The following is a 55,799-nucleotide window of genomic DNA, read 5'->3' on the forward strand; positions in this document are numbered from 1 at the left end:
GCTGTAAGAGCGGAACCAATATCAGCCATCACCCAAATAACGGATATGTACCCAGCCCCCAGCCCCCAGCAGCCCAACACATTGGCGTATCCTTACCCCTCCACCCCAAGGCCCGATCAAAAAATGCTGGTGATATCCAACAACGTGCACCTCCCCGACGCCGAGATCGAGCTGACAGCCATCCGCGCCCAGGGCGCTGGCGGTCAAAACGTCAACAAGGTCTCCAGCGCCGTGCACCTGCGTTTCGACATCCCGGCCTCGTCCCTGCCTGACTTCTACAAGGAACGCCTGCTGGCCCTGCGCGACACCCGCATCACCAGCGAAGGCGTACTGATCCTCAAGGCCCAGCAATACCGAACCCAGGAACAAAACCGCGCCGACGCCCTCGAGCGCCTGGTGGAGCTGATCCTCAGCGCCACCAAGGTCGAAAAGAAACGCCGCCCCACCAAACCCACCCTGGGCTCAAAGAAGCGCCGCCTCGAATCCAAGACCAAACGCGGCAGCATCAAGGCCGGCCGCGGCAAGGTGGACTTCTAACTCGCCTGACGTTCTTCGCGATACTTCGGCGCCTGCCGATACAAATACAGGCTCAACAGCAACCCGCCAAACGCCGCGATCGCCGCAAACAGGAAGATCGAGGCAAACCCGAACCCCGCCGCAATCGCCCCGGCCAACGGCCCGGTGATCCCCAACGACAAATCGATAAACAGCGAATACGCCCCCACCGCCGCGCCCCGGCTCGAGGCGGGCACCAGGTTGACCGCCTCCACACCCAAGGCCGGAAACACCAGGGAAAAGCCAAACCCGCTCAACGCCGCACCCGCCAACGCCAAATGAGGATCCGGCGCCAGCCACAGCAGCAGCAGCCCCAGCGTCTCCACCGACAAACAGGCAATCGCTACGCGAAACCCGCCAATGCGGTTGATCAAATTGCCGAACAACAACCGCGCCCCGATAAAGCTGGCACCGAACAGGCTCAGGCACAGCACCGCGTTATCCCAATGCTGGGTCGCGTAATACAAGGTGATGAAGGTGGCGATGGTGCCAAACCCGATCGAGCCCAGCGCCAGCCCGCAGCCGTGAGGCAACACGCGCCCCAGCACATGCATGAACGGCAGGCGCTCGCCCACCACGATCGGCGCGGCGACTTTCGGCCAGGCCAGCAGCAGGCCCAGCACCGCCAGCAGGATGATGCTGACGCCCATGCTCCACAACCCGAAATGACTGACCAGCAACACCCCCAGCGGTGCGCCGATGGCCAGGGCGCCGTAGCTGGCGATGCCGTTCCAGGAGATGACCTTGGCGGTATTCGCCGCGCCCACCCGGCCAATACCCCAGCCGATGGAACCCGAGCCCACCAGGCTTTCAGCGCTGCCCAGCACCAGGCGGCCAATCAGCAGACTGGTGAGGCTCAGCGCCGGCAGGTGTGACAGCCACGCCGAGAGCAACATGAACACGCCGCTCAACCCGCAACCGGCCAGGCCGTACATGACGGCGCGCTTGCTGCCGCGGTTATCGATGATGCGTCCGGCATAGGGCCGGCTCAGCAGAGTGGCCAGGTATTGCACGCTGATCACAAGGCCCGCGATCACGGCGCCAAAGCCCAGGTCGCTGTGCACATAGCCAGGCAACACGGCCAGGGGAATGCCGATATTCAGGTAGCCGATGAAGGTGAACAAAACGATGGAAACGACTTGCAGCGTGACCGCCATGGGGCGCTGGGTATCTGGCATGGGGAGAGGTCCACTGTCGCAGCAGGAAAAGATAGGCTGCTTATGATACCGATGCTGGGCGCGTGCGGGGGCAGCAAAGCAAACTTTTAGCGATCGGCGGGGTTGAGCAGTTGCGTGGTTACCAACGCGGCGAGGGCGTTTTCCTGGGTGCCGAAGCGCTTGAGCAGGAGGGCCTGTTTTTCCGGGGTGAGGCGGTTCCATACGTCGACCATGTGCAAGGCAGTGTCGAGCAGGGCGGTATCGGGGGTGGTGTCGGTCATGGCGGGGCTCACGGTGTTCAGGCGGTGTGGAAAGCGCGCAATGTCACGCTTTCCACACGGTCTGGGTACGGCTCTCAGTCTTCGCTCTTGCGGTCGACCGGTTTTGCCTCTTTGGGCTCGGGCTTGGTGGCACCGGCCTGTTGCGGGGTTGGCTGCTCAGTTTCGTGCAGGCTTGGGAAGGGGAGATTAGGGATTTCGTGCATCGTCGTCGCTCCTCGCAAGATCTGTTTTATCAATCGCAGGTGATTCCGCGCGTTCAAAAAGCCTGTGCAGGATACAGCACTGTAAATGACAGAAAGATTTTATCTCAGAAAATGAACGCGTCTTCATCCCGCCGCGCAAGTGACGTGGCGCCACAGGGGTGTCGATTGTCATCGTACAACATCACCCTTCACGGATTGACATCGTACTGCGGACTGAATATAACGCTAACAGTTGTATGACGACATATGACGTTACAGTTTTATAGCGCCCGTAATACGGATGCGCTCGGTCGCAGAACGTACGCCTCAAATCTAAAAATAATTAAGGTGAAGCGATGAAAATCAAAGGCATCCGTTGGTGGATGGTCGGGCTGATGACGGTCGGCCTGATTATTAACTACCTGGCCCGCAACACGCTCTCAGTCGCAGCCCCCACGCTGATGACCGACCTGAGCATCTCCACTGAGCAGTATTCCCACATCGTTGTTGCCTGGCAGGTGTGCTACGCCTTGATGCAGCCGATCGCCGGTTATGTGATCGATGCGATCGGTACCAAGATGGGCTTTGCCATCTTCGCCATCTCCTGGTCGGTAGTCTGTGCCCTGGCGGCATTCGCCACCGGTTGGCAGAGCCTGGCAGTGGCCCGTGGCGCACTGGGGCTGACGGAGTCGGCGGGCTTCCCCGGCGGCGTCAAGGCGATTACCGAGTGGTTCCCGGCCAAGGAGCGCTCCGTCGCCATCGGCTGGTTCAACTTTGGTTCGTCGTTTGGTGCGTTGCTGGCGCCGCCACTGGTGGTCTGGGCGATTTTGCACAGCGGCTGGCAGTTGGCATTCCTGATCGTTGGCGGCATCGGCCTGGTGTGGAGCGGGCTGTGGCTGCTGCTGTACAAGCACCCGCGTGACCAGCGCCTGCTGGCCCAGGCCGAGCGTGAGTACATCGAGGCCGGCCAGGAAACCCACCTCAAGGAAGGCGTGCAGAAGAAAGCCAGCTGGAAGCGCATCCTCAAGAGCCGCAACTTTTTCGCCATCGCCTCGGCGCGGATGCTCTCGGAGCCGGCCTGGCAGACGTTCAATGCCTGGATTCCGTTGTACCTGATGACCGAGCGGCACATGAACATCAAGGAAATGGCGCTGTTCGCCTGGCTGCCGTTCCTGGCCGCCGACATTGGCTGTGTGCTGGGTGGCTACCTGAGCCCGTTGTTCCACCGCTACTTCAAGGTCTCGCTGTTCACCTCGCGCAAGCTGGTGATGCTGTTCGGTTGCCTGTGCATGATCGGCCCGGCGTGCATCGGCCTGGTGGACAGTGCCTACACCGCGATTGCCCTGCTGTGTGTCGGCGGTTTCGCCCACCAGACCTTGTCGGGTGCACTGTTTTCCATCGCCTCGGACTCATTCGGCAAGAACGACGTGGCCACCGCCACCGGTGGCGGGCAGATGTGCGGGTTTATCGGGGCTGCGGCGTTTACCGCGGTATTCGGCGTGCTGGTGACCAAGGTCGGCTACAGCCCGCTGTTTGTGGTGCTGGCGATTTTCGACATCATTGCGGCCATCGTGATCCTGATGGTGGCCCGGGAGATCGTCAAAGATCCGGAGCCAGCCACCCAAACCGGTCACGGCGGCACATTGCTGCCGGTTTAACCCTGGCGTTCCATCGCCGCCTTGTAGAGCGAGTTCTTCGGCTGGGCAAACACCCGCGCGAGCATCGGCTCGAAGAAGCTCAGCGGCAGGGTGTCGTAGGCCGGGTCGAACGCCGCCGCGTCGTACTGCGCGCAGAACTCGATGGTTTGCCGGTACTGCGGGTGGTCGCCAAATTGCTCGCGCAGGTGGCGGTCCATCCCCAGGTGGTGGAAGAAGTAGTAGCCCTGGAAGATCCCGTGCTTCTCCACCATCCACAGATTCTCGGCGCTTACGAACGGCTTGAGAATCGCGGCGGCGATGTCCGGGTGGTTGTAGGAACCGAGGGTGTCGCCGATGTCGTGGAGCAGGGCGCACACCACGTACTCTTCATCCCGGCCATCGTGCCAGGCGCGGCTGGCGGTTTGCAGCGAGTGGGTCAGGCGGTCCACCGGGAAGCCGCCGAAGTCGCCCTCCAGCAGCCGTAGATGCGCCAGGATCCGGCTTGGCAATTGCCGGGCGTAAGCACTGAAATCCTTGGCGATGATCGCCCAGTCTTCCTGGGTACCATCCTGCATATGGGTGAAGCGGGCCTGCTGGTTCATCAAAGCCTCTCTTATTGTTCTTCAAGCGTGGGGCTAGAACGGCACCTTGCCCAGAATCATGTCGCGGTACATCACGAAATCCCCCAACAGGCTGTACAGCGGATGCTGGAAGGTCGCCGGGCGATTCTTTTCAAAGAAGAAATGGCCGATCCAGGCAAAGCTGTAGCCGGCCACCGGCAGCGCCAGCAGCAGCCACCACGCACCTTTGCCGATCGCCAACGCGAGAATGAAGATAACGAGGCTGGTGCCGATAAAGTGCAGGCGACGGCACGTACTGTTGCCGTGTTCGCTCAGGTAATACGGGTAGAAATCGGCGAAGCTGTTGAATTGCCTGGCATTTTCCACAGTGGTCGGCCCTCTGGTTATTGTTCTGCCCGACAGATGTTCGGCGGGGAGCTTATTTGAGTCTAGAGTCATCAGTGGTAACAGCCAGTGACAATAGATGCCACTTTAGTATCCTTCGGATTCCTGGCTGTCGTTTCAGCCTTCCTTGTTAAGAAAACGCCATGAGCGAACGAACGACTTCTGCAAGCTGGGCGATGGGGATAGTCAAGGCGCTGGAAATGGACGGCCTGGATTGCCGTGCCTTGTTCAAGCAGCTTGGCCTGGATTACGCCGCGCTGAATGACCCGGATGCACGCTTCCCCCAGGACTCCATGACCCGGCTCTGGCAGCGCGCGGTCGAGCTGTCGGGCAACCCGGCGATTGGCTTGAACATGGGCAAGGTGGTGCGCCCGGCATCGTTTCATGTGGCCGGCTACGCCTTGATGTCCAGCAATACCCTGGCTGAAGGTTTTATGCGGCTGGTGCGTTACCAGCGAATCATTGCTGAAAGTGCCGACCTGAGTTTCCGCCTGTTACCCGAAGGTTATGCGCTGATTCTGACGGTGCACGGCGACCACCTGCCGCCTACCCGGCAAAGTGCCGAAGCGTCCCTGGCCAGTGCCCTGGCGTTATGCGGCTGGCTGACCGGGCGCACGTTGCAACCGCGCAAGGTGCTGGTGCAGGGCGATCAGCCAGCGGACCTGGCGCCCTACAAACAAGCCTTCCATGCACCGCTGGTGTTCAACGCGCCCTATGACGCGCTGATCTTCGAACGGGCCGATATGGAGGCGCCGTTGCCCACGGCGAACGAGGCGATGGCGTTGTTGCACGATCGTTTTGCCGGGGAGTACCTGGCGCGGTTTTCCGAGAGCCGGGTGACCCACAAGGCGCGGCAGGTGCTATGCCGATTGCTGCCCCAGGGCGAGCCCAAGCGTGAAGTGGTTGCGCAGACGTTGCACCTGTCCCAGCGCACCTTGCAGCGCCGCTTGCAGGAGGAGGGCACGAGTTTCCAGACCTTGCTCGACGACACCCGCCGCGAACTGGCCGAGCAATACCTGGCGCAGCCGAGCATGACCCTGCTGGAAATTGCCTACCTGTTGGGGTTTGCCGACCCGAGCAACTTCTTTCGTGCGTTTCGCCGCTGGTTCGATGCCACGCCCGGCGAGTACCGGGCGCGGTTGCATGAGCTGCCTGTCAGTGACGCCAAAACGCCGGAATGCACAGCACAAACACCGTAATGATCTCCAGCCGGCCCAGCAGCATGCCGAATGACAGGATCCACTTGGCCGCGTCCGGCAGGGTGGAGAAGTTACCGGCCGGGCCGATGGTTTCACCCAGGCCCGGGCCCACGCCGGACACGGTACTGGCGGCGCCGGTCAGCGCGGTCATCCAGTCCAGGCCCAGCAACGACAGGGCCAGGGCAATGGCGCAGATGGTGATGGCGAAGAAAAACGAGAAGGTCAGGATCGACCGCACGATTTCTTCATCGAGGCGATGGCCGTTGTACTTCTGCTTGATCACCGCTCGCGGGTGAATCAACTGGTTCAAGTTGGCCTTGAGCAGGATGTAGGCGACCTGGAAACGGAAGATCTTGATCCCGCCAGCCGTGGAGCCGGAGCAACCGCCCACAAAGCCCAGATAGAAGAACAGCATCAGCGAGAAATTGCCCCAGATGCTGTAGTCCCCCAGCGCAAAACCTGTGGTAGTGACTACCGAAGTGACGTTTACCGCCACGTGGCGCAGCGCCTCCAGCCAATGCAGATTGGTGGTCCACCAATACCAGGTGCCGAGCACCAGCCAGGTCACCACCAGCAACCCGAGCAAGCCTTGCACCTGCTGATCCTTGATCAGCGCCCGGCGGTTGCCACGCATCGTGGCCACATACAGGGTGAACGGCAGGCTGCCCATGATCATCACCACCACGGCCACCCAGTGCACCGCCGGCTGTTTCCAGTGGGCCAGGGATTCGTCGGAAGTGGAAAACCCGCCGGTGGAAATTGCCGACATCGCATGGTTGATCGCATCGAACAGCCCCATCCCGGCCCACCAGAACGCCAGGCTGCCGAGGATGGTGATGCCCACGTACGCCGCCACGATCAGGCGCGCCACCATGTGCGAGCGGGGCATGACCTTTTCCGAGCGGTCGGAGGATTCGGTCTGGAACAGGCGCATGCCACCGATGCGCAGCAGCGGCAGGATCGCCACCGCCATGCCGATAAAGCCGATACCGCCGAGCCAGTGCAGCAGCGAGCGCCAGATGAGGATGCCCGGGGACATGGTGTCCAGGCCGCTGAGCACCGTGGAACCGGTGGCGGTGATGCCGGACATGCTTTCGAAGAACGAGTCGGTGTAGCTGATGTGCTGGGTCAACAGGAACGGCAGTGCGGCGAAGATGCACACCACCAGCCAGCTGGAGACGGTCAGCAGGTACATGTCCCGCGGGCGCAGGTGCACGTGTTCCGGGCGGCCGGGGATGACCAGCGCCAGGCCCGCGATAAAGGTAATCAGGCTGGCCCAGAGGAACGACGGCAGGTCGCTGGTGCGTTCAAAAAACACCAGGGTCGCCATGGGGATGACCATGGCGATCGCCAGGGTGATCAGGAAGATGCCGATAATGAAACCGATTATCCGTAAGGTCGGCAACGCCATGAGGTCCGCTCGGGGTGACAGGAAAGGCGCCATTCTACCTGCGGTGCAGGGCAAGTAAACCGGGGGGGCGTTGGAGACGTGGCAGATCAAGTGTGGGAGCGGGCTTGCTCGCGAAAGCGGTGTATCAGTCAACGGATGCATTGGCTGACCCACCGCTTTCGCGAGCAAGCCCGCTCCCACAGGAGATTTGTGCTGGTTGATGGAGCTTGGAGGGCAGGCACAAAAAAGGCGACCCGAAGGTCGCCTCATTCAACGCGGCACTGATCAGAACTCGTGATCAGCGTTATCCGGGTTCAAGTCACTGATGCCCAGCTTGCCAGCAGCCTGTTCGATCGAACCGGTCTGCTTCACCAATGCGGCGATGGCGTCACGTACGATCTGGTTGCCTTTGTCGTTACCGGCAGCAATCAACTGGTCGTAGTGTTCGCCGTTGTTGGCGTGGTCCACCATCACCTGGATCTTCGCTTCGGTGGAGGCCAGGTCAGCCTTCAACGCTTCATCGGCCGCCGGGTCGGCCTTGGCCACCAGGGAGGACAGGCTGGCGCCGGTCATCTTGGTACCGTCGGTGCGGGTGTACTCACCCAGGTAAACGTTACGAATACCCTTGGCGTCGTAGAAGTGCGAGTTGTGGGTGTTGTCGCTGAAGCAGTCCTGTTCGTCTTCCGGCGAGTTGGCTTCCAGGGAAACCTTCATGCGCTCACCGGCCAGCTCGCCCAGGGACAGGCTACCCATGCCGAACAGCATCTTGCGCAGGCCATCGGTCGCAGGTTCTGCTTCCAGCGTGGCGCGGTAGTTGTCTTCGACGTTGGGCTTCCAGTTGCCGACCATTTCTTCCAGGTCGCTGACCAACAGTTGAGTCACGGCGCGCAGGTAGGTGCGGCGGCGCTCGTTGTGGCCGCCAGTGGCGCCATCACCGGTCATGTAGTCCGACGCTGGACGGTTGCCGGCGCCCGGGCCGGTGCCGTTCAGGTCCTGGCCCCAGAGCAGGAATTCAATTGCGTGGTAGCCGGTGGCTACGTTGGCTTCGGAACCGCCCAGCTCATTCAGGCTGGCGAGTTTTTCCGGGGTGATGTCTTTGACATCGACCTTGTCTTCGCCGACCTGGATCTCGTTGTTGGCGATGATGTTGGCGGTGGCGCCAGGGTTGCCCAAGGCGTGTTCGTAGGTCTTGTCGACGTAGTCGATCAGGCCTTCGTCCAGGGGCCAGGCGTTCACCTGGCCTTCCCAGTCGTCAATGATGGTGTTGCCGAAGCGGAACACTTCACTCTGCAGGTACGGCACGCGCGAGGCGATCCAGGCGGTACGGGCCGCTTTCAGGGTGTCGTCGTTCGGGTTGGCAAGGAAAGTGTCGATCGCGGTTTGCAGGGTTTTCGCGGTGGACTCGGCATCGCTGTACACCGCGAACACCATGTCAGCGTAATGCGCGACCACAGCCTTGGCGGCGGCCTCGTCTACCTGGCCTGCCGGGGCAGCCGCCGGGGCGGTGGTGCTGGCGGCGGCCGGGGCTTGAGGCGCGGCGGCCTTGTCTTTGCCTTCACCGCAACCGGCGAGCGAAATGGCAATGGCGAGAAGGCTGGCGGTGGCCAGGGGCATACGAATCATGGCGAACATCCTGCTTCGGTTGTTGATGGGGCACGCGGGGGGCGCGCAAAACTGCGACATAATGCGAAAGATTTGCATTTTGTGTAAAGCGTTATAAGCAGGAAATATTTAGTATCGATTTGCCGGCCATCGGTGCGCGTGGCCCCGATGGCCGGCATCGCTTCAGAGAATGGCGGCGTTATTGCGCTGGGCCTGTTTCAAGTAGGCCACCAACTCCCGTGCCGGCAAGGGTTTGCTGTAGTGGTAGCCCTGACCCTCGTGGCAACCCTCGGAGATGATGTAGGCCTCCTGTTCGGCGGTCTCCACACCCTCGGCGATCACCTGCATGCCAAGGCTTTTGCCGAGCTGGATGATCGCCCGCACGATGGTCGCATCGTCGTCGTCATCCAGCAGGTCCTGGACGAAGCTCTTGTCGATCTTGATCTTGTCCAGCGGCAGGCTTTTCAGATAGCTCAGGGACGAATAGCCGGTGCCGAAGTCATCAATCGCAATCAGTGCCCCGGAGCGGCGCAGGCTCAGCAGGTGCTGGGCGGCGGTGCTGATGTCTTCCATCAGGCCGGTCTCGGTGACTTCCAGCTCCAGGCTACGCGGCGGCAAGCGGTAGATTTGCAGCAGGTTGTTGACCACCCGTGGCAGCTCGGCGTGGTGCAACTGTACGGTCGACAGGTTGACCGCCATGCGCAGCTCGGTGAAGCCCAGGTCATGCCATTCCCGCAGTTGCCGGCAGGCCTGGTCCAGTACCCATTCGCCGATGGCAATGATGGTGCCGTTCTGTTCGGCCAGGGGGATAAACAGGTCGGGCGGCACCAGGCCGTGCTCCGGGTGCTGCCAGCGGATCAACGCCTCGACACCCACCACACGGTGGTCGAGATAGCTGATCTGCGGCTGGTACACCAGGTGAAACTGCTCGCGGCTCAAGGCGTCGCGCAGATCCTTTTCCAGCTCGCGGCGGCGGCGCATTTCGCTGTCGACGCTGGCGATATAGAACTGGTAGCGGTTGCGCGAGCGGCTCTTGGCCAGGGTCATGGTCTGTTCGGCTTTTTGCAGCAGCTTCTCGGTGCTGTCGCCGTCTTCCGGGAACAGGGTGATGCCGATGGTGGCACGCAGGCGGATCTGTTCGTGATCGAGGGCGAATTCGGCTTCCAGGTCGTCGAGGATGCTTTGTGCCAATTCGGCGGCTTCGTAGGGTTGCTCGATATCGGCCTGCACCAGGGCGAACTGGTCGCCACCCAGGCGGGCGAGGGCGCCGAGACGGCCGCTGTGGGCCCGCAGGCGGTCGGCCAGGGCCAGCAGCAATTGGTCGCCGGCCTGGTAGGTGAACTGCTCGTTGACGCTTTTGAAGTCATCCAGCCCCACGCACAACACCGCGACCCGACGTTGCCGGCGGCCGGCGTCGATCAGGATCTTGTCCAGTTGCTCCTGCAACTTCTGGCGGTTCGGCAGGCCGGTCAGGAAGTCGTACTGGGCCATGCGCAGCAGGCTGTTTTCCGCCTCATGGCGCAAGTGCGTATTGCGCTCGATGGATTCGAGCAACTGGTTGGCGGTGTTGATCCAGAGCCCCAGCTCGTTTTTCTCGTGGCCCTTGAGCTGCGGGATCTTGTGCTCGCTGGGGCGGTCGGGGTTGATCGAACTCAGGTGCTCGATGATGCGCGACAGCGGCTTGGTCAGCAGCCAGTGATAGACCAGGTACAACACCAGCCCCATGGCCAGCGCCCGCAGCACCCCGGAGATGAAAATGATCACCGAACTGACAAGAAACCCTTTGCCATAGGTGGCGGTGTCGAGGGTGATGCTCAGGTCACCGTAGTACTCGCTGTAAGGCCCGCGCCCCACCAGCGGCGTGGTGAACGTGCGTTCCTGGCCCAGGATCAGGTCGGTCAGCCAGCGGCTCGGGGATTGTTGCAGGTCGCGGGTTTTTTCCGCGAGCATGGTTTCGTTGGGGTGGCCGATGGAGGCCATGCGCACGGCATCATCCTGAAACAGGCCTTCGATGACCTGCATGCCCATCTCCCGGTCCAGGCTGTAGACGGCCTGGGTGGACGGGTCGCGAAACATGTCGAGGATGCGCTGGGCATCACCGGCCACGGCCTGGCGCGTCTTGTACGCATCAAAGACGATCTGCGCCGCGCTCAGTACCACGCCCACGGCCAATGCCGAAAGCAGTACCACCCGTAGCAACTTCACCGACAAGCTGTTTTTGAGTTCCAGCTTCAAAGGGTTATTCCTTGTTCCATGCGGGTAGCCTCAATATGCCATGAGTATTGGCAATCCCGTGAGGGCAGTCAAAGGGACATTGCGGCCAGGGCAGGTTTTGCAGTTTAGATGAGCGCGTCCGGGGGTAAGACGTTGGGAGGGGGAATGGAAAGGCAGGCCTGGCATGGAGCGAAGTCGGCGGATCGTACGTGCCGACTTCTTGTACTGTCTTTTCAGGACGAGCGCGGGTTTTTCAGGCCAGCGAAACAAACCGTCGAGCGTCAGCGCCCATCAGGTAAACGAAATTTTCGGCGGTTGTGGCTGGTCTTGCGCTTGAGGATCGATTTGCCCCAAGGCCTGTCGAGCTATGTCCACGGTCTTATCAAGGATGCCCAAGCTTTTGTCCAGGACGTCCAGGCCCTTATCTGTCACGTTATCGAACACGTTAAGTGCTTGAGGGGCCATGCCGATCAAAGATGCTAGATCCATATCAAGTTCTCCTGCAGTCAATCAGAGGGACATTCCTCTTACATGCTGCGTGGCGAAATCCTTTTGATGAGTTCCAGCGTTTTCCTGGCATTTTTCCATTTGTAATCGCCCACAAAAAAGCCCGGCAATCGCCGGGCTCTTTCTACTGCAAGCGGTACTTAAGCGGTGAAGGTCTTGCCTTCGAACTGCTCAGCCACGAACTTCCAGTTGACCAGGTTCCAGAACGCTTCCACATACTTTGGACGCACGTTGCGGTAGTCGATGTAGTAAGCGTGTTCCCAGACGTCGCAGGTCAGCAGCGGGGTGTCGCCGCTGGTCAGCGGGTTGCCGGCGCCGATGGTGCTGGCCAGGGCCAGGGAACCGTCAGCCTTTTTCACCAGCCAGCCCCAACCGGAACCGAAGGTGCCGACGGAAGTCTTGGTGAACTCTTCCTTGAACTTGTCGAACGAACCGAAGGCAGCGTTGATCGCCTCAGCCAGTGCGCCGGTAGGTTGGCCGCCAGCGTTTGGCGCCAGGCAGTTCCAGTAGAAAGTGTGGTTCCAGACCTGAGCGGCGTTGTTGAAGATGCCGCCCGAAGAAGACTTGACGATTTCTTCCAGGGTCTTGCCTTCGAACTCGGTGCCAGGCACCAGGTTGTTCAGGTTCACGACATAGGTGTTGTGGTGCTTGTCGTGGTGGTATTCCAAGGTTTCCTTGGAAATGTGCGGCTGCAGGGCATCGTGTGCGTAGGGCAGCGGCGGCAATTCGAAAGCCATGATGATTCTCCTAATCAGGTCAGTTGCGGTGAGCGCAAGGCCGATCACGGGCGGCCAAACAAGCGCCGGGGAGTTTGTACTCTTTGCGGCGCAGGGGCTGGATCATAGCACCGGGGGTGCGGCAAAACCACGCAACAACTGTGTGGGATAGAGGTTCCAGAGCGTTTTGGAATATCTACGCTGCGCTGATTAATTGATAGGCCACGCTGAACATCATGGCGGCTACCAGCAGGTCCAGAATCCGCCAGGTGGCGGGGCGCGCCAGCCACGGTGCCAGCCATGCGGCGCCCAGGGCCAGGGTCATGAACCACAGGAATGAAGCGCTGGCGGCCCCGGCCACGTAGGCGCCCGGTTCGGTTTGCTGGGCGCCGAGGGAGCCGATCAACAAGACGGTGTCCAGGTACACGTGGGGGTTGAGCAACGTCACTGCCAGGGCGCTGAGCATCACCGCCTTCAACGAGCGTACCTTGAGGTTCTCGCCCTCGCCCAGGCTCTGCTTCGAGCAGGCCCGGCGCAGGGCGAGGGTACCGTACCAGAGCAGGAACGCCGCACCACCCCAGCGGGCAATCGCCAGCAATACCGGGTTATGCGCCAGCACGGTGGCCAGGCCGAATACGCCGGCGGCCACCAGGATCGCGTCGCACACCACGCACAGTGCCGCCACCGGCAGGTGATGTTCGCGCCGCAGGCTCTGCGCCAGCACAAACGCGTTCTGGGTGCCGATCGCCATGATCAAACCAAAGGCCACCAATAGGCCGTTCATATAGCTTTGCCACATAGGATTTACTCCGCGCCCGCCGCCAATTGCCGCAACACCGTCATGGCGCGCTCGGCATCGGCGCGCCCGACAAACAGGTGATCGTGGTAGTAGCCGGCAATCACGTTGCAACTGATCCCGGCCTTGCCCAGGGCCGTGGCGAACGCGGCGGTCAGGCCGACCGCTTCCAGGGCCGAATGGACGTTGAGGGTGATCCACGCAGCCACATAGTCGAAGGCCAGTCCGGCGCGCTCGGCCTGCTGGCGCTCGACGATCAACGTCAGGCCTTCCTGCTCGCGGAAGCTGCCGATCACCTCGCAACCTTCGGGGATTCGGCTGTCGGCCAGGGTGCAGAACACGTAGTCGCCGTCATTGAGCTGTGGGCTCATGCTGCGCAGCAGGGTTGCCAGGGCGGTTTCGCCAGCCATGTGGAGGTCCTTGAATAAGAAGAAGCGATGCTGGCTATTCTCCCGTCCAAGGCTGTATAAGAAAAACCAATATTGCTGATCGCTCATTAGGAAAACTGATGTTCGACTATAAATTGCTTTCCGCCCTGGCGGCGGTGGTGGAACAGGCCGGCTTCGAGCGGGGCGCGCAGGTACTGGGGATTTCCCAATCGGCGATCTCCCAGCGCATCAAGCTGTTGGAGGCGCGAATCGGCCAGCCGGTGCTGGTACGTGCCACGCCGCCGACGCCCACCGAGATCGGCCGCCGCCTGCTCAACCACGTGCAACAGGTACGATTGCTGGAGCGCGACCTGCAAAGCCAGGTGCCCGCGCTGGATGAAGAGGGCATGCCCGAGCGCCTGCGCATCGCCTTGAATGCCGACAGCCTCGCCACGTGGTGGGCCGAGGCGGTGAGCGACTTCTGCGCCGAGCAGCATTTGCTGTTGGACCTGGTGGTAGAAGACCAGACCGTCGGCCTCAAGCGCATGCGCGCCGGCGAAGTGGCAGCCTGTATTTGCGCCAGCGAACGCCCGGTGGCCGGCGCCCGCAGCCTGTTGCTCGGCGCGATGCGGTATCGGGCGCTGGCCAGCCCGGCGTTTGTCGCCCGGCACTTTCCCGAGGGCGTGCGGGCCGATCAACTGGCCCGCACGCCGGCGCTGGTGTTCGGCCCGGATGATTTCCTGCAGCATCGCTACCTGGCGTCCCTGGGCGTCGACGGTGGTTTCGAACACCATCTATGCCCCTCGTCCGAAGGTTTTATTCGCCTGACGGAAGCCGGATTGGGCTGGGGCCTGGTGCCCGAACTGCAGGTGCGCGACCAGCTGGAAAAGGGCGTGTTGGTGGAGTTATTGCCAGATAAGCCGATCGATGTGCCGCTGTACTGGCATCATTGGCGCAGTGGTGGACAATTGCTGGGCCTGCTGACGGATCATCTGGCACACACAACGGGGCAATGGTTGGTGCCGTTGGAGTGATGGCCAGCGTCAAGGCAACAGCGATGAAAAACGAAAGAATGCGGAGTAAGTCATGAAAATTCTGGTCACCGGCGCAAGCGGCTTCATTGGCGGGCGCTTTGCGCGTTTCGCCCTGGAGCAGGGCCTGGACGTGCGGGTCAACGGGCGGCGGGCCGAAGGTGTGGAGCACCTGGTACGGCGCGGCGCCGAGTTTATCCAGGGTGATTTGAATGATCCGGACCTGGTGCGCGAGCTGTGCCGCGACGTCGAGGCCGTGGTGCATTGCGCCGGGGCCGTGGGGCTGTGGGGGCGTTATCAGGACTTCCACCAGGGCAATGTGCTGGTTACCGAAAACGTGGTGGAGGCCTGCCTCAAGCAGCGGGTCGGGCGCCTGGTGCACCTGTCTTCGCCGTCGATCTACTTCGACGGCCGTGACCACCTGGGCTTGACCGAAGAACAAGTGCCCAAGCGTTTCAAGCATCCGTATGCAGCCACCAAATACCTGGCGGAGCAAAAGGTGTTTGGCGCCCAGGAGTTTGGCCTCGAAGTGCTGGCCCTGCGCCCGCGCTTTGTCACGGGGGCCGGCGACATGAGCATCTTCCCGCGCCTGTTGAAGATGCAGCGCAAGAACCGCCTGGCGATTGTCGGCGATGGCCTGAACAAGGTCGATTTCACCAGCGTGCACAACCTCAATGAAGCCCTGCTCAGCAGTTTGCTGGCGACGGGCTCGGCGTTGGGCAAGGTCTACAACATCAGCAACGGTGCCCCGGTGCCGGTGTGGGATGTGGTGAACTACGTGATGCGACAGATGGACATGCCTCAGGTCACCCGTTATCGGTCCTACGGCTTGTCTTACAGCGTTGCGGCGCTCAATGAAGCCTTCTGTGCCATGTGGCCAGGGCGCCCGGAACCGTCTTTGTCACGGCTGGGCATGCAGGTGATGAACAAAGATTTCACCCTCGACATCACCCGCGCACGGCATTATCTCGACTACCAGCCCAAGGTCAGCCTGTGGGCGGCCCTCGACGAGTTCTGTAGCTGGTGGAAGGCCCAGGACGTGGGACTTAAATAACCGGCAACACACCGGGAACCGAATTTGCGAACCCGGGTCGATCAGTGCGGCAGGTCGGGGGTTTATACTCCGACGCTTGGCTATCCATATGCCACCTCAAAGGATTTAAGGTTGATTCATGCGTAACGATGCTAACGACGACTTCGACAACGTTCCCAGCCTGCGGGCCGACACCTCGGACGACGATGAGTTCGAGCCCACGCCGGCTACCTCCGTGCGCTCCCGGCCTGCGCCGGTTGTCAAGGTCAAGAGCGCCAGTACCGGGCCGCTGTGGGCATTGGTCGGTGCGCTGCTGTTCGCCTTCGCCGGCCTTGCCTGGTGGAGCTTCCAGCAGATTTCCCTGATGGGCCAGCAACTGGTGGCGACCCAGGAAAGCTTCGCGCGCATCAGCGAGGAAGCGGCGGGGCGCCTGCAGGATATTTCCGGCAAGGTGGTGGCCAGCGAAGCCAATGTGAATAATGGCAGCGAGGCCCTGAAACTGCAGATCAAGCAGCTGGAGACCCAGTTGCTGGAGCAGGGCAAGCAGCAGATGGGCGTGGCCGGCCAGGCAACTGACCTGGACAAGCGCCTGGAGCAGATGACCGCCAGCACGACCCAGCTGTCCAGTGCCAACGCGCAATTGCAGGGCCAGGTCCAGGCGCTGACGGAGGCGGTGGCTACCCTCAAGTCCCGGGACGCCGAGTTCAAGGACCTCTCCGCCGACGTCGCAGCCCTGAAAAAACAGGGCAACCCCACGGCCGCCATCGCCCGCCTGGAGCAGGACCTTGTGGTCCTCAAGAGCGAACTGGACAACCGCGCCGCTGCTTCCGACGGTCCGTCCACCAAGGAGTTCGACGTGTTCCGCATCCAGACCACGCGTAACGTCACTGCCTTGCAAAGCCAGGTGCAGAACCTGCAGCAGCAGATCAACCAGCCGGCCCGGATCACCCCTCTCGGGCAGCAGTGATGTGAGGTGCTGCAGGCGTCACTACACATGACGCCTGCAGGCCCTGGCACAATCAATGTCACCAATCGGTGACATTTCCCGTCTCCTTCGTTACTTGCCCTCGCGCCGCCCTTGTTTAGACTCCCGTCATCCCGCACATAATAAAAAGGGCTAATCATGAACACGCAACCACTGCCTGCCAGTAGTTGGCTGAACGCACCTGCCCATCACGCCTGGCTTGCCACTGAAGGCCAGCGCCTGCTGTCATTCGCCAAGGCTTCCAGGCTGCCTGACGGCTTCGGCAACCTCGACGATCAAGGCGTCCTGCCGCCCGATGCCGTCGCCGAAACCATGAACACCGCCCGCATGACCCATAGCTTTGCCATGGCCCATGGCCTGGGCCTGCCAGGTTATGCCGACCTGGTGGAACACGGCGTCGTGGCCCTCAGCGGCCCGCTGCGTGATGCCCGGCACGGCGGTTGGTTCGCCACGCCCGACGCCCGCGACGGCAACACCGGCAAGGCCGCCTACCTGCACGCCTTTGTCGCCCTGGCCGCCAGCTCCGCAGTAGTGGCCGGCGCGCCCGGCGCGCAAACCTTGCTCAACGACGCGATCCACATCATCGACCAGTACTTCTGGAACGAAGAGGAGGGCGCGATGCTCGAGTCCTTCGCCCAGGACTGGAGCGGGGTAGAAGCCTATCGCGGCGCCAACAGCAACATGCACGCCACCGAAGCCTTCCTGGCCCTGGCCGATGTCACCGGTGAAACCCGCTGGCTGGACCGGGCACTGCGCATCGTCGAGCGGATTATTCATACCCATGCGGCGCAAAACCGGGACATGGTGATCGAGCATTTCGACAGCCATTGGCAACCCCTGCGTGGTTACAACGAAGACAACCCGGCCGATGGTTTTCGTCCCTACGGCATCACCCCCGGCCACGGCTTCGAATGGGCGCGACTGGTGTTGCACCTTGAGGCTGCGCGCCTGGATGCCGGGCTCGTCACCCCTGAGTGGCTAGTGACCGACGCCAAGGGCCTGTTCGCCAGCGCCTGTGAATACGCCTGGGCCGTCGACGGCGCCCCCGGCATTGTCTACACCCTCGACTGGAGCCAGCGCCCCGTGGTGCGCGAGCGCCTGCACTGGACCCATTGCGAAGCCAGTGCCGCTGCCCAGGCGCTGCTCAAGCGCACCGGCGAGCTGCATTACGAAACCTGGTACCGGCGCTTCTGGGAGTTCTGTGAAACCCGTTTCATTGACCGCACCCACGGCAGCTGGCACCACGAACTGAGCCCGAAAAACCAGCCCAGCGCGAAAATCTGGGGTGGCAAACCGGACCTCTACCACGCCTGGCAGTCTGTCTTGCTGCCGGGGCTACCCTTGTCACCGAGCATGGCCAGTGCCGTGGCCACCGGGCGCTATGTCACCAAGTGGTGACATTTTGGCGTCCCTTTGTTACCTGCACCTGAAAAATCCCTGTTTAAACTCGTTTGCAGCGCAAGCACCGACTTGCATGCATAACAACAAGAAAAAAGGTACTCAGATGAAAGCGATCAGTCGCCTCGCCGTAGCTATTTCCGTTGCCTCGTTGTTTCCCCTCAGTGCTTTTGCCGCCGACTCGAAAGGGACGGTTGAAGTTGTGCATTGGTGGACCTCGGGTGGCGAGAAAGCGGCAGTAGATGTCCTGAAGGCCCAAGTTGAAAAAGACGGTTTCACCTGGAAAGACGGTGCCGTCGCCGGCGGTGGCGGTTCCACTGCCATGACCGTACTGAAAAGCCGCGCCGTTGCTGGCAACCCGCCAGGCATGGCCCAGATCAAAGGCCCCGACATCCAGGAATGGGCGTCCACCGGGCTGCTCGACACCGACGTCCTGAAGGTTCCCGCCAAAGAAGAGAAGTGGGATTCGCTGCTGGACAAGAAAGTCTCCGATACCGTGAAGTACGAAGGTGATTACGTGGCCGTGCCGGTGAACATTCACCGCGTGAACTGGCTGTGGATCAACCCGGAAGTGTTCAAGAAAGCCGGTATCACCAAGAACCCGACCACCCTCGAAGAATTCTACGCAGCGGGCGACAAGCTCAAGGCCGCGGGCTTCATTCCGCTCGCCCACGGTGGCCAGCCTTGGCAGGACAGCACCGTCTTCGAAGCGGTCGTGCTCTCGGTCATGGGGGCTGACGGTTACAAGAAAGCCCTGGTGGACCTCGACGAAAAAGCCCTGACCGGCCCTGAAATGATCAAGTCCCTGACCGAGCTGAAGAAAGTCGCGACCTACATGGACGCCGACGGCAAGGGCCAGGACTGGAACCTGGAAGCCGCCAAGGTCATCAACGGCAAGGCCGGCATGCAGATCATGGGTGACTGGGCCAAGAGTGAATGGACCGCCGCCAAGAAAGTCGCCGGCAAAGACTACGAGTGCGTAGCCTTCCCGGGCACCGACAAGGCCTTCACCTACAACATCGACTCCCTCGCAGCCTTCAAGCAGAAAGACAAAGGCACTGCTGCCGGTCAGCAGGACATCGCCAAGGTCGTGCTGAGCGAAAACTTCCAGAAAGTCTTCAGCATCAACAAGGGCTCGATCCCGGTTCGTATCGACATGTTGCAAGACATGGGCAAATACGGCTTCGACTCCTGCGCCCAGACTGCTGCCAAGGACTTCCTGGCGGATGCCAAGACTGGCGGCCTGCAACCAAGCATGGCCCACAACATGGCAACCACGCTGGCGGTACAAGGCGCGTTCTTTGATGTCGTGACCAACTACATCAATGACCCGAAAGCTGACCCTGCCGATACCGCGAAGAAACTCGCGGCAGCGATCAAGTCGGCCAAGTAACGGTTAGTACCGAATGGCCTTGTGGGGGGACCCCTAACCCCCACAAGGCCTGTTCCTGTAGTCCTTTTTCCCTGTACTGGATTTTCCCATGAGTTCTGTTGCTGTGTTCAGCAAAGCCTCGCCGTTCGATGCACTGCAGCGCTGGCTACCCAAACTGGTGCTGGCGCCGAGCATGTTCATCGTTCTGGTGGGCTTCTATGGCTACATCCTGTGGACGTTCGTGCTGTCGTTCACTAACTCGACTTTCCTGCCGACCTACAAGTTCGTAGGCCTGGCGCAATACGTGCGCTTGTTCGACAACGACCGCTGGTGGGTCGCGAGCAAGAACCTCGCGGTGTTCGGCGGCATGTTCATCGGCATCACCCTGGTGATCGGCGTGACCCTGGCGATTTTCCTCGACCAGAAAATCCGTCGCGAAGGTTTTATCCGCACCATTTACCTGTACCCGATGGCGCTCTCGATGATCGTCACCGGTACCGCCTGGAAATGGCTGCTCAACCCGGGCATGGGCCTGGACAAACTGCTGCGTGACTGGGGCTGGGAAGGCTTTCGCCTGGACTGGCTGATCGACCCGGACCGTGTGGTGTATTGCCTGGTGATCGCTGCTGTGTGGCAAGCCTCGGGCTTCATCATGGCGATGTTCCTCGCCGGCCTGCGCGGTGTTGATCAATCGATCATCCGTGCGGCGCAGATCGACGGCGCGAGCATGCCGCGCATCTACTGGAAAGTGGTGCTGCCAAGCCTGCGCCCGGTGTTCTTCAGTGCGGTAATGATCCTGGCGCACATCGCGATCAAGAGCTTCGACCTGGTGGCTGCAATGACGGCGGGTGGTCCGGGTTACTCCTCCGACCTGCCGGCGATGTTCATGTACTCCTTCACCTTCAGCCGCGGCCAGATGGGCATGGGTTCGGCCAGTGCGATTCTGATGCTCGGTGCGATTCTCGCGATCATCGTGCCTTACCTGTACTCCGAGCTAAGGACCAAGCGCAATGACTAGTCTTGCTGGCAAACCTGCCATCAGCCTGAGCCGCGTCGCGATATACGCGGTGCTGATTCTCGCTGTCCTGCTGTACCTGGTGCCGTTGGTGGTCATGTTGCTCACCAGCTTCAAGACCCCGGAAGACATCAGCACCGGCAACCTGCTGAGCTGGCCCACCGTGATCACCGGCATCGGCTGGGTGAAAGCCTGGGCCACGGTTGACGGCTACTTCTGGAACTCGATCAAGATCACCGTTCCGGCGGTACTGATCTCCACCGCCATCGGTGCGTTGAACGGCTACGTGCTGTCGATGTGGCGCTTCCGTGGTTCGCAGTTGTTCTTCGGCCTGTTGCTGTTCGGCTGCTTCCTGCCGTTCCAGACCGTGCTGCTGCCAGCCTCGTTCACCCTCGGCAAGATGGGCCTGGCCAGTACCACCACGGGCCTGGTGTTCGTGCACATCGTCTACGGACTGGCGTTTACTACACTGTTCTTCCGTAACTACTACGTCAGCATTCCCGATGCACTGGTGAAGGCGGCTCGCCTGGATGGCGCGGGGTTCTTCACGATCTTCCGCCTGATCATCCTGCCGATGTCGACACCCATCATCATGGTGTGCCTGATCTGGCAGTTCACGCAGATCTGGAACGACTTCCTGTTCGGCGTGGTGTTCTCCAGCGGTGATTCGCAGCCCATCACGGTGGCGCTGAACAACCTGGTCAACACCAGTACCGGGGTCAAGGAATATAACGTTGATATGGCGGCGGCGATGATCGCCGGGCTGCCGACCCTGCTGGTCTATGTGGTCGCAGGCAAGTATTTCGTGCGCGGCCTGACGGCCGGCGCGGTCAAGGGGTAATCATGGCAACGCTCGAACTTCGTAACGTAAACAAGACCTACGGTACCGGCCTGCCGGACACCCTGAAGAACATCGAACTGTCGATCAAGGAAGGTGAGTTCCTGATCCTGGTCGGCCCTTCGGGTTGCGGCAAATCGACCTTGATGAATTGCATTGCCGGCCTGGAAAACATCACCGGTGGCGCGATCATGATCGGCGACCAGGACGTCAGCGGCATGAGCCCCAAGGATCGTGACATCGCCATGGTGTTCCAGTCCTACGCGCTGTACCCGACCATGAGCGTGCGCGAGAACATCGAATTCGGCCTGAAGATTCGCAAGATGCCCCAGGCGGCGATCGATGAAGAAGTGGCGCGAGTGGCCAAGCTGCTGCAGATCGAGCACCTGCTCAATCGCAAGCCGGGCCAGCTCTCCGGTGGCCAGCAACAACGCGTGGCCATGGGCCGGGCACTGGCGCGTCGCCCGAAGATCTACCTGTTCGACGAACCGCTGTCCAACCTCGACGCCAAGCTGCGGGTCGAGATGCGTACCGAAATGAAACTGATGCACCAGCGTCTGAAAACCACCACCGTCTACGTCACCCACGATCAGATCGAAGCGATGACCCTGGGCGACAAAGTGGCGGTCATGAAGGACGGCATCATCCAGCAGTTCGGCACGCCGAAAGAGATCTACAACGACCCGGCCAACCTGTTCGTGGCGAGCTTCATCGGTTCGCCGCCGATGAACTTCATTCCACTGCGCCTGCAACGCAAGGACGGCCGCCTGGTGGCGCTGCTGGACAGCGGCCAGGCCCGCTGTGAATTGCCATTGAACATGAACGATGCCGGTCTTGAAGACCGCGAAGTGATCCTGGGCCTGCGCCCGGAGCAGATCGTGCTGGCCGCTGCCGAAGCCACCGGTGCGCCGACCATTCGGGCCGAGGTGCAAGTCACCGAGCCGACCGGTCCGGACACCCTGGTGTTCGTGCAAATCAATGACACCAAGGTCTGCTGCCGCCTGGCGCCCGATGTGGCGCCGCAAGTGGGCGAGACCCTGACCTTGCAGTTCGACCCGGCCAAGGTGTTGCTGTTCGACGCCAAGACCGGCGAGCGCCTGGGCACTGCCACCTCGTTGCCGGCACAGGATCGTGCGGACAACGTTGCTCAATTCAAGGGACGCTGAAGTTTCAAATGATGTGTAGGGGCTTTTGTGAGAGTCCTGCTCTCACAAAGAAGTAAACCGCGTTAGATAAAAACAGTTAATAACAATAAAGACGAGGATGTAGGGATGAAAAAGCACCACAACAACACCCGGCTGATCTGCCAACTGTCAGCAGCAGCCGCCCTGGTACTGTCCGCCAATGCGATGGCGGACGACGCGTTCAGCGCCGATTCCAAGTGGATGACCGGCGATTGGGGCGGCGAGCGTACCAAGCTGATCGAGCAAGGTATCGACATCAAGGCGGATTACGTCGGTGAAGTCGGTGGCAACCTCAGCGGTGGCTACAACAACGACAAGACTGCCCGTTACGCTGACCAGTTCGGTCTGGGCGTGGCACTGGACCTGCAAAAGCTGTGGGGCTGGGACAACACCCAGGCCAAGATCCAGTTGACCAATCGTAATGGCGCAAACATTTCCAACGACCGTATTGGCGACCCGCGTGCCGGCACCTTGAGTTCGTCTCAAGAAGTCGACGGCCGAGGCCACATGGTGCGTCTGACCCAGTTCTGGATTCAGCACCAGATGTTCGACAACAAGCTGGACGTGAAACTCGGTTACTTCGGTGAAGGCGAAGACTTCAACACCTTCCCGTGCGACTTCCAGAACCTGTCGTTCTGTGGCTCGCAGGTCGGTAACTATGTAAACACCTGGTACAACTGGCCCGTCAGCCAGGCGGCTATCCGCGTGAAGTACAACATCACGCCTGAGCTGTATGCGCAAATCGGTGCGTACAACCAGAACCCGTCGCAACTAGAGCACGGCAACGGCTTCAAGCTCAGCGGCAGCGGCACCAAAGGCACCGTATTGCCGGTTGAATTGGTCTGGTCGCCGAAGGTCAATGGCCTGCCGGGCGAATACCGTGTGGGTTACTACAAGAGCACCGCCGACGCTACCGACGTACGTGAAGACGTCAACGGTAACGATGCTGGAACCACGGGCGCAGCCTTCCGCGTTCGCAGCAGCAAAAGCGGTTACTGGGGCGTTCTGCAACAGCAACTCACCACCCACAATGGCGATGCTTCCCGCGGCTTGAACATTGCGGCCAACGTCACCTTCCACGACAAAGACACCAACCTGGTCGACAACTACCAGTCGCTGATGCTTGTGTATAAAGGTCCATTCGACGCACGTACAAAAGATGACGTGGGTATCGGTGTATCCCGTATCCATGCCAACAGTGACGTGAAGAAAAATGCTGAGTTGCTCAACGCGGCCGGCGGGTTCACGGATTACGACCAATCGGGTTACGCACCGCTGCGTAACACGGAGTACAACGTCGAACTCAACTACGGCTTCCACGTCACCAACTGGCTGACCGTGCGTCCTAACCTGCAATACATCGCCAACCCAGGTGGTGTTAAGCAAGTCGACAACGCGGTGGTAGCGGGCCTGAAAATTCAGTCTACGTTCTAACGTTGTTGCGATAAGCTCCTTCTCTCTGTGCGCATTTTGCGGGTAGCCATGGCTATCCGCTTTTTTTTGTGTGGGAGCTGGCTTGCCTGCGATGCGAGCCCCGCGGTGTATCTGCCACACCGAGGCGATGCCATCGCAGGCAAGCCAGCGCCTGCAAAGATATTCAGGACCGTGGCACATGCATGAGCATCCGCTGCAACGCTTTTTCAAATCCCTGCGCGAGCGGCCGGTATTCGCCTGGGAACGCTTCCAGATGCGCGATGTGCTGGTGATTGATCACCCGCTCTGCCAAGCGGTGTTCAGTCGTCAGGGCGCGCAATTGCTGCACTTTCAGCCCACGGGCCAGAAGCCCTGGCTGTGGTGCGCGGCCAAGTGGCCGCAGGTCGGCGCCATCCGTGGCGGCGTGCCGGTGTGTTGGCCGTGGTATGGCCGCCATCCCAGCGAAAACGCCTGGCCGTCCCATGGCTGGGCACGGCTGATCGACTGGAAGTTGCTGGACAGCAGCACCGACGACGACGGCGTGCGTTTGCACTGGCAATTGCAGCTATGCGACTGGCAGGTGGACCTGCATGCACACCTGGGGGAAACCCTGGAGCTGCGCCTGGCCACCGAGCACCAGGACGAGCTGCCGTGCCAATTGAGCCATGCTTTGCACGCTTATTGGCGGATTGGCAACGTTGGTGAGATAGCGCTGTCTGGGCTCGATGGCGCGCAGGGCTACGACCAGCTGAATCGTCAGGCGTGCCAGCAGGAAGGTGAGTTGCGTGTCGATGGTGGGTGTCAGCGGGTGTTCCAGCACGACGGCGAACTGCACCTCAAGGACCATGCCTGGCAGCGCGAATTGTGCATCGACACCGGCGAGAGTGCCGACACGGTGGTGTGGCACCCGGGGAGTCGACCGTTGCTGGGGGTGAGCTTCAACGAGGCTGCGGGGTTTGTGTGTGTGGAGTCGGCGATGGCTGCTGCGAGCCTGGCGCCGGGGGAGAGGGCGCATTTGAGTTTGCAGGCCAGGGCGGGGGCTTGATCCGGATGTTCCGGTGTTGCTGATGCCGCTTTCGCGAGCAAGCCCGCTCCCACATTAGACCGAGTTCCACTTTTGGAATGCAGTCGAAGGTGGGAGCGGGCTTGCTCGCGAAGAGGCCGGCACATTCACAGTAGATTCGGGCCTAGTTGAATTCATCCCCAACCGGATACCGGCTGTCGTTCAAGCTCTCTTTGATCTTGCGCAAGTGCGGCTGGAAATCCACTCCGCGACGCAAGGTCATGCCCGTCGCCAGTACATCCAGCACCGTCAACTGAATGATCCGCGAGGTCATCGGCATGTAGATGTCGGTGTCCTCCGGCAACGGAATGTTCAGGCTCACCGTACTGGCCTTGGCCAGCGGCGAATTTTCGGCGGTCACGCCCAGCACCGAGGCGCCGTTTTCCCGCGCAATACGTGCTACTTCCACCAGTTCACGGGTACGCCCGGTGTAGGAAATGATCACGAACAACTCCCCGGTGTGGGCCACCGAGGCGATCATCCGCTGCATCAGCACATCGGCGTGGGCCGTGACCGACAGGTTGAAACGGAAAAACTTGTGCAGCGCGTCCATGGCCACCGGCGCCGAAGCACCCAGGCCGAAGAAGTGGATCTGCCGAGCCTGGATCAGCAGGTCGACGGCCTTGCTGATCAGGTTCGGGTCCAGGGCCTGGCAGGCGCTGTCGAGGGACGCGATGGCACTGCCGAAGATCTTCTGGGTGTAGGCCTCCGGGTTATCATCGGCCTCCACCGCGCGGCTGACATACGCCGCGCCACTGGCCAGGCTTTGCGCCAGCTGCAATTTAAGTTCAGGGTAACCACTCACGCCGAACGAGCGGCAGAAGCGGTTCACTGTAGGTTCGCTGACCGAAGCGGCCTGGGCGAGGGCGGCGATAGAGAAGCGGGTCGCCTGCTGCGGGTTGAGCAGGATGACCTCGGCGACTTTACGTTCAGCCTTGTTCAGTTCTTCGAGGCGTTTCTGGATCTGTTCCAGTAGATTTCGCACGCGGTCCATTCATGTTTCCTTAGGGCGACGATGCAAATAAGGGTCGTCAACCAATCGACGAGCGGCCCTTTGCGGTGGCCTATCCTACTGAGGGTAGTTGAACACCACCACTCGGAATACGTTTTTCGGGAAAATGTTGTGGTTATTACTACATTTTTCCTTGAGTGATGCCTTAAAAAAAGGTATTTGTAGCTTAACTTGATAAAAGAACAAACATCATGCCTTCGATAACCGTAGAACCCTGCACCTTTGCCCTGTTTGGCGCCTTGGGTGATCTGGCGCTGCGCAAGTTATTTCCTGCCCTCTATCAACTCGATGGTGCGGGCCTGCTGCACGAAGACACGCGCATCCTGGCCCTGGCCCGTGAGGCCGGTTCCGAGCAACAGCACCTGGCCCACATCGAAAAAGAATTGCGCAGCTACGTTGGCAAGGAACTGGACGAAACCGTCGCCCAACGTTTCCTCGCACGCCTGACGTACCTGCATGTCGACTTCCTGAAGGCCGATGACTACGTCGCCCTGGCAGAGAACGCCGGCACTGAACAACGCCTGATTGCCTACTTCGCCACCCCGGCGGCGGTGTACGGCGCGATCTGCGAGAACCTGTCCAAGGTCGGCCTGGCGGAAAATACCCGCGTGGTCCTGGAAAAACCCATCGGCTCGGACCTGGATTCCTCGCGCAAGGTCAACGACGCCGTGGCGCAGTTCTTCCCGGAAAACCGCACCTACCGCATCGACCACTACCTGGGCAAAGAGACCGTCCAGAACCTGATCGCCCTGCGTTTTGCCAACAGCCTGTTTGAAACCCAGTGGAACCAGAACTACATCTCCCACGTGGAAATCACCGTGGCCGAGCAAGTAGGCATCGAAGGTCGCTGGGGCTATTTCGACAAGGCCGGGCAGCTGCGGGACATGATCCAGAATCACCTGCTGCAGCTGCTGTGCCTGATCGCCATGGACCCGCCGGCCGACCTGTCTGCCGACAGTATTCGGGACGAGAAGGTCAAGGTGCTCAAGGCCCTGGCGCCCATCAGCCCGGACGGCTTGACCACCCAGGTGGTGCGTGGCCAATACATCGCCGGCTACAGCGCCGGCAAGCCGGTACCGGGTTACCTGGAAGAAGAGAACTCCAACACCCAGAGCGACACCGAGACCTTCGTCGCCCTGCGTGCCGATATCCGTAACTGGCGTTGGGCCGGGGTGCCGTTCTACCTGCGTACCGGCAAGCGCATGCCGCAAAAACTGTCGCAGATCGTCATCCACTTCAAGGAACCGTCCCACTACATCTTCGCCCCCGAGCAGCGCTTGCAGATCAGCAACAAACTGATCATCCGCCTGCAACCGGACGAAGGGATTTCCTTGCGCGTGATGACCAAGGAGCAGGGCCTGGACAAGGGCATGCAACTGCGCAGCGGCCCGCTGCAACTGAATTTTTCCGACACCTATCGCAGCGCACGGATTCCCGATGCCTACGAGCGGTTGTTACTTGAAGTCATGCGTGGCAACCAGAACCTGTTTGTGCGCAAAGATGAAATCGAAGCTGCGTGGAAGTGGTGTGACCAGTTGATCGCCGGGTGGAAAAAGTCCGGTGATGCGCCCAAGCCGTACGCGGCGGGGTCCTGGGGGCCAATGAGCTCGATTGCACTGATCACGCGGGACGGGAGGTCTTGGTATGGCGATATCTGATTTGAAACTGCCTCAGGGCGTGACTGCCCATGAGTACCGCAACCCGGTGCTGCTGGCGGATGGCTTGGCCAATGACGTGGCCGAACAACTGCGCGCGGCCATCAGTGCCCGTGGCGAAGCGACCCTGGTGGTGTCCGGCGGCCGCAGCCCGGTGGCGTTCTTCCAGAACCTCGCCAAGCAAGGCCTGGACTGGTCCAAGGTGACCATCACCCTGGCCGACGAGCGCTGGGTGCCGGTGGAACATGCCGACAGCAATGCCGGCCTGTTGAAGAAGTATTTGCTGCAGGGCCCGGCGGCCAAGGCCAAGTTCCTGAGCCTGTACAGCGTCGCCGCCACCCTTGACGACGCTGCCGAGCAGGCCGATCGCCTGCTGGCCGAGTTGCCGACGATTGATGTGCTGGTACTGGGCATGGGCGACGACGGCCACACCGCGTCGCTGTTCCCCAACAGCCCGAACCTGGCTGAAGCGTTGAAGCCGGACGGCAGCCGTCGTTGCTGGCCGATGCTGGCGCCGACCGTGCCGCACCAGCGCCTGACCATGAGTCGCGCGCTGCTGGCCACCGCCCACTACACCGTGCTGTCGATTTCCGGCAGCTCGAAATTGACCACCTTGAGCGCCGCGCTGGCCAGTGACGACGTTGCTGCCATGCCGATACGCGCGTTTTTGCAACCTACTCTAGAGATTTACTGGTGCCCATGAGCCAAGGATCAGCCGCGATGAACAGCCCTCAACCTACCGTTTCCATGGCGGACAAAGTTGCCTTGATCGACAGCCTCTGCGCCAAGGCGCGGATCCTGCCGGTGATCACCATTGCCCGTGAACAGGACATCCTGCCGCTGGCCGATGCCCTGGCAGCCGGTGGTTTGACCGCACTGGAAGTGACCCTGCGTTCGCAGTTCGGCCTCAAGGCCATCCAGGTACTGCGTGAGCAGCGTCCGGAGCTGTGCACCGGTGCCGGTACCGTGCTGGATCGTCATATGCTGGAAGCGGCCGAAGTGGCCGGTTCGCAATTTATCGTCACCCCCGGGATTACCCGTGACCTGCTGGAAGCCTCGGTACACAGCTCGATTCCGCTGTTGCCGGGCATCAGCAATGCCTCCGGGATCATGGAAGGTTATGGCCTGGGTTATCGCCGTTTCAAGCTGTTCCCGGCTGAAGTCAGCGGTGGCGTGGCGGCGATCAAGGCCTTGGGCGGCCCGTTTGGCGAAGTGAAATTCTGCCCGACTGGCGGGGTTGGCCCGGCCAACATCAAGAGCTACATGGCGTTGAAAAATGTGATGTGCGTGGGCGGTAGCTGGATGCTTGATCCGGAATGGGTCAAGAACGGCGACTGGGCACGCATCCAGGAAACCACCGCCGAGGCGCTGGCCCTGCTGGACTGATTGGATTTACCGAATCGTTGTTGCTGTGTTCTACGGCATTTTTGCGGTGCACTTGGTCGGTGTACCGCTTTTTTTTGCCTGCGGAAAATGGCCCACTCCCACTGTAGGAGCGAGCTTGCTCGCGAAAAAACCGAGAGCACCGCTGGGTGTCAGGTTTCCCGTGTCATCGTTAACGACCTTCGCGAGCAAGCTCGCTCCTACAGTGATATCGCGCTCAGTTCGGTGATGGCTTTGATCAGCACATGAATGTCCGCCGCTGACGTCAAAAAGCCTGGTGTCACCCGAATACAACTGCCGAACGACGCCCCGCTGCGGGTTGTGGTGAAGAGGTCGTATTCCTTGAGCAGTCGGTCCGCCATCACCTGCTGATCCGGCTTGTCAGTGAACTTGAACGACGTAATCGCGCAATACAGCCGTGGGTCGTCCGGCGTCAGCACTTCAATCCCCGGCAACTGCCGCACCTCACTCACCCACAAATCCCGCAGGTAATTAAGGCGGGCGCCCTTGGCTCTGGATCCACCCAGCAAACGATGCTCTTCGAACACCAGCGGCAAGGTCATCAACGCCGGGAAATTCGGCGTGCTGTACGGCGTGCGGGCACGTACATCGGTCACCGGATAGTGAAACTCACCCATGTCCGGATCAATGTCCGCCAGCCGTTGCGGGTCGATATAAATAAAGCCCAGGGTCAACGGCGCACCGATCCACTTGTGCAGGTTGAAACCGGCAAACGCGATACCCAACTGCGCCAGGTTGAACTCGATCTGCCCCAGCGCATGGGCGCCATCGAGGATCACATCAATTCCATGTTCCCTGGCAGCGCCGGCAATCGCCTCCACCGGCATCACCAGCCCGGTGCGGTGAGTCACGTAGGTCAGTGCCAGCAGTTTCAGGCGGGGATAGCGCAGGAACGCATCGCGATACGTCTGCACCAGGCTGTCGAAACTGGCCGGGTGTTCGTGGGCAATCTCGATCACTTCTACGCCACGATTCTGCGCCAGCCAGCGCATGGCGCCCTTGACGGTGTCGTACTCCAGGTCGCTGATCAGCACCTGGTCGCCGGGCTGCAAGCGGTTGTAGTTGCGGATCAGCGACTGCAACGCATCCGAGGCGCAGCGGGTGAGGGCGATGGCTTCAGGATCGGCGTCCATCAACTGCGCCAACTGGTTACGGATCTCGACGTTTTCGCCCTGCTCGAAACGCTGGCGCACATGGATAGAGTTGCTGCGGTTGATGAAGGCGACGTTGTCCTGATACTGCTCAAGTACCGCGCGGCTCATGCGCCCGAAGTAACCGTTTTCGAGGTTGATCGGGCCGGGCTCCAGGTCGTAGCGCTGGGCGATGGCGTGCCAGTGTTGTTCGTCGCGGGTACTGTCCATGTGCGTGCTCTATTAATGACGAGGGGCGGGCTTGCCGTGCTTGGCGCGCAGGGGTTCCAGCAGTTCGGATAAACCGTTGTGGTCGATTTCCTGCATCAGGGCCAGCAACCCGCCCAGTTCACCATGGGGGAAACCTTCACGGGCGAACCAGTTCAGGTAGGGGCCGGGCAAGTCGGCAATGATCCGGCCCTTGTACTTGCCGAAGGGCATTTCGCGGGTGATCAGCAGTTCAAGTTTTTCAGGGTTCATTGCGGCTTCAGGTGTTTGAGTCGATGCCTTGGAAAATACAGGCATTCTGCATGGAGGCCAAATGACAGATCATGCAAATAAAGCGGATACAGATTTTTGTGTATTGGCTAACTTATTGAAATTTAAGTAATAAATTGTTTTTCAAAAGCTGGCACGGGCGCTGCAATTACTAATACACGTTTCTTAACCCGCGAAGGAATTGAAAAATGACTGATATCAACAAAGAATCGATCTCCGTACTCAACGACCTGATCGAGACCAGCAAAGACGGCCAGGAAGGCTTCAAGACCTGCGCAGAAGACATCAAGCACCCAGAACTCAAAGCCCTGTTTGCCAAACGTTCCGTTGATTGCGGTACCGCCGCTGCCGAACTGCAGACCGCAGTAAGAGCACTGGGTGGCGATCCGGAAGATTCCGGTAGCGTCGCCGGTGCCTTGCACCGTGGTTGGGTCGACGTGAAGTCGATGGTGACCGGTAAAGACGAAGAAGCCGTGCTGAACGAAGCCGAGCGCGGTGAAGACCACGCACTGAAGGCTTACAAAGAAGCGATCGAGAAGATCAACAAGCACAACCTGCTGGGCATTCGTGACCTGGTAGAGCGTCAGTTCCACGGCGCGCAACGCAACCACGACCAGGTGAAAGCCCTGCGTAACCAGGCTCGCGCTCAGTCTTGAGCCCCGCCTGAATAAAAAAGCCCCGCAGATGCGGGGCTTTTTCATGGGCGTTCGTTCAACCGATGCTGATGGCCGGCAGTTCGGTCAGGGTCACGGTCTGCTGCTTGCGTGGCGCGAGGATCTCGGCTTCGCCATCCACCACCAGTTCATCGCGCTGGTTGAATACGCGGGTGGCGATACGCACGCGGAATTTCGGCAGCTTCTCGAGGATTTCCAGACGCACGGTCAGGGTGTCGCCGATTTTGACCGGCTTCTGGAAGGTCATTTGCTGGCCGATGTATATCGTGCCGGGCCCAGGCAACTCGCACGCAACCGCCGCGCTGATCAGGGCGCCGCTGAACATGCCGTGGGCAATGCGCTCCTTGAACATGGTCGCCTTGGCGAATTCGGCGTCCAGATGCACCGGGTTGTGGTCGCCGGACATTGCCGCGAACAACTGGATATCGCGCTCTTCGACGGTCTTGCTGTAGCTGGCGGTCTGGCCGACTTCGAGGGCTTCGTAAGGCGTGTTGGTAACCTGGGTCATCAGTTGGTGCATCCTGTGGCTAATCAGAAATCTTAATATATTGATTTTAAACGAAAAATCATTCGCAGCGAGTAGGGCGGCGCAGCACTGCTGCCTGGGCCAGCCACGTCAGCACGTCGGCTGTGACCGCATCACGGTTGGTTTCGTTGAATAATTCGTGGCGCGCCTGTGGGTAAATGCTCAGCTCCAGGTGCTGGCAGCCGGCTTCACGCAACGCATTGGCCAGACTTTTGAGACGCTTGCCTTCACTGACCGGATCACATTCACCGCCCATTATCAGGATCGGCAGCCCCGGGTCTATCTGAGCGAGATTGGACGCTTTGCTGATTTGCTGCAAGCCGCCCAGCAGGTCGATCCACAGCTGGTTGGTGCAACGGAAGCCGCAAAGCGGGTCGCTGACGTACTTGTCGACCTCGGCCGGGTCACGGCTGAGCCAGTCGAAAGCGGTGCGATTGGGTTTGAACGCCTTGTTGAACGATCCAAATGACAGGAAATCAATCAGCGCACTGCGCCCGCGCAACCCCTGGCGCAGGCGTTCGACATGGGCAATCACCTTGGCCGCGCCGTACAGCGCCACCGGCTGGAAATTCGAGCCGCTGAGAATCGCCCCGTTAAGGCTCGCGCTGTGGTGCAGCAGGTACGCCTGGGCAATGTAGCTGCCCATGCTGTGGCCCAGCAGGATGATCGGCACCCCCGGCGCTTGCTGGCCGATATGCTGGTTGAGGCTCGCCAGGTCGCCCACCACCTTGTTCCAGCCGTCTTTCTCGGCGAACAGCCCCAGGGTGCCCTCGTCGGCGGTACGCCCGTGGCCGCGCTGGTCGGGGGCGTACAGGCCGTAGCCGGCATCGCACAACGCCTGGGCCAGGCGGGCATAGCGGCCACTGTGCTCGGCCATGCCGTGGGCCAGCATGATCAGCGCCTTGGGCGGCCCGTCCGGCAGCCACTGGTTGACGTACACCCGACTGCGGTCATTCGCGGTCAGCCAGAAAGTGGTGTGGTTCATGGCGCTTCCTTTGCTCAGTGTCGTTGCAGTGTATAGCTCATTCACCGCAGGCCGCTGGATCAGCGCTGGCCTTGGCGGGGAGATTCACACAATCAATGACGCATCTTGTTGTATTTGCCTGATTGACCATAGCTGCTAACGTCCCCAAAGCTCCGCTTTCATCGCAACATCAAAAGCGGCCGGACCACTCAGGTAAGAGGACAAGAATAATGCAACCTGATTTCTGGAATGACAAACGCGCAGCCGGGGTTCCCAACGAGATCGACCTCACAGCCTATAAATCGGTGATCGAAGTCTTCGAGCGTTCCTGCAAGACCTTTGCCGATCGTCCGGCGTTCAGCAACATGGGGATCACCCTGACCTACGCCGAGCTGGATCGGCGCAGCGCCGCGTTCGCCGGTTACCTGCAGTGGCACACCGACCTCAAGCCGGGTGACCGCATTGCCGTGCAGATGCCCAACGTCCTGCATTATCCGATTGCCGTGTTCGGCGCCCTGCGCGCCGGGCTGATCGTGGTCAACACCAACCCGTTGTACACCCCGCGGGAAATGCGTCACCAATTCAAGGATGCCGGCATTCGTGCGCTGGTGTACCTGAACCTGTTTGGCTCGCGTGTTGAAGAAGTCAGCAAGGACACCGAGATCGAATACCTGATCGAAGCGAAGATGGGCGACTTCATGCCCGCTGCCAAGGGCTGGCTGATCAACACCGTGGTCGACAAGGTGAAGAAGATGGTCCCGGCCTATCACCTGCCGCAAGCCATCTCCTTCAAGCGCGCCCTGCGCATGGGCGCCGGCCAGGCACTCAACCGCCATCCGGTGACCCTCGACGACATCGCGGTGCTGCAATACACCGGCGGCACCACCGGCCTGGCCAAGGGCGCAATGCTTACCCACGGCAACCTGGTGGCCAACATGCAGCAAGTGCGGGCGTGCATGTCGCAACTGGGGGACGACGGCCATCCGCTGATCAAGGAGGGGCAGGAGGTGATGGTGGCGCCGCTGCCGCTGTACCACATCTATGCCTTCACCGCGAATTGCATGTGCATGATGGTATCGGGCAACCACAACGTACTGATCACCAATCCCCGGGACATTGGCGGCTTTATCAAGGAGCTGAAAAAGTGGCGCTTCACCGGGCTGCTGGGGCTCAACACCCTGTTCGTGGCCTTGATGGACCACCCGGACTTCAAGAGCCTGGATTTCTCCCACCTCAAGCTCACCAACTCCGGCGGCACCGCACTGGTCAAGGCCACGGCCGAGCGCTGGCAGCAACTGACCGGCTGCGCGATTGGTGAAGGCTACGGCTTGACCGAAACCTCACCGGTGGCCAGCACCAACCCCTATGGCGGCAAATCGAAGCTGGGCACCGTGGGCATTCCGGTGCCGGGCACGGCGATGAAGATCATCGACGACAACGGCGCGGAGCTGCCGCTGGGCGAGCGGGGCGAGCTGTGCATCAAGGGCCCGCAAGTGATGAAGGGCTACTGGCAGCAACCGGTGGCGACCGCCGAGACCCTGGACGCCGAAGGCTGGCTCAAGACCGGCGATATCGCGGTGATCGACCCGGACGGCTTTGTGCGCATCGTTGATCGCAAGAAGGATCTGATCATCGTCTCGGGGTTCAACGTGTACCCCAACGAGATCGAAGACGTGGTGATGGCGCATCCGGCGGTGGCCAGCTGCGCGGTGATCGGCGTACCGGACGAGCGTACCGGCGAGGCGGTGAAGCTGTTTGTGGTGGCCCGTGCCCAGGGCGTGAGCCTTGAAGAGCTGAAGACCTACTGCAAGGCCAACTTCACCGGCTACAAGGTGCCCAAGCATATTGTGTTGCGTGAGTCGTTGCCGATGACGCCGGTGGGCAAGATCCTGCGGCGCGAATTGCGCGACATAGCCTGATTTGAAATAAGGTCAAAAAATGTGGGAGCGGGCTTGCTCGCGAAAGCGGTGTACCAGTCGACATATCCTGTGACTGACACTGCGCTTTCGCGAGCAAGCCCGCTCCCACATTTGGTTTTTATTCATTCAGTTTAAATGCGTAGAAGCCCATTCCAGAGCCCTTTCTTGGCTTATAGAATCTTTGCTCTAAAAATGACCATTAGATATTCTTGAGTCATGTTTATGACCGTAGGGGCCTCTTTTGGCTCTAGGCGGCCCTTGGCAAAGCTGCTACTCTCGGCGCGCTTTGTGACCTCTTGGCCTGCTTTTAACCGCCAGACTCACCCAAAAACAAACAAATAATAATCGCATCAAATGCGATGAATGAATTCGCGTCGCTGAGGAGTGGGCTTCCATGATCGAAGACTTTTGGAAGGATAAGTACCCCGCCGGGATTGCTGCAGAAATCAATCCAGACGAGTATCCGAATATTCAGGCGGTACTGAAGCAGTCCTGCCAACGCTTCGCCAACAAACCGGCTTTCAGCAACCTGGGCAAGACAATCACCTACGGTGAACTGTACGAACTGTCCGGCGCCTTCGCCGCTTACCTGCAACAGCATACCGACTTGCAGCCCGGTGATCGAATCGCCGTGCAACTGCCCAACGTCCTGCAATACCCGGTCGCCGTGTTCGGCGCCATCCGTGCCGGCCTGATCGTGGTCAACACCAACCCGCTGTACACCGCGCGGGAAATGGAACACCAATTCAACGACTCCGGTGCCAAGGCCCTGGTCTGCCTGGCCAACATGGCGCACCTGGCTGAAAAAGTCGTGCCCAAGACTTCCGTCAGGCACGTGATCGTCACCGAAGTCGCCGACCTGTTGCCGCCGCTCAAGCGCCTGCTGATCAACAGCGTCATCAAGTACGTGAAGAAGATGGTCCCGGCCTATCACTTGCCCAAGGCGATCAAGTTCAACGACGTATTGGCCAAGGGCCACGGCCAGCCGGTGAACGAAGTCAGCCCCGCCAGCGACGAAGTCGCCGTGCTGCAATACACCGGCGGCACCACGGGCGTGGCCAAGGGCGCGATGCTGACCCACCGCAACCTCGTCGCCAACATGCTGCAGTGCAAGGCGCTGATGGGCTCCAACCTGAATGAAGGTTGCGAGATCCTGATTACCCCGCTGCCGCTGTACCACATCTATGCCTTCACCTTTCATTGCATGGCGATGATGCTGATCGGCAACCACAACATCCTGATCAGCAACCCGCGCGACCTGTCGGCGATGGTCAAGGAACTGTCGAAGTGGAAGTTCAGCGGCTTTGTCGGCCTGAACACCCTGTTTGTTGCCCTGTGCAACAACGACGCCTTCCGCAAGCTGGATTTCTCGGCGCTGAAGGTCACCCTGTCAGGCGGCATGGCCCTGCAACTGGCGGCGGCCGAGCGCTGGAAAGCGGTCACCGGCTGCTCCATCTGCGAAGGTTACGGCATGACCGAAACCAGCCCGGTGGCCACTGTGAACCCGATCCAGAACATCCAGATCGGCACCATCGGCATTCCGGTGCCGTCGACCCTGTGCAAGGTCATCACCGATGACGGCGTCGAGCTGGCACTGGGTGAAGTGGGCGAGTTGTGCGTCAAGGGCCCGCAAGTGATGAAGGGCTACTGGCAGCGCGAAGACGCCACCGCCGAGATCCTCGACAGCGAAGGCTGGCTGAAGACCGGTGACATCGCGATCATCCAGCCGGATGGCTACATGCGCATTGTCGACCGCAAGAAGGACATGATTCTGGTCTCCGGTTTCAACGTCTACCCCAACGAGCTGGAAGATGTGCTGGCGACCCTGCCGGGCGTGCTGCAATGCGCGGCCATTGGTGTGCCGGACGAGAAGTCCGGGGAACACATCAAGATCTTCATCGTGGTCAAGCCGGGTGCCAGCCTGACCAAAGACCAGGTGATGGAGCACATGCGCGCCAACGTCACCGGCTACAAGGTGCCCAAGGCCGTGGAATTCCGCGATGCGCTGCCGACTACCAACGTGGGCAAGATCCTGCGGCGTGAGTTGCGGGATGAAGAACTGAAAAAGCTGGGTTTGAAGAAGTAAATCGGCCCCAACAAAAAGCCCCGCAGATGCGGGGCTTTTTATTGAACGCTGATCCGGCCACTTGGAATGCAATCCAAATGTGGGAGCGGGCTTGCTCGCGAAAGCGGAGTGTCAGTGACATATCGGTGACTGACACACCGCTTTCGCGAGCAAGCCCGCTCCCACAGGTTTTACCGTATTCCTACAGTGCGAACTGCGCGAAGCTCACACCGGCACCGGCCGGGCGTACGTCCTTGAGGAACGAGTCCTTGTCGGCACTCAGCTCCAGGGTAATCTCCGGCTTGCGCTTGCCGGCATTGCGCACCACCAGGCCTTCCAGCTTCTCGCGCAGAAACACCGTTGGCACCTTCAGGTGCAGTAACTGGTCGCTCTCGGCGTTGTGCATCAACAAGTGGATCCACTCGTACTGGCCCACGGCAATCCGGCCCACCGGCAGGTCGAACCACCAGATGTTGCGTTTGCGGTCCAGGTCGGTGAAGTGGCAGTTGTTGACACCGAGTACGGCACCGCCCAGTTCCTGGTTTCTGCGGGCAATGGCCTGTGCTTTATTGAGTTTCATAACCTTCCTACGGGATCTGTTACCCAGCGCTTGCGCCTGGATGTGCCCGGCATTCTCGTGGGTTGGCCGCAAAACATAAAGCCAAACCTGTACGGCGCGATGAAATGCCGCTGAAAAAATAATTGAAACTCTCTGGAAAGGCCAAGGGTCAACGTTTACGTAGTGACCAAAATCCTTGATTGTTCCCAGGAGAAATACCATGAGTAGCACATCGGATAAGGCAAAAGGTTTGGCGAACGAAGCCGTAGGCAACATCAAGCAAGGTGTTGGCAAAGTCACCGGCAACGACAAGTTGCGGGCTGAAGGCGTGGTTCAGGAAAAGAAAGGTGAAGTGCAAAAAGCAGTCGGCGACACCAAGGACGCAGTAAAGAAAGCGGTCAAATAGTCCCGACCTGGCTGCCTGCACTCCAGCAGCCCGACGGCCATCCACGGATGGCCGTTTTTGTGTCACCTGCAGTGATTAAAGTTTGGAAATTGTTTCAAGGTCGCCAAATAAGCTACCTTGATGTAGAAAACGGCCCCTGAGTCGCCCACGAACTCAACTTTTTGCGGCGAAAGGAGACGCTATGATTTTTCCGGTATTACAAGGCTTGCCCCTGCACAAAGTGCTGGTGCGCACTGTCACAGAGTTCCTCGATGACGAGATGCCTACGTACGCCTCGGCGCTGGCCTACCAGATGCTGTTCTCGCTGTTTCCCTTCCTGCTGTTCCTGATTGCCCTGATCGGTTTCCTGCACCTGCCGGACTTCTTCACCTGGCTGCGCATGCAATCGGAACTGGTATTGCCGCCCCAGGCCCTGGAGCAGGTCAACCCGGTGATCGACCAGTTGCAGCAATCCAAGGGTGGCCTGTTGTCGGTGGGTATCGTGATCGCGCTGTACACCGCCTCGGCGGGTGTGCGCCTGATGATGAGTGCGATGAATGCCGCCTATGACGTGGTGGAAGGCCGACCGATCTGGAAGCGCTTCCCGCTGTCGATTTTCTACACCGTAGGCTTCGCCGGCATGCTGTTGGCCGCCGCCGCCTTGATGGTGCTCGGGCCGCAGGTGATGGAATGGCTGGCGGGGCAGATCGGCATGCAGGAATTCGTGGTCACGCTGTGGACCATCCTGCGTTGGCCGCTGATCGTCATCCTGTTGATGTTCTCCGTGGCGTTGATGTACTACGTGATGCCTGACGTGAAGCAGAAGTTTCGCTTCATCACACCGGGATCGGTGCTGGCGGTGGTGGTCTGGATCGTCGCTTCCCTGGGTTTTGGCTACTACGTCAAAACCTTTGCTGACTACAACGCCATGTATGGCAGTATCGGCGCGATCATTGTGCTGCTGTTGTACTTCTACATCTCGGCTGCCGTGCTGTTGCTGGGGGCGGAGATGAACGCGGTGATCGAACACATGTCGGCCGAAGGCAAGGATCCTGGTGAAAAGGACTTTGGCGAGCACGACGAAAAAAAGCATGTCTCAGGCCTTGGCCGCGACCCTTCCCTCAAGCCCACTACCGATGAAGTCTGATCGATGATCCGTGAAATCCTGAAAATGGGCGATGAGCGCCTGCTGCGTATTGCCCCGCCGGTTCCGCCGGAAATGTTCGACAGCCCCGAGCTGTGGCAGTTGATTGATGACATGTTCCAGACCATGGAACACGTCGGCGGCGTCGGCCTGGCCGCACCGCAGATTGGAGTTGACCTGCAACTGGTGATCTTCGGTTTCGAGAGCAGCGAACGCTACCCGGACGCGCCCGCCGTGCCCCAGACCATCCTGATCAACCCGCTGATCACGCCGCTCAGCCCGGTGCTGGAAGAAGGCTATGAAGGGTGCCTGTCGGTGCCGGGCTTGCGCGGGGCCGTGGACCGTTACCAGCAGATTCGCTACGAAGGGTTTGACCCCAAGGGCGAGCCGATTGTGCGGATTGCCGAAGGCTTTCACGCACGGGTGGTACAGCACGAGTGCGATCACCTGATCGGCCGGCTGTACCCGTCGCGGATTACCGATTTCAGCAAGTTCGGGTTTATCGAAGTGATGTTCCCGGATATGGATCCCACCGCAGACGAATAACCCTCAGGCAAAACACACCTCAAACTGTGGGAGCGGGCTTGCTCGCGAAAGCGGAGTGCCAGTCACCGAAGATATAGACTGATCCACCGCATTCGCGAGCAAGCCCGCTCCCACATTTGTTCTGCGTGCATTCAGCTTATTTTGCGGGCTTCACAAACCGCAACGTCATCCGGTCCGACTCACCAATCGCCACATACTTCGCCTTGTCCTTTTCCCCCAACGTCAACGCCGGCGGCAAGGTCCAGACCCCATCCGGGTAGTCCTTGGTATCTTTCGGGTTGGCATTCACCTCGCTCTGCCCCTCAAGCTTGAACCCCGCATCCGTCGCCAGTTTCACCACATACGCGGTGGTCAGGTAACCGCTGTGCTTGATGTCTTCCAGCGACGCCCCGTCCTTGGCCCGGTGATCCACCACCCCCAGCACGCCGCCCGGTTTCAACACCTTGAAGAACGCCTCGAACATCGCCGGCGCCGTATCCGCCATCACCCAGTTATGCACGTTGCGAAAGGTCAGCACGGTGTCGGCCGAGCCAGGCTTGCCCAGCACCGGAGCCTTGGGGTCGAACTCGGCGAAGCCGGCCTTGGAATAATGCACCGGGTCTGCGGCGAATTTCTTTTTCAGGTTTTCTTCTGATGTACGCGCGTAGGCACTGCTGTTCGGCGCCTGCACGGCAGCAATGTAGTGGCCGTTATCCTTGAGCAGCGGCGCCAGCAGCTCGCTGTACCAGCCACCACCGGGGGTGATTTCGATCAGGGTCTGGTCGGCCCGCAGGCCAAAGAACTCCAGGGTCTGCTGCGGGTGACGATACCCATCACGCGCGCTGTTGGCCGGCACGCGCCAACTGCCGGCGAGCACGGTTGCATACTGCTCGGCGGAAACCGGCGCTTCGGCTGCCTGGCTCAAGGCCGGGGCGAGGAGGGCTGCAAGGGATAAGGCTGCAAGGGTCGCTTTCATGATCATCCTGTAATGGGCCGCTGGTGCCGCCGAGGCTAGCATGGGGCCCACAACGGCTGATCACACTTTATTGAAGGTCGACCTCACCAACGGTTCTAAGCCCATGGCGATCATCGGCTTGTTGCGTTTGTAGCGCACCAGGCGCTCCGACAAGGACTGCGGCAGCAACGTGTCCTGGGTAAAACCCAGGCGTTGATAAAAGCCTTCCAGGTCCGGATGGCACAGCAGCCACACCGTGCCTTCAACGCTTGCGACCGAGGCGCGAATCAATTGCGCCGCCAGCCCCTGGCCACGCAGCGCCGGGTCGACAAACAGCCCGGTCAACCACTGCCCACCCACCACCGGCGTCAGGCACAGGCCCGCGACAATCTCGCTGCCCCTGGCCACCCACAACTGGCCACCCTTGAGGGCCTTCATCGGTGAGTTATGGCTGCGATAGAACTTGTTCAGCAGCGGCCACAACGGCTCTGCCAGTCGGTCGATGTGCAACTCGGGCATGGTTTTCAAACACGCGAATCCAGGGGGTGCAGATTATAAGTCGGGCAAAGCGCCTTCTGTTGGGCAATCGGTGTTATACCCAGTGTTACATCCCCTGTAAGTGGAGCACGCATCATGGCCAAAGGTCTGAATTCCAAGAAAGCTGACAAGAAGAAACCGGCAAAGACCGCCGATGAAAAACGCGCCGAGAAAAAGGCCAAGAAAACCGACAGCAACCTGTTCGGTCATTAAGTTCTAAGCTAAGCACCAAACGATCTGCAAGATTTTCCCGCCCCATTGCACAGAGCAGGATGAAGCCGACTTTTTCGTCGGCCACGCCTGCCCTGAGCTGCCGATGTCCAACTACCTTGATGAAACCCAGCGCCGGGAAATCGAAGCCCTGGCCCAGACCTTTACCGCCCGCACCGAGTGGCCGACCTGGCTGCTGTTGATCGGCGTCTATGCCGGCTGGTTTGCGGTGATCCTCGCCAGCCGCTGGCTTGGCCTGTGGCTGAGTACCGCACTGTTGATCCCGCTCGTGACGCTGTGGATGTCCCTGCAACACGAACTGCTGCACGGCCATCCCACCCGCTTCACTGCTTTGAACAAACTCCTCGGCTACGCACCGTTTGCCGTCTGGTACCCCTACACCCTGTACCGCAACTGCCACCTGGTGCACCACAACGACGAAGACCTGACGGTGCCCGGTGTCGACCCGGAAAGCCGCTACCTGAATCAGCGGCAGTGGGACGACAGTTCGCTGTTCGAGCGCACCTTGCATTGGCTGACCAAGACCGTCCTGGGGCGCTTCCTGTTGGGTTCGCCGCTGGCGCTGTGGAAGCTGGCGCGCAACGAGGTCAGACGCCTGCGCAAAGGCCAGCGCCAGGCGTGGCTGATGTGGCTGAGCCATGGCACCGTGACCGTGCTGATGCTGACCTTCATCGCCCACTACAGCGTGCTGCCGGTGTGGCACTACGTGGCGCTGGTCAGCGTGCCGGCCTTGTCGGTGGCGGCGATCCGTTCCTACTATGAGCATCGCCCGCACCCACAACCGGAACAGCGCACGGTGCTTAACGAAGCCGCCTGGCCGTGGACCTGGCTGTTCCTCAACAATAACCTGCACCTGGTGCATCACGACTTGCCGAAGCTGCCGTGGTATTTGCTGCCCACCGTGTACCGCGCGCGCCGCGAACAATGGGTGGCGCGCAGCGGCGGGTTCCTGGTGCAGGGTTACGGCCAGTTGATCGGCCGTCACGGGCTCAAGGCCATCGACAGCCCACGGCACCCCTTTGCTTGAGAGACGACCATGAGTGACCGCTACGCCGAACTGCTGATGTACGTGGCGCCGCAGCAGGTGCAACAGGCCAATGAGCGCTGGCTTTCGCGCATCCTTGAGCGCCTGGGCGCGACCCGCCGCAAGGCTGATCATCTCGACCTGCGCAGCCTGTGGCGCGCCCCGCAATTGCTGCTGACGCAAACCTGCGGCTACCCGCTGATGACCGAGCTGCGCGGGCAAGTCCAGGTGATTGGCCGCCCGCGCTACGAATTGCCCCATAGCAGCGGCGGCCAGCATTGCAGCCTGCTGCTGACCCGCGACGACAATCCCCGCGTTGCCTTGGCGGACTTCCAAGACAGCCGCGGTGTGATCAACGGCCATGACTCCAACAGCGGCATGAACCTGCTGCGCGAACGCCTGGCGCCGCTGCAGCAGGGCGGTCGGTTCTTTGCCGAAGTCGGCATCAGTGGCGCCCATCGCGAAAGCCTGCGCTGGCTGCGGGAAAACCGCGCCGACCTTGCCGCCATCGACAGCGTGACCTACGACTACCTCGCCCGTTTTGCGCCAGAGGAAGTGGCCGGGCTGAGGATCGTCACCCGCAGCGCGCCCAGCCCGACGCTGCCTTACATCAGCGCGCCGGGCTCAAGTGAACACCTGCGGGAGGTCATGAACCTGGCCTTGCAGGATCTGCCCGAAGTGGTGCAAACCCTCGGCGTACACGAAGTGCTGCCCGCCACCGAAGCGGATTACCAGGTGCTGCTGGATTACCGGCAGCAGGCTGAAGCCTTGGGTTATCCACGCCTCCAATGATCGTTCCCACGCTCCGCGTGGGAATGCATCCTGTGACGCTCTGTCTCACGATTTCAAAGCAGACGCAGAGCGTCCAAGGCGGGATTCCCACGCAGAGCGTGTGAACGATCGGTTATATAAAAATACCTTTTAAATATTATTAAAGAATAAGCAGCCTTGCTAGGATCGCTCCACCGGAACACCGGACATAACGCGCAACCAACTCAGATGGAGCCACTATGTCCGGCGCCGACACTTCTCACAGCGATTACGTGGGCGGATTATTCCGCAGTCATTACGACTGGCTGTGCGGCCGTTTGCACCGCCATCTCGATTCCCGTGCCCACGCCGAAGACATCGCCGCCGACACCTTCGTCCAACTGTTGAGTTCCCCGGGCGTGGCGCCGATCCGCCAGCCACGCGCCTTGCTCACCACCATCGCCCAACGCCTGATGTACCAGCTGTGGCGTCGCCGTGACCTGGAGCGCGCCTACCTCGACGCCCTCGACCAGGACGAAACCTCGCCCGCGCCATCCCCTGAGGATTTGGCGCAGATGCTCGAAGCCCTGCAGGCCATCGACCAGTTGCTCGACGGCTTGCCGGCCAAGGTCAAGGCGACCTTTCTGCTGTCGCAACTCAATGGCCTGACCTACCCGGAAATCGCGGCCGAGCTGGGCATTTCCCAACGCTCGGTCAGCGACTACATGACCCGTGCCGTCAACCGCTGCCTGCGGCTGTGCCTGGAATGAGCGACGACCTGATCGACAGCGCCACTCGCTGGGTGGTGTTGCTGCGCTCCGGCGAGGCGAGTGCCGCCGACTGGCAGCGTTACCATCAGTGGCGCGCCGCAGACCCGCGTCACGAAGCCTTGTGCCAACAACTGGAAACCCGCCTCGGTGTGTTTCAAATTCCGCAGGCCCAAGGCGTCAGCGGCAAGGTATTGCAGCAGGCACTGGACGCGCCATCCAGCCGCCGCACCGTATTGCGCGGCGCCCTGGTGGGCGCTGGCCTGATGCTGGGCGCCGGTTGGCTGGCCCGGCCGGTGGTGGAGGATTTGACCGCCGATATCCGCACCGGCACCGGCGAACGGCGCACTGTAGAGCTGGCGGATGGCAGCGAGTTACTGCTCAACGCCCGCAGTGCCGCCGACATCCAGTTCGACCCACAACACCGCGTGGTGCGCCTGCGCGATGGCGAGTTGCTGGTGAAGATTGCCAGGGACAGCAACCGACCGTTTTTCATCCAGACCGATCAAACTCGACTGCATGCCTTGGGCAATCGCCTGTTGCTGCGCGAGCGCGAAGGGCAGGGCCATGTGGTGGCGCTCAATGGTGCCCTGGAGATCGACGGCCAGAACGGTGAACGCCTGCAACTGGAGGCCGGGCACGAGGTGACTTATGACCGCTTCGGCTTCGGCCCGGTGCTCGCCAGTTCCTCGGGGGCGACGGCGTGGATCGACGGTTTCCTGCAAGTGCGCGACCGCCCGCTGGTGGAGGTGATCGATGCACTGCGCCCGTATCACAACGGTGTGCTGCGCCTCGACCCGGCGGTGGCAGGGTTGCGGGTCAGCGGCCTGTACCGCCTCGACAATCCCGACCAGATCCTCGACACCCTGGCACGCACCCTGCCGATCCACATCACCCGCCGGACCGGGTTGTGGGTGACCGTCAGTGCCGCCTGAAAACGGTTCACCTCGGTCAATGTGGGAGCTGGCTTGCCTGCGATGCGAGCACCTCGGCCTCTCAGATGTACCGCAGCGATACCATCGCAGCCTCGCTAAAGCTCGACAGCTCCCACAGTTGACCGCGTCGTTTCCGAATGTCGGTTCTATCGACATAACCAAACGATCTGCAAGTTTTCCCCCGGCCATCCCACATCACTCCCGTAAGCGCTGCGGGGAGCAGCGCTCAGGAGTTTCCTTGGGGGGAGCCAACGTGAGCCCATTCAACCGTACACCGCTTCGAACCTTTGCCCTGGTGCCGTTGGCCAGTCTGTTCCTGTCTTTCGCTGCCAGCGCCGAAGAGGCGCGCCAGGTCTACCACATCGCGCCCGGCCCGCTGGACGAAGTGCTGCTGAACATCAGCCGCCAGAGCGGCCAGGTGATTTCCTTCACGCCGCAGCTGGGCAATTATTCCTCGGCGCGGGTCGACGGTTCGCTGTCGGCGCAACAGGCGGTAGACGCCGCGCTCAAGGGCACCGGCCTGCAAGTCCAGGTCAGCCCGGACGGTGCATTCATCATCAAGGAAGGCGCCAAAGTCGCGCCTGCCAGCAACAGCATCAAGGCGCAAACCGCCGAAGCCCAGGCGCCGACCCTCGACCGTGTGGTCGCCATCGGTACCCGTCGCAGCGACGCCACGGCCCTCACCAGCAGCGCCCCGGTGGATGTGATCAACGCCGAAGAACTCAAGCAAACCGGCGCCACCAGCCTCAACCAGGCGCTGTTCCAACTGCTGCCCTCGTTCAACTTTCCGCAGAACAACAGCGCCACCCGCGGCCAGGATCCGAAAGGCGCCTCCCTGCGAGGCTTGTCCCCGGACCAGACCCTGGTGCTGATCAATGGCAAGCGCCGGCACACCTCGGCGGTGGTGAACATTTCCGGTGGCGTGCCGTTCATTGGCGCGCAGCCGGTGGACCTCGACATGATCCCCATCAGCGCCATCGACCACGTCGAAGTGCTGCGCGACGGTGCCTCGGCGCAATACGGTTCGGACGCGGTGGCGGGGGTGGTCAACATCGTGCTCAAGGAGCGCGACAGCGGTGGCGGCATCAACACCCAACTGGGCAAATACGCCCAGGGCGACGGCTTCAGCAAAACCACCGATGGCTGGTACGGCATCGGCTTGCCGGGGGATGGTTTCCTGACCCTGAGCTTCAACACCCTGAACAACAAACCCGATGACATCGGCGACAAATACGTCGCCGACGGCCAGGTACAAGACCCGCGCTGGGGCGGTGCCGGGCGCGACAAATACAACTTGGCGGCCAACGCCGAAATCGGCCTGAACGACCAATGGCGCCTCTACAGTTTCGCCACCTTCGGCCAGGACACTTCGGTAAACAACACGCCGCCGCTGCTGGCCAGCAGCCCGAACAACGTGGCCGGGATCTACCCCAACGGCACCATCCCGAAATACCGCTATCGCTATGAAGACGGCGCCGTCACCGTCGGCACCCGCTATGAAGACGAGAGCATCGGCCGCTTCGATTTGAGCGCCACCTATGGCCGCGACGAGCACGACGAACTGGCTTTCAACACCGTCAACCCGAGCTACGGGATCAACAGCCCGACCAAGTTCAACGTCGCCACCCTGGTCAACGACCAGACCAACATCACCCTGGATTACGCCAAGGATCTGAACGTCGACTGGTCGAGCCATCCACTCACCGTGTCGGCGGGCGTCGCCTACCGGCATGAGCAATACCGGCTGGAGGCCGGCGACTACGATTCCTATTCCTACGGTGGCATCGACGGCGTGCAGGTTGGCGCGGTGCAGGCCTCGGGCCTGACCCCGGACGACGCCGGCACCTTCAAGCGTGATGTGGGCGGCGTGTATTTCGGCCTGGAAAACCAGGTCACCGACAAGCTCCAGGTGGGCATTGCCGGGCGTACCGAGCACTACTCGGACTTCGGTTCAGCCACCACCGGCAAACTCTCGGCGCGCTATGACTTCACCCCGAAAGTCGGCCTGCGGGCCACGGTCAACAATGCCTACCACGCGCCCAGCCTGGGCCAGATCGGCACCTCCTGGACCACCACCACCAACCTCGACGCCAACGGTAACCCGGTGCTGACCCGCATGCTGCCGGCCGACAACCCGGCCGCCCGTGCCCTCGGTGCGCAGCCGCTGAAGCCCGAGAAGTCCACCAACTTCTCCCTGGGCCTGGTGCTGCGCCCAACCGACCAGGCCTCGCTGACCATCGACGCCTACCAGATTTCGATTCGTGACCGCCTGCTGTTCAGCGGTGGCATTTCCGGGCCGCTGGCCGAGCAGATCCTCAAGGACGCCGGCTACGGCCAGTACTCCTGGGCGCAGTTCATGACCAACGCCGCCGACACCCGCACCCGTGGCGTCGACATCGTGGGCAAGTACAACCTGGACCTTGAGCAGTTCGGCAACCTGAACCTGTCGGCGGGCTACACCAAGGCCCGCACCACTATCGAAAAGGTCCACGAAAACCCCAACGGCTTCGAAGTGCTGACCCGTGAATCCCGTGGCTTCCTGGAGCACGGTTACCCGGAAGACAAGCTGGTGTTTGGCGCGGTCCACAAGCTCAACCAATGGACTATCGCCCTCAACGAAACCCGTTACGGCAAGTACCGCAAATATGCGTCCAGCGAAGCCAACGCCCAGTACGACCAGACCTTCAGCGCGCAATGGACCACCGACCTGGACGTGAACTACGCCTTCACCAAACAACTGCGGGTGTCGGTGGGCGTCAACAACCTGTTCGACAGCAAGCCTGACGACTACAACACCCGTTTGCGCCAGACCCCGGGCCAGCAATACAGCTACCTGTCGCCGACGGCGCCGGAAGGGGCGTTTTACTACACGCGGCTCAGTTATGACTTTTAAACCCTGATGCAAAACCTGTGGCGAGGGAGCTTGCTCCCGCTGGGGCGCGTAGCGGCCCCAAGCACTTTGGGCCTGCTGCGCAGTCCAGCGGGAGCAAGCTCCCTCGCCACAAGAGCACTCTTCATGGAATCACCACGAGGTAACACATGAAAACAATCAAGAACCTGCTCGGTGGCTCGCTATTGGCACTCACCGTCCTGGCACAATCAGCCACGGCCGCCGAACCTGCCAAACCGATCCACTTCGGTGATATCACCTGGGAAAGCGGCAGCCTGATCACCGAAGTGCTGCGCCTGATCGTCGAGAAAGGCTATGGCCTGCCCACCGACACCTTGCCCGGCAGCACCGTGAGCCTGGAGGCCGCCCTGGCCAAGGACGATATCCAGGTGATCGGCGAAGAGTGGGCCGGGCGCAGTCCGGCGTGGGTCAAGGCCGAAAGCGAAGGCAAGGTTTTCGGCCTGGGCGACACCGTCAAAGGCGCCACCGAAGGCTGGTGGGTGCCGGAGTACGTGATCAAGGGCGACGCCGAACGGGGCATCAAACCCCTGGCCCCGGAGCTTAAATCCGTCGCCGACCTGGCCCGCTACAAAGACGTGTTCCGCGACCCCGAAGACCCGACCCGTGGGCGCTTCCTCAACAGCCCCACCGGCTGGACCTCGGAGATCGTCAACAGCCAGAAGCTCAAGGCCTATGGCCTGACCGACACCTACGTCAACTTCCGCACCGGTTCCGGCGCGGCGCTGGATGCCGAGGTTGCATCCTCGATCCGTCGCGGCAAGCCGGTGCTGTTCTACTACTGGTCGCCGACGCCACTGCTGGGGCGCTTCAAGTTGATCAAACTGGAAGAACCACCGTTCAACGCCGAAGCCTGGAAGACCCTGGCCGACGCCAACAACCCGCACCCCATCGGTACTCGTTCGATGCCAGCGCACCTGGCGATTGGCGTGTCGGCGCCGTTCAAGGCGCAGTACCCGCAACTGGTGACGTTCTTTGAAAAAGTCGACCTGCCGATTGACCTGCTCAACGGCATCCTCGCGCAAATGGCCGAGAAACGTACCGCGCCGCGCCAGGTGGCCGAAGCGTTCCTGAAAGAACAGCCGCAGGTCTGGCAGCAGTGGGTGCCGGCGGACGTCGCGGCCAAGGTCAAGGAGAGTCTCTGATGCGCAAGCTCATCGCAGCCACACTGCTGGCACTGTGCGCCGGGCCGCTGCTGGCGGCAGAACCGGCCACCCTGCGCGTCGGCTACCAGAAAAGCTCGGTGAGCATGGTGCTCGCCCGTGAGCATCACCTGTTCGAGCAAGGGTTGCCGGGCACCAAGGTCGAGTGGATCGAATTCCTCGGCGGCCCGCCGCTGATCGAAGCCCTAAATGGCGGCAGCATCGACATCGGCAATATCGGCGACATCCCGCCGATCTTCGCCCAGGCTGCCGGCATCGACATTCGCTACATCGGCGTCGAGCCCAATGACGGGCGCACCGAAGCCATCCTGCTGCCCAAGGACAGCACCGTGCAAAGCGTGGCCGAACTCAAGGGCAAGCGCGTGGCGTTGCTCAAGGGATCCAGCGCGCACAACCTGTTCCTCAAAAGTTTGTTGCGTGCCGGCTTGCAGTGGAAGGACGTGAACGTGGTGTACCTGTCGCCCTCCGACGGCCGTGCCGCGTTTGAACAAGGCAAGGTCGACGCCTGGGTGGTGTGGGACCCGTACTACTCGGCGGCCGTGGTGGACGGTTCGGCGAAGGTGCTGGGGGATGGCCAGGGGCTGAACCCGGCGGGCAGTTTCTTCATCGCCAGCGGGCCGTTTGCCAAGCAGCACCCGCAGGCGATTGCGGCGATTCTCAAGGTGTTTGCCCAGGCGCAGCGGTTGTCGCTGGACCAGCATGACGAAAGCGTCGCGCTGATGGCCAAGACATTGGGCTTGCAGCCGGCGGTGGTGGAGAGTTACTTCCAGCACCGCTCGCCGACGCCGAGCCGGCCATTGGAAGCGGTGGATATCGCCAACCAGCAACGTACGGCCGACGCGTTTTTTGCCAACGGCCTGATCCCGAAAAAGGTCGATGTGCAGCAGGTTGTGTTCAAGGCCCCATAACTTTATCCCTGTGGCAAGGGAGCTTGCTGTAGGGAGGGAGCTTGCTGTGGCAGGGGAGCTTGCTTTAGGGAAAGAGCTGTTGTGGCGAGGGAGCTTGCTCCCGCTGGGCTGCGTAGCGGCCCCAAAAAAAGCGGGAGCGCTGCGCACTCCAGCGGGAGCAAGCTCCCTCGCCACAGCAAGCTCCTCGCCACAACAGGCTCCTCACCACAACAAGCTCCCTCACCCCATAAAAGCATCTTCAGCATCGACCTTCGCAACCCATCAGTGAGCAGACCATGCAACCGATCTACATCGACTTCCTCAACGGCCTGGACATCGACGAACTGGCCCTGACCAACGACGAAATCCTCAACGCCATCGAATCCAGCCTGGCGATCCAGGGCCGCAGCGAGGCGGTGATCGAGCCGCGCATGCACCTGATTCCCGGCGGTGAAATCAACGGCCACTTCAACGTGCTGCGCGGTGTATTGGGCGGCGCAATCGGCTACGCCGGGGTCAAGGTGGTGGGCGACTTTGTCGATAACTACCGCAAGGGCCTGCCCTCGGAACTGGCGATTCTCAACCTGCTGGACCCGGCCACCGGCATCCCCAAGGCCATCCTCGACGCCTCGGCGATTACCGACATGCGCACCGGCGCCGTCACCGCCATCGGTGCCAAATACCTGGCCCGGCCCGACAGTAAAGTCCTCGCGCACATCGGTGCCCGTGGCACGGCGTATTGGAACGTGCGGCTGCTGGACCACCTGTTCGACTTCGACGAAATCCGCGTGCACTCGCGCCGCAGTGAAAGCCGCGAAGCCTTCGCCGAACGCCTGCGCCGCGACCTCGGCAAGCCGGTGATTGTCACCGACGATTGGGAGTCCACGGTGCGCGGCGCCGACATCGTGGTGGAAGCTTCACGCCTGGATCAGCCGCAACCGTTGCTGCACACCGAGTGGATCAAGCCCGGTGCCTTCGTCGCGCCCTACGGCACCATGAGCGCGGTGGAACTGTCGTTGACCGACATCATGCACAAGCTGGTGGTGGACGACTGGGGCCAGTGCAAGGGCGGGATGTTCGGCGCATTGCGCGCCCACGTCGACGCCGGAAAACTCAGCGCCGAGACCTTGCATGCCGAGTTGGGGCAGATCGTCGCCGGCTTGAAGACCGGCCGGGAAACCCCCGAGGAAACCATCCTGTTCTGGCACCGTGGCTTGAGCCTCAGCGATATCGCCCTGGGCCACGCACTGCTGGAGAAATCCAAACGCCTGGGGATCGGCCAGCGGTTGCGCTGGGCATGATTCACTTCGATCCCGCCGGTTTGACGATTGAGGATTTGCTGTCGATTGCCCGCCAAGACGCACCGGCTGACTTCAGCGATGCGGCCCGCCAACGTATCGACGAAGGGCATCGACTGTTGCTGCGCCTGGTGGCTGAAGGCTCGTCGATTTACGGGGTGACCACCGGCCTCGGTGCGGCGGTGGATACGCAGGTTGCGCCGGTGCAGGCAAACATTCCTTTGGGGCGTGCGGTGGGCGTTGGCCGCCTGGCCAAGCGTGAGGAATTACGCGCGATCACCGCAGCCCGCTTGGCTGGGTTGGCCCAGGGGCGTTCGGGTATTTCGCCGGGTGCGGCGCAGGCGCTGTTGGCGTTACTCAACTGCGGCATGGAGCCCGCGGTGCCGTTGCTCGGCTCGTTGGGCGAGAGCGACCTGGCGCCGTTGGCGCATTTGAGCCTGGCGCTGAACGTGCCATTGACGGGCAAGGATGGCCTGGCGCTGGTGTCGGCCAACTCCGCGAGCATCGGCCTTGGCGCGTTGCTGGTGGCCGAGGCCGAACAGGCATTGCAGGCCATGTTGGCGGGGCTGGCGTTGTCGTGTGAAGGCTATCGGGCCAACCTCAGTCCTTTCCAGCCGTGGGCTTCGCGGTTGCGCCCGGCGCCGGGGCAAAGCGGGCAATCAGCGGCGTTGCTGGAATTGCTGGCGGGCGGCAAATTGGCCGATAACCCGCGTCGGCTACAGGACCCGCTGAGCTTTCGCTGTGCCACGGTGGTTCAAGGCGCGGCGCAACAGGCAATGCAGGCGTTACGCGAGTTGATCGAACTGGAACTGGCCAGCGGTGCGGACAATCCGGCGTTGATCAGCGAAGACGCGTTGGTGCTGGCCACGGCCAATTTCGACAGCACCCATCTCGCGCTGGCGGCCGAAGGCTTGGGCCTGGCGTTGAGCCGTGTGGCGGTGTGCAGCGCCGAGCGGATTGCCAAGTTGCTGTCGCCGGCTTCCAGTGAACTGCCGCGCTTTCTGATCGACCAGCCCGGGCACGTGGGCATGGCCGCCTTGCAGCGCACCGGTTCGGCGTTGGTGGCGGAGATCGGGCACTTGGCCAATCCGATCCCGGCGGTGAGCGTGCCGGTGGCGGATCGCGTGGAAGATTATGCGGGGCAGGCGCTGGCGGTGGTCGAGAAAACCCGGCAACTGGTGCAGCGCGTGGTGTGGCTGGGCAGCATTGAGTTGATCGTGGCGGCGCAGGCGGTGGACCTGTGCGGCACGGTTCAACTGGGGCAGGGCACCCGGCGTATTCATCAGGCGGTGCGCCGCCAGGTGGCGCACCTCGATCAGGATCGTTCGGGGTCGGTGGATGTGTTGGCGTTAAGCGCATTCATCGAAAACGATGGCTTGAAACCCATTCTCTAAACCAATGAAGATCAAATGTGGGAGCTGCATTTCAGGTCATGGATTTTCAGCGGCCAGGGCGGCAATCACAGCCGGCCGCTCACCGACCCGCTGCTGAAACTTCGCTAACGCCGGCCACTGCTGCAAGTCGATATCAAACAACCCCGCCCAGCGCAGCACCACAAACAGGTACGCATCCGCCACTGAGTACTGCGCGCCCAGCAGGTAATCCTGGCGCTCCAGGGTCTGTACCAGAATCGCAAACCGCTTGAACAGCGTGGCCTTGAACAGCGCCTTCACCTCATCGGGAATCGCGTCCTTGAACAACACTCCCAGCCCGCCATGAATCTCGCTGGAGACAAAGTTCAGCCACTCCTGCAAACGCACCCGCTCCCAGCTGCCATTGGCCGGCGCCAGGCCCGCTGCGGGTACACGGTCGGCCAGGTATTGCAGGATGGCCGCGCCTTCGGTCAGTACCTCGCCGTTGTCCAGTTGCAGTGCGGCCACATAGCCCTTGGGGTTGATCTGCAGGAAATCATCACCGTCAGCCGTGAGCTTTTTCTGGTTGTCGACGCGAATCAATTCAAACGGCAGGGCCAATTCCCGCAGCGCGATATGGGAGGCGAGGGAACAGGCATTCGGGGAAAAATACAGCTTCATCGGGGCAACTCCGCAGGACAGTTGCCTTCAGTCTCGTGGGCATGGCACCTTGGGTAAAATTAATCTTTCAGAATCCTGCCATAAGGACAGCTACTGCCATGATGAACCTGATGCACTGGCGCCTGCTGGTGGCCGTGGCGGACAACGGCAGCATCACTGCCGCCTCCGAACGAGTGGGCATGACTCAGTCCGCCGCCAGCCAGGCGATGGCGGCCATGGAGGCCAACCTCGGTGCGCAGTTGTTTGTGCGTGAGGCGCGTCAGACCGTGCCTACCGCCCTGGGCCTGCAAGTGATCGAGCAGGCGCGGGTGATGCTCGGGGCCTTGCAGGCGATTCGCACCACCGTTGACGAAGCGCGGCCGATGCTGCGTGGGACGATTCGCATCGCGAGTTTCCCCATGGTGCTGGCGGTGTTCCTGCCGCCGCTGCTGCGTCGGTTCAACCAGCTTTACCCCGGCATCGAGGTCACGGCCCTGGAAGTGACCGACGATGAAGTGAACACCCTGCTCGACGCGAATCTGATCGACCTGGGCGTGGTGCTCAACCCGCCGTCCGAGCGCAATGCCGCCGTGCTGGGGCGCGATAACTGGGTGGCGGTGCTGCCGATGGCCCACGGGTTTTCCCGGCGCCCGGCGCAGGCAACGGTCACGCTGGAAGAGTTGGTGGAGCAACCGTTCGTGCTTGCCACCGGCGGCTGCACCGTCAACGCCCGCAGCCTGGCGCAGGAAGCCGGCCTGGTGCTGCGCGAGGTGCGGGTGGAAGTGCGCGAATGGAACAGCGCTTTCAGCCTGGTGCGTGAAGGCGTGGGAGTGACGCTGGTGCCCGAGATGACCCTGCCGGCCCAGCGCCAAGGCTTGCGCATCATGCCCCTGGCGGAGCCGGTGCATCGCGAGTTTGCGTTGGTGACATCACGCCACCAACCGCCCTCCGCAGTGGTTAATGCTTTGTTGCAAATGCTGGCTGACTAGTGGCCTTGCATAGCGCCAACGCCTGTCTATGCTCACCCAGAACCGTTGATGACGCTCGGCATATAAAGCGTTTCGGATAGGTTTCCCCATAAAGGTCTTCGATCAAGATTCAAACCGTGAATGGAATGCGCCCGCGTGGGCGTCGGGAAAATAAAGGGTGATCTGACATGTTCAACCGCCAACACAAATCCGACCTACTGGAAATCGAACGTTTCTCCTGCGCCCTTACCGAAGCCAAAGCCAAATTGGCCGCCATCAGCCGTTCCATGGCAATGATCGAGTTTGATCGCGACGGCATCGTGCTGGATGCCAATGAAAATTTCTGCAAGACCATGGGCTACCGCGCCGAAGAAATTCGCGGCAAGCATCACCGGATTTTCTGCGAAGAGGCCTACACCCACACCGACGCCTACGCCAAGCTCTGGCGCGACCTGGCGCGGGGCGAGCCCCTCAGTGGCACCTTCATGCGGTTGAACAAGCATGGTCAGGAAGTGTGGCTGGAGGCCAGTTACATGCCGGTAATCGGTGCCGACAACCAGGTGCAAAGCGTGATCAAGGTGGCCTCGGACATCTCGGCGCGGATTCACCGCGAGCATGAAAACCAGAGCCTGATCGACGCCATCGGCCGCTCCATGGCGGTCATTGAATTCACCCCGCAAGGCCAGATTCTGAATGCCAACGACAACTTCCTGAAGACGGTGAAGTATTCCCTCAGTGAAATCGTCGGCCAGCACCACAGTCTGTTTTGTCATCGCGGTGAGACCGATTCGCCGGCCTACAAGGCATTCTGGGCCTCGCTCAATCGCGGCGAATATCACTCCCACCGGTTTGAGCGCAAAGACAAATTCGGCCAAACGCTGTTCCTGGAAGCCTCCTACAACCCGATCTTCGATGCCAACGGGCGCCTGTACAAAGTGGTGAAGTTCGCCAGTGACATCACCGACCAGGTCACCACCTTGCGCACGGCTGCCGACTCGGCTCACGCCACCTCGGTGCAAAACGACGCCTGCGCCCGCAAGGGTTCGGAAGTGGTGCAGCAGACCGTGCAGATCATCGAAGAAATTTCCCGTGACCTTAACGAGGCGGCCGTGAGCATCGACGCAGTGAGCAAGCAGTCGGACATTATCGGCACTATCGTTCAGACCATCCGCGGCATCGCCGACCAGACCAACCTGCTGGCGCTGAATGCGGCGATCGAAGCGGCCCGGGCGGGCGAGCATGGGCGCGGGTTTGCGGTGGTGGCGGATGAGGTGCGCAGCCTTGCGGCGCGAACCAGCCAGGCGACGATCGAGATTGTGGATGTGGTGCGCAAGAACCACGACCTGTCGATCAGCGCGGTGTCGAGCATGCAGTCGAGCCTGAGCCGCACGGGGCTTGGGGTGGAGCTGGCGAATGAGGCGGGGCAGGTGATCCTGGAGATTCAGGAAGGGTCACGGCATGTGGTGGATGCGATCAGTCAGTTCAATTCCACACTGCAATTGCAGTAACACCGCAGATCAAATGTGGAATGAGCTTGTGTGGGAGCGGGCTTGCTCGCGAATGCGGTGTGTCAGTCAGCACATGGATTGACTGACACACCGCATTCGCGAGCAAGCCCGCTCCCACATTTGGTTTGTGGTGTGGCTTAGATCGCAGCCAGGGTTTCTTTCACCGTCTGCGCCTGCGGGTCAGCGGTCTTCGCCGCTACCTGCTGCGCCTGCTGCTCCTTCAGGCGTTCTGCAACTTCCTTGGAAATAGCATCCTGCTTGTCCTGAGGCATGTTCTTCACATCATCCTCGGTCAAACCCTGTTCCTTGAGCAGTTGCTCGCGGATGCGCTCAGCCGGGCTTTTCTTCATGTAGTCGGTGAAGTCACTGCGGGCCGACGTGGTGGAGTCAGTCTTGGCCGTATCGGTGGTCGAGGCGGTTGCGGTGGTGGCTTGCAACTGCACACGGGTCTTGGCGAAGGCGGCATTGATGTTGTCGGCAGTGGCGTCGGCCGCT

Annotated in this window: 54 protein-coding genes and 3 pseudogenes (1 of these 57 running past the window's edge); 34 read left to right on the top strand and 23 right to left on the bottom strand. The window is 61.0% G+C overall.

The genetic code is table 11. From position 1 onward, the window contains the following. Nucleotides 1-123 precede the first annotated feature (123 nt). Complete coding sequence (arfB, locus tag HYE77_RS11740; protein ID WP_003212972.1) at nt 124-537, top strand: alternative ribosome rescue aminoacyl-tRNA hydrolase ArfB; 414 nt, start codon at nt 124-126, stop codon at nt 535-537. On the opposite strand, the gene HYE77_RS11745 is transcribed toward arfB, so the two are convergent. From HYE77_RS11745 to HYE77_RS32585, 3 genes are all read right to left on the bottom strand, one after another. Beyond that, nucleotides 534-1,733: an MFS transporter gene (locus tag HYE77_RS11745; RefSeq protein WP_003212974.1), complete on the bottom strand. Its 1,200-nt coding sequence runs from the start codon at nt 1,731-1,733 to the stop codon at nt 534-536. The genes arfB and HYE77_RS11745 overlap by 4 nt on opposite strands. An 86-nt stretch (nt 1,734-1,819) precedes the next feature. Further along, complete coding sequence (locus HYE77_RS11750) at nt 1,820-1,993, bottom strand: hypothetical protein (RefSeq protein ID WP_008430977.1); 174 nt, start codon at nt 1,991-1,993, stop codon at nt 1,820-1,822. Nucleotides 1,994-2,067: 74 nt separating this feature from the next. Then, a complete protein-coding gene (locus tag HYE77_RS32585) occupies nt 2,068-2,196 on the bottom strand; it encodes a hypothetical protein (RefSeq protein WP_003212978.1) in 129 nt (42 codons plus the stop codon). 362 nt (nt 2,197-2,558) lie between these two features. Between HYE77_RS32585 and HYE77_RS11755 the strand changes: the two genes are divergently transcribed. Continuing rightward, nucleotides 2,559-3,833, top strand: a complete 1,275-nt coding sequence (locus tag HYE77_RS11755) for an MFS transporter (RefSeq protein WP_052024259.1) — start codon at nt 2,559-2,561, stop codon at nt 3,831-3,833. On the opposite strand, the gene HYE77_RS11760 is transcribed toward HYE77_RS11755, so the two are convergent. Both HYE77_RS11760 and HYE77_RS11765 read right to left on the bottom strand, forming a co-directional pair. Then, entirely contained in the window at nt 3,830-4,414 is a 585-nt protein-coding gene (locus HYE77_RS11760; protein WP_003212982.1) for an HD domain-containing protein, read from the bottom strand. The two genes, HYE77_RS11755 and HYE77_RS11760, sit on opposite strands and share 4 nt — an antisense overlap. 33 nt (nt 4,415-4,447) lie before the next feature. Then, a complete protein-coding gene (locus HYE77_RS11765) occupies nt 4,448-4,759 on the bottom strand; it encodes a DUF962 domain-containing protein (protein ID WP_003212984.1) in 312 nt (103 codons plus the stop codon). A 161-nt stretch (nt 4,760-4,920) separates the two neighbouring features. On the opposite strand from HYE77_RS11765, the gene HYE77_RS11770 reads away from it, so the two are divergent. Beyond that, complete coding sequence (locus HYE77_RS11770) at nt 4,921-5,976, top strand: AraC family transcriptional regulator (protein ID WP_003212986.1); 1,056 nt, start codon at nt 4,921-4,923, stop codon at nt 5,974-5,976. Here HYE77_RS11770 and HYE77_RS11775 read toward each other — a convergent pair. The 7 genes from HYE77_RS11775 to HYE77_RS11805 form a co-directional block, all read right to left on the bottom strand. Beyond that, nucleotides 5,933-7,387: a TrkH family potassium uptake protein gene (locus tag HYE77_RS11775; RefSeq protein WP_177068810.1), complete on the bottom strand. Its 1,455-nt coding sequence runs from the start codon at nt 7,385-7,387 to the stop codon at nt 5,933-5,935. The genes HYE77_RS11770 and HYE77_RS11775 overlap by 44 nt on opposite strands. A gap of 264 nt (nt 7,388-7,651) precedes the next feature. Then, nucleotides 7,652-8,989: an imelysin family protein gene (locus HYE77_RS11780; protein WP_003212990.1), complete on the bottom strand. Its 1,338-nt coding sequence runs from the start codon at nt 8,987-8,989 to the stop codon at nt 7,652-7,654. Between the two features lie 162 nt (nt 8,990-9,151). Then, complete coding sequence (locus tag HYE77_RS11785; protein ID WP_003212994.1) at nt 9,152-11,203, bottom strand: bifunctional diguanylate cyclase/phosphodiesterase; 2,052 nt, start codon at nt 11,201-11,203, stop codon at nt 9,152-9,154. A gap of 270 nt (nt 11,204-11,473) precedes the next feature. Beyond that, nucleotides 11,474-11,671 (bottom strand): hypothetical protein, encoded by a 198-nt coding sequence (locus HYE77_RS11790; protein ID WP_003212995.1) that lies wholly within the window; start codon nt 11,669-11,671, stop codon nt 11,474-11,476. A gap of 158 nt (nt 11,672-11,829) precedes the next feature. Next, nucleotides 11,830-12,426: a superoxide dismutase gene (locus HYE77_RS11795; RefSeq protein WP_003212997.1), complete on the bottom strand. Its 597-nt coding sequence runs from the start codon at nt 12,424-12,426 to the stop codon at nt 11,830-11,832. A gap of 175 nt (nt 12,427-12,601) precedes the next feature. Further along, a complete protein-coding gene (locus HYE77_RS11800) occupies nt 12,602-13,204 on the bottom strand; it encodes a LysE/ArgO family amino acid transporter (protein WP_003212999.1) in 603 nt (200 codons plus the stop codon). A 5-nt stretch (nt 13,205-13,209) separates the two neighbouring features. Beyond that, the gene (locus HYE77_RS11805; RefSeq protein WP_177068811.1) at nt 13,210-13,611 is read right to left on the bottom strand and encodes an ACT domain-containing protein; all 402 of its coding nucleotides are present in this window, start codon (nt 13,609-13,611) and stop codon (nt 13,210-13,212) included. A 98-nt stretch (nt 13,612-13,709) separates the two neighbouring features. Here HYE77_RS11805 and HYE77_RS11810 point away from each other — a divergent pair, with 98 nt between their 5' ends. The 10 genes from HYE77_RS11810 (at nt 13,710) to HYE77_RS11855 (ending at nt 24,883) form a co-directional block, all read left to right on the top strand. After that, nucleotides 13,710-14,603: a LysR family transcriptional regulator ArgP gene (locus HYE77_RS11810; RefSeq protein ID WP_102369765.1), complete on the top strand. Its 894-nt coding sequence runs from the start codon at nt 13,710-13,712 to the stop codon at nt 14,601-14,603. 52 nt (nt 14,604-14,655) lie between these two features. After that, entirely contained in the window at nt 14,656-15,654 is a 999-nt protein-coding gene (locus HYE77_RS11815; protein ID WP_003213003.1) for an NAD(P)-dependent oxidoreductase, read from the top strand. Between the two features lie 118 nt (nt 15,655-15,772). Continuing rightward, entirely contained in the window at nt 15,773-16,600 is an 828-nt protein-coding gene (locus HYE77_RS11820; RefSeq protein ID WP_177068812.1) for an ATPase, read from the top strand. A gap of 156 nt (nt 16,601-16,756) precedes the next feature. Then, on the top strand, nt 16,757-18,016 hold the full coding sequence (locus HYE77_RS11825; RefSeq protein ID WP_177068813.1) for an AGE family epimerase/isomerase: 1,260 nt from the start codon (nt 16,757-16,759) through the stop codon (nt 18,014-18,016). A 106-nt stretch (nt 18,017-18,122) separates the two neighbouring features. Next, entirely contained in the window at nt 18,123-19,409 is a 1,287-nt protein-coding gene (locus tag HYE77_RS11830) for an ABC transporter substrate-binding protein (RefSeq protein ID WP_177068814.1), read from the top strand. An 88-nt stretch (nt 19,410-19,497) separates the two neighbouring features. Next, on the top strand, nt 19,498-20,406 hold the full coding sequence (locus tag HYE77_RS11835; RefSeq protein WP_003213011.1) for a carbohydrate ABC transporter permease: 909 nt from the start codon (nt 19,498-19,500) through the stop codon (nt 20,404-20,406). Further along, nucleotides 20,399-21,244, top strand: coding sequence for a carbohydrate ABC transporter permease (locus tag HYE77_RS11840; RefSeq protein WP_003213012.1), 846 nt, complete (start codon nt 20,399-20,401; stop codon nt 21,242-21,244). Before HYE77_RS11835 ends, HYE77_RS11840 begins: the two co-directional genes overlap by 8 nt. A 2-nt stretch (nt 21,245-21,246) precedes the next feature. Continuing rightward, on the top strand, nt 21,247-22,407 hold the full coding sequence (locus tag HYE77_RS11845) for an ABC transporter ATP-binding protein (RefSeq protein WP_003213014.1): 1,161 nt from the start codon (nt 21,247-21,249) through the stop codon (nt 22,405-22,407). Between the two features lie 105 nt (nt 22,408-22,512). Then, nucleotides 22,513-23,859: a carbohydrate porin gene (locus tag HYE77_RS11850; RefSeq protein ID WP_063027703.1), complete on the top strand. Its 1,347-nt coding sequence runs from the start codon at nt 22,513-22,515 to the stop codon at nt 23,857-23,859. A 178-nt stretch (nt 23,860-24,037) separates the two neighbouring features. Then, entirely contained in the window at nt 24,038-24,883 is an 846-nt protein-coding gene (locus HYE77_RS11855) for a D-hexose-6-phosphate mutarotase (RefSeq protein WP_003213018.1), read from the top strand. Nucleotides 24,884-25,025: 142 nt separating this feature from the next. Here HYE77_RS11855 and HYE77_RS11860 read toward each other — a convergent pair whose 3' ends face one another. After that, a complete protein-coding gene (locus HYE77_RS11860) occupies nt 25,026-25,886 on the bottom strand; it encodes a MurR/RpiR family transcriptional regulator (RefSeq protein ID WP_173406104.1) in 861 nt (286 codons plus the stop codon). 218 nt (nt 25,887-26,104) lie between these two features. On the opposite strand from HYE77_RS11860, the gene zwf reads away from it, so the two are divergent. Genes zwf through HYE77_RS11875 form a run of 3 tightly spaced genes read left to right on the top strand, consistent with a single transcriptional unit; the run spans nt 26,105 to nt 28,954 of the window. After that, complete coding sequence (gene zwf, locus HYE77_RS11865) at nt 26,105-27,571, top strand: glucose-6-phosphate dehydrogenase (protein ID WP_063027707.1); 1,467 nt, start codon at nt 26,105-26,107, stop codon at nt 27,569-27,571. After that, nucleotides 27,558-28,271 carry a 6-phosphogluconolactonase gene (gene pgl, locus HYE77_RS11870; protein ID WP_087693179.1) on the top strand — a complete coding sequence of 238 codons (714 nt, stop codon included), beginning with the start codon at nt 27,558-27,560 and terminating at the stop codon, nt 28,269-28,271. The genes zwf and pgl overlap by 14 nt, the downstream gene beginning before the upstream one ends. Nucleotides 28,272-28,288: 17 nt before the next feature. Then, nucleotides 28,289-28,954 (top strand): bifunctional 4-hydroxy-2-oxoglutarate aldolase/2-dehydro-3-deoxy-phosphogluconate aldolase, encoded by a 666-nt coding sequence (locus tag HYE77_RS11875; RefSeq protein WP_003213027.1) that lies wholly within the window; start codon nt 28,289-28,291, stop codon nt 28,952-28,954. A gap of 99 nt (nt 28,955-29,053) precedes the next feature. On the opposite strand, the pseudogene HYE77_RS32590 reads toward HYE77_RS11875, so the two are convergent. The 3 genes and pseudogenes from HYE77_RS32590 to HYE77_RS11885 form a co-directional block, all read right to left on the bottom strand. Continuing rightward, a pseudogene (locus tag HYE77_RS32590) lies at nt 29,054-29,161 on the bottom strand (outer membrane lipoprotein carrier protein LolA); the annotation flags it as partial. Beyond that, on the bottom strand, nt 29,152-30,333 hold the full coding sequence (locus HYE77_RS11880; RefSeq protein ID WP_177068815.1) for an aminotransferase class V-fold PLP-dependent enzyme: 1,182 nt from the start codon (nt 30,331-30,333) through the stop codon (nt 29,152-29,154). The gene HYE77_RS11880 and the pseudogene HYE77_RS32590, both read right to left, overlap by 10 nt. A 12-nt stretch (nt 30,334-30,345) precedes the next feature. Then, a complete protein-coding gene (locus tag HYE77_RS11885) occupies nt 30,346-30,582 on the bottom strand; it encodes a DUF3820 family protein (protein ID WP_003213031.1) in 237 nt (78 codons plus the stop codon). Between the two features lie 206 nt (nt 30,583-30,788). Here HYE77_RS11885 and HYE77_RS11890 point away from each other — a divergent pair, with 206 nt between their 5' ends. Continuing rightward, nucleotides 30,789-31,256, top strand: coding sequence for a PA2169 family four-helix-bundle protein (locus tag HYE77_RS11890; RefSeq protein WP_003213033.1), 468 nt, complete (start codon nt 30,789-30,791; stop codon nt 31,254-31,256). A gap of 55 nt (nt 31,257-31,311) precedes the next feature. Here HYE77_RS11890 and HYE77_RS11895 read toward each other — a convergent pair whose 3' ends face one another. Together HYE77_RS11895 and HYE77_RS11900 are read right to left on the bottom strand one after the other, a co-directional pair. Next, complete coding sequence (locus HYE77_RS11895) at nt 31,312-31,782, bottom strand: MaoC family dehydratase (protein ID WP_003213034.1); 471 nt, start codon at nt 31,780-31,782, stop codon at nt 31,312-31,314. A 58-nt stretch (nt 31,783-31,840) separates the two neighbouring features. Beyond that, the gene (locus tag HYE77_RS11900) at nt 31,841-32,785 is read right to left on the bottom strand and encodes an alpha/beta hydrolase (protein ID WP_003213037.1); all 945 of its coding nucleotides are present in this window, start codon (nt 32,783-32,785) and stop codon (nt 31,841-31,843) included. Nucleotides 32,786-32,994: 209 nt separating this feature from the next. Between HYE77_RS11900 and fadD2 the strand changes: the two genes are divergently transcribed. Together fadD2 and fadD1 are read left to right on the top strand one after the other, a co-directional pair. Further along, complete coding sequence (gene fadD2, locus HYE77_RS11905) at nt 32,995-34,683, top strand: long-chain-fatty-acid--CoA ligase FadD2 (protein WP_177068816.1); 1,689 nt, start codon at nt 32,995-32,997, stop codon at nt 34,681-34,683. 394 nt (nt 34,684-35,077) lie between these two features. Beyond that, the gene (gene fadD1, locus HYE77_RS11910) at nt 35,078-36,769 is read left to right on the top strand and encodes a long-chain-fatty-acid--CoA ligase FadD1 (RefSeq protein WP_003213041.1); all 1,692 of its coding nucleotides are present in this window, start codon (nt 35,078-35,080) and stop codon (nt 36,767-36,769) included. A 181-nt stretch (nt 36,770-36,950) separates the two neighbouring features. On the opposite strand, the gene HYE77_RS11915 is transcribed toward fadD1, so the two are convergent. Then, a complete protein-coding gene (locus HYE77_RS11915) occupies nt 36,951-37,328 on the bottom strand; it encodes a hypothetical protein (protein WP_003213043.1) in 378 nt (125 codons plus the stop codon). Between the two features lie 199 nt (nt 37,329-37,527). Between HYE77_RS11915 and HYE77_RS11920 the strand changes: the two genes are divergently transcribed. The 3 genes from HYE77_RS11920 (at nt 37,528) to def (ending at nt 39,382) form a co-directional block, all read left to right on the top strand. Further along, nucleotides 37,528-37,713, top strand: a complete 186-nt coding sequence (locus HYE77_RS11920) for a CsbD family protein (protein WP_003213044.1) — start codon at nt 37,528-37,530, stop codon at nt 37,711-37,713. Between the two features lie 181 nt (nt 37,714-37,894). Then, the gene (locus tag HYE77_RS11925; RefSeq protein ID WP_003213047.1) at nt 37,895-38,839 is read left to right on the top strand and encodes a YihY/virulence factor BrkB family protein; all 945 of its coding nucleotides are present in this window, start codon (nt 37,895-37,897) and stop codon (nt 38,837-38,839) included. A gap of 3 nt (nt 38,840-38,842) precedes the next feature. Continuing rightward, on the top strand, nt 38,843-39,382 hold the full coding sequence (gene def / locus HYE77_RS11930) for a peptide deformylase (protein ID WP_003213049.1): 540 nt from the start codon (nt 38,843-38,845) through the stop codon (nt 39,380-39,382). 136 nt (nt 39,383-39,518) lie between these two features. Here the strand turns inward: def and HYE77_RS11935 are convergent, their stop codons facing one another. Together HYE77_RS11935 and HYE77_RS11940 are read right to left on the bottom strand one after the other, a co-directional pair. Continuing rightward, nucleotides 39,519-40,337, bottom strand: coding sequence for a class I SAM-dependent methyltransferase (locus HYE77_RS11935; protein WP_177027649.1), 819 nt, complete (start codon nt 40,335-40,337; stop codon nt 39,519-39,521). A gap of 60 nt (nt 40,338-40,397) precedes the next feature. Then, entirely contained in the window at nt 40,398-40,835 is a 438-nt protein-coding gene (locus tag HYE77_RS11940; protein WP_177022250.1) for a GNAT family N-acetyltransferase, read from the bottom strand. Between the two features lie 334 nt (nt 40,836-41,169). Between HYE77_RS11940 and HYE77_RS11945 the strand changes: the two genes are divergently transcribed. The 9 genes from HYE77_RS11945 to HYE77_RS11985 all read left to right on the top strand — a co-directional run bounded on the left by HYE77_RS11945 (nt 41,170) and on the right by HYE77_RS11985 (nt 52,210). Continuing rightward, nucleotides 41,170-42,111, top strand: coding sequence for a fatty acid desaturase (locus HYE77_RS11945; RefSeq protein WP_177008471.1), 942 nt, complete (start codon nt 41,170-41,172; stop codon nt 42,109-42,111). Between the two features lie 9 nt (nt 42,112-42,120). Continuing rightward, nucleotides 42,121-42,900 (top strand): phosphate/phosphite/phosphonate ABC transporter substrate-binding protein, encoded by a 780-nt coding sequence (locus HYE77_RS11950; RefSeq protein ID WP_008431597.1) that lies wholly within the window; start codon nt 42,121-42,123, stop codon nt 42,898-42,900. Between the two features lie 218 nt (nt 42,901-43,118). Then, complete coding sequence (locus HYE77_RS11955) at nt 43,119-43,628, top strand: sigma-70 family RNA polymerase sigma factor (RefSeq protein ID WP_003213062.1); 510 nt, start codon at nt 43,119-43,121, stop codon at nt 43,626-43,628. Continuing rightward, nucleotides 43,625-44,560: a FecR domain-containing protein gene (locus HYE77_RS11960; protein ID WP_177068817.1), complete on the top strand. Its 936-nt coding sequence runs from the start codon at nt 43,625-43,627 to the stop codon at nt 44,558-44,560. The genes HYE77_RS11955 and HYE77_RS11960 overlap by 4 nt, the downstream gene beginning before the upstream one ends. A 253-nt stretch (nt 44,561-44,813) precedes the next feature. Next, nucleotides 44,814-47,453: a TonB-dependent receptor gene (locus HYE77_RS11965; RefSeq protein ID WP_102369756.1), complete on the top strand. Its 2,640-nt coding sequence runs from the start codon at nt 44,814-44,816 to the stop codon at nt 47,451-47,453. A 146-nt stretch (nt 47,454-47,599) separates the two neighbouring features. Next, entirely contained in the window at nt 47,600-48,613 is a 1,014-nt protein-coding gene (locus HYE77_RS11970) for an ABC transporter substrate-binding protein (protein WP_102369755.1), read from the top strand. Next, on the top strand, nt 48,613-49,539 hold the full coding sequence (locus HYE77_RS11975) for an aliphatic sulfonate ABC transporter substrate-binding protein (RefSeq protein WP_008431606.1): 927 nt from the start codon (nt 48,613-48,615) through the stop codon (nt 49,537-49,539). The genes HYE77_RS11970 and HYE77_RS11975 overlap by 1 nt, the downstream gene beginning before the upstream one ends. Before the next feature lie 275 nt (nt 49,540-49,814). After that, nucleotides 49,815-50,819 carry an ornithine cyclodeaminase family protein gene (locus HYE77_RS11980; RefSeq protein ID WP_177068818.1) on the top strand — a complete coding sequence of 335 codons (1,005 nt, stop codon included), beginning with the start codon at nt 49,815-49,817 and terminating at the stop codon, nt 50,817-50,819. After that, on the top strand, nt 50,816-52,210 hold the full coding sequence (locus tag HYE77_RS11985) for an aromatic amino acid lyase (RefSeq protein WP_177068819.1): 1,395 nt from the start codon (nt 50,816-50,818) through the stop codon (nt 52,208-52,210). The genes HYE77_RS11980 and HYE77_RS11985 overlap by 4 nt, the downstream gene beginning before the upstream one ends. Before the next feature lie 36 nt (nt 52,211-52,246). Here HYE77_RS11985 and gstA read toward each other — a convergent pair whose 3' ends face one another. Further along, nucleotides 52,247-52,849, bottom strand: a complete 603-nt coding sequence (gene gstA / locus HYE77_RS11990) for a glutathione transferase GstA (RefSeq protein ID WP_008431610.1) — start codon at nt 52,847-52,849, stop codon at nt 52,247-52,249. A gap of 98 nt (nt 52,850-52,947) precedes the next feature. Between gstA and HYE77_RS11995 the strand changes: the two genes are divergently transcribed. From HYE77_RS11995 to HYE77_RS32965, 3 genes and pseudogenes are all read left to right on the top strand, one after another. After that, on the top strand, nt 52,948-53,817 hold the full coding sequence (locus HYE77_RS11995; protein ID WP_008431612.1) for a LysR family transcriptional regulator: 870 nt from the start codon (nt 52,948-52,950) through the stop codon (nt 53,815-53,817). Nucleotides 53,818-54,089: 272 nt separating this feature from the next. Then, nucleotides 54,090-54,713, top strand: a pseudogene (locus tag HYE77_RS32960) (PAS domain-containing protein); the annotation flags it as partial. Between the two features lie 165 nt (nt 54,714-54,878). Beyond that, nucleotides 54,879-55,304: pseudogene (locus tag HYE77_RS32965) on the top strand (methyl-accepting chemotaxis protein); the annotation flags it as partial. Nucleotides 55,305-55,441: 137 nt separating this feature from the next. On the opposite strand, the gene HYE77_RS12005 reads toward HYE77_RS32965, so the two are convergent. Beyond that, nucleotides 55,442-55,799, bottom strand: the 3' portion of a protein-coding gene (locus HYE77_RS12005) for a hypothetical protein (protein ID WP_003213081.1). Its footprint extends 152 nt past the window's final position; 358 of the gene's 510 nt are visible here — the last part of the coding sequence; its start codon lies off the right edge, out of view — the gene reads right to left on this strand; its stop codon occupies nt 55,442-55,444.

The sequence above is a fragment of the Pseudomonas sp. IPO3774 genome (assembly GCF_013386835.1).
Classification (GTDB): Bacteria; Pseudomonadota; Gammaproteobacteria; order Pseudomonadales; family Pseudomonadaceae; genus Aquipseudomonas.

What these genes read in the sequence shown, in the direction of transcription:
- HYE77_RS11850 (WP_063027703.1), top strand. Translation starts at nt 22,513, where the DNA reads ATGAAAAAGCACCACAACAACACCCGGCTGATCTGCCAACTGTCAGCA.
- HYE77_RS11745 (WP_003212974.1), bottom strand. Translation starts at nt 1,733, where the DNA reads ATGCCAGATACCCAGCGCCCCATGGCGGTCACGCTGCAAGTCGTTTCC.
- HYE77_RS32585 (WP_003212978.1), bottom strand. Translation starts at nt 2,196, where the DNA reads ATGCACGAAATCCCTAATCTCCCCTTCCCAAGCCTGCACGAAACTGAG.
- HYE77_RS11960 (WP_177068817.1), top strand. Translation starts at nt 43,625, where the DNA reads ATGAGCGACGACCTGATCGACAGCGCCACTCGCTGGGTGGTGTTGCTG.
- HYE77_RS11945 (WP_177008471.1), top strand. Translation starts at nt 41,170, where the DNA reads ATGTCCAACTACCTTGATGAAACCCAGCGCCGGGAAATCGAAGCCCTG.
- HYE77_RS11875 (WP_003213027.1), top strand. Translation starts at nt 28,289, where the DNA reads ATGAACAGCCCTCAACCTACCGTTTCCATGGCGGACAAAGTTGCCTTG.
- gstA (WP_008431610.1), bottom strand. Translation starts at nt 52,849, where the DNA reads ATGAAGCTGTATTTTTCCCCGAATGCCTGTTCCCTCGCCTCCCATATC.
- def (WP_003213049.1), top strand. Translation starts at nt 38,843, where the DNA reads ATGATCCGTGAAATCCTGAAAATGGGCGATGAGCGCCTGCTGCGTATT.
- HYE77_RS11780 (WP_003212990.1), bottom strand. Translation starts at nt 8,989, where the DNA reads ATGATTCGTATGCCCCTGGCCACCGCCAGCCTTCTCGCCATTGCCATT.
- HYE77_RS11775 (WP_177068810.1), bottom strand. Translation starts at nt 7,387, where the DNA reads ATGGCGTTGCCGACCTTACGGATAATCGGTTTCATTATCGGCATCTTC.
- HYE77_RS11815 (WP_003213003.1), top strand. Translation starts at nt 14,656, where the DNA reads ATGAAAATTCTGGTCACCGGCGCAAGCGGCTTCATTGGCGGGCGCTTT.
- HYE77_RS11855 (WP_003213018.1), top strand. Translation starts at nt 24,038, where the DNA reads ATGCATGAGCATCCGCTGCAACGCTTTTTCAAATCCCTGCGCGAGCGG.
- HYE77_RS11920 (WP_003213044.1), top strand. Translation starts at nt 37,528, where the DNA reads ATGAGTAGCACATCGGATAAGGCAAAAGGTTTGGCGAACGAAGCCGTA.
- HYE77_RS11880 (WP_177068815.1), bottom strand. Translation starts at nt 30,333, where the DNA reads ATGGACAGTACCCGCGACGAACAACACTGGCACGCCATCGCCCAGCGC.
- pgl (WP_087693179.1), top strand. Translation starts at nt 27,558, where the DNA reads ATGGCGATATCTGATTTGAAACTGCCTCAGGGCGTGACTGCCCATGAG.
- HYE77_RS11840 (WP_003213012.1), top strand. Translation starts at nt 20,399, where the DNA reads ATGACTAGTCTTGCTGGCAAACCTGCCATCAGCCTGAGCCGCGTCGCG.
- HYE77_RS11895 (WP_003213034.1), bottom strand. Translation starts at nt 31,782, where the DNA reads ATGACCCAGGTTACCAACACGCCTTACGAAGCCCTCGAAGTCGGCCAG.
- HYE77_RS11790 (WP_003212995.1), bottom strand. Translation starts at nt 11,671, where the DNA reads ATGGATCTAGCATCTTTGATCGGCATGGCCCCTCAAGCACTTAACGTG.
- HYE77_RS11900 (WP_003213037.1), bottom strand. Translation starts at nt 32,785, where the DNA reads ATGAACCACACCACTTTCTGGCTGACCGCGAATGACCGCAGTCGGGTG.
- HYE77_RS11820 (WP_177068812.1), top strand. Translation starts at nt 15,773, where the DNA reads ATGCGTAACGATGCTAACGACGACTTCGACAACGTTCCCAGCCTGCGG.
- HYE77_RS11885 (WP_003213031.1), bottom strand. Translation starts at nt 30,582, where the DNA reads ATGAACCCTGAAAAACTTGAACTGCTGATCACCCGCGAAATGCCCTTC.
- HYE77_RS11890 (WP_003213033.1), top strand. Translation starts at nt 30,789, where the DNA reads ATGACTGATATCAACAAAGAATCGATCTCCGTACTCAACGACCTGATC.
- fadD1 (WP_003213041.1), top strand. Translation starts at nt 35,078, where the DNA reads ATGATCGAAGACTTTTGGAAGGATAAGTACCCCGCCGGGATTGCTGCA.
- HYE77_RS11825 (WP_177068813.1), top strand. Translation starts at nt 16,757, where the DNA reads ATGAACACGCAACCACTGCCTGCCAGTAGTTGGCTGAACGCACCTGCC.
- arfB (WP_003212972.1), top strand. Translation starts at nt 124, where the DNA reads ATGCTGGTGATATCCAACAACGTGCACCTCCCCGACGCCGAGATCGAG.
- HYE77_RS11770 (WP_003212986.1), top strand. Translation starts at nt 4,921, where the DNA reads ATGAGCGAACGAACGACTTCTGCAAGCTGGGCGATGGGGATAGTCAAG.
- fadD2 (WP_177068816.1), top strand. Translation starts at nt 32,995, where the DNA reads ATGCAACCTGATTTCTGGAATGACAAACGCGCAGCCGGGGTTCCCAAC.
- HYE77_RS11980 (WP_177068818.1), top strand. Translation starts at nt 49,815, where the DNA reads ATGCAACCGATCTACATCGACTTCCTCAACGGCCTGGACATCGACGAA.
- HYE77_RS11940 (WP_177022250.1), bottom strand. Translation starts at nt 40,835, where the DNA reads ATGCCCGAGTTGCACATCGACCGACTGGCAGAGCCGTTGTGGCCGCTG.
- HYE77_RS11750 (WP_008430977.1), bottom strand. Translation starts at nt 1,993, where the DNA reads ATGACCGACACCACCCCCGATACCGCCCTGCTCGACACTGCCTTGCAC.
- HYE77_RS11835 (WP_003213011.1), top strand. Translation starts at nt 19,498, where the DNA reads ATGAGTTCTGTTGCTGTGTTCAGCAAAGCCTCGCCGTTCGATGCACTG.
- HYE77_RS11845 (WP_003213014.1), top strand. Translation starts at nt 21,247, where the DNA reads ATGGCAACGCTCGAACTTCGTAACGTAAACAAGACCTACGGTACCGGC.
- HYE77_RS11955 (WP_003213062.1), top strand. Translation starts at nt 43,119, where the DNA reads ATGTCCGGCGCCGACACTTCTCACAGCGATTACGTGGGCGGATTATTC.
- HYE77_RS11810 (WP_102369765.1), top strand. Translation starts at nt 13,710, where the DNA reads ATGTTCGACTATAAATTGCTTTCCGCCCTGGCGGCGGTGGTGGAACAG.
- HYE77_RS11760 (WP_003212982.1), bottom strand. Translation starts at nt 4,414, where the DNA reads ATGAACCAGCAGGCCCGCTTCACCCATATGCAGGATGGTACCCAGGAA.
- HYE77_RS11830 (WP_177068814.1), top strand. Translation starts at nt 18,123, where the DNA reads ATGAAAGCGATCAGTCGCCTCGCCGTAGCTATTTCCGTTGCCTCGTTG.
- HYE77_RS11795 (WP_003212997.1), bottom strand. Translation starts at nt 12,426, where the DNA reads ATGGCTTTCGAATTGCCGCCGCTGCCCTACGCACACGATGCCCTGCAG.
- HYE77_RS11805 (WP_177068811.1), bottom strand. Translation starts at nt 13,611, where the DNA reads ATGGCTGGCGAAACCGCCCTGGCAACCCTGCTGCGCAGCATGAGCCCA.
- HYE77_RS11985 (WP_177068819.1), top strand. Translation starts at nt 50,816, where the DNA reads ATGATTCACTTCGATCCCGCCGGTTTGACGATTGAGGATTTGCTGTCG.
- HYE77_RS11950 (WP_008431597.1), top strand. Translation starts at nt 42,121, where the DNA reads ATGAGTGACCGCTACGCCGAACTGCTGATGTACGTGGCGCCGCAGCAG.
- HYE77_RS11970 (WP_102369755.1), top strand. Translation starts at nt 47,600, where the DNA reads ATGAAAACAATCAAGAACCTGCTCGGTGGCTCGCTATTGGCACTCACC.
- HYE77_RS11925 (WP_003213047.1), top strand. Translation starts at nt 37,895, where the DNA reads ATGATTTTTCCGGTATTACAAGGCTTGCCCCTGCACAAAGTGCTGGTG.
- zwf (WP_063027707.1), top strand. Translation starts at nt 26,105, where the DNA reads ATGCCTTCGATAACCGTAGAACCCTGCACCTTTGCCCTGTTTGGCGCC.
- HYE77_RS11800 (WP_003212999.1), bottom strand. Translation starts at nt 13,204, where the DNA reads ATGTGGCAAAGCTATATGAACGGCCTATTGGTGGCCTTTGGTTTGATC.
- HYE77_RS11995 (WP_008431612.1), top strand. Translation starts at nt 52,948, where the DNA reads ATGATGAACCTGATGCACTGGCGCCTGCTGGTGGCCGTGGCGGACAAC.
- HYE77_RS11755 (WP_052024259.1), top strand. Translation starts at nt 2,559, where the DNA reads ATGGTCGGGCTGATGACGGTCGGCCTGATTATTAACTACCTGGCCCGC.
- HYE77_RS11975 (WP_008431606.1), top strand. Translation starts at nt 48,613, where the DNA reads ATGCGCAAGCTCATCGCAGCCACACTGCTGGCACTGTGCGCCGGGCCG.
- HYE77_RS11935 (WP_177027649.1), bottom strand. Translation starts at nt 40,337, where the DNA reads ATGAAAGCGACCCTTGCAGCCTTATCCCTTGCAGCCCTCCTCGCCCCG.
- HYE77_RS11915 (WP_003213043.1), bottom strand. Translation starts at nt 37,328, where the DNA reads ATGAAACTCAATAAAGCACAGGCCATTGCCCGCAGAAACCAGGAACTG.